This window comes from Mesorhizobium sp. M0601 (genome assembly GCF_040320845.1).
Classification (GTDB): Bacteria; Pseudomonadota; Alphaproteobacteria; order Rhizobiales; family Rhizobiaceae; genus Mesorhizobium.
This window is the reverse complement of the sequence record NZ_JAMYQK010000007.1, coordinates 111158-166022: the sequence shown is the minus strand read 5'-3', so window position 1 is coordinate 166022 and position 54865 is coordinate 111158. Positions and strand designations below refer to the sequence as shown.

The following is a 54865-nucleotide window of genomic DNA, read 5'->3' as shown; positions in this document are numbered from 1 at the left end:
TCGGCTATGATGAAATCAACCTCAATGTCGGCTGCCCGTCCGACCGCGTCCAGTCGGGCACCTTCGGCGCGTGCCTGATGAAGACGCCCGTGCTCGTCGCGGATTGCGTCGCGGCAATGAAGGCGGCGGTGAAAATACCGGTCACCGTCAAGTGCCGTATCGGCGTCGATGAGCAGGATCCGGAACCGGCACTCGATGCGTTGGCCGATGGTGTTTTCGCGGCCGGCGCCGACGCGCTGTGGGTGCACGCCCGCAAGGCCTGGCTGGAAGGACTGAGCCCAAAGGAAAATCGCGACATCCCGCCGCTCGACTATGGCCGCGTCTATCGGCTGAAAGCCAGAAAACAAAACAAATTCATCGGCATCAATGGCGGTATTCAATCTCTCGCAGAGGCGCTGACGCATCTCGACCATGTCGATGGCGCCATGCTCGGCCGCGCCGCCTATCACACGCCAGGGATACTCACCGGCATCGATGCCGCGTTTTACGGCAGCACAGCTGAGTCGTTCGATTTTGTCGCACTGATCGATGCCATGGCGGATTACGCGTCACGCCATATCGAGCAGGGCGGACGCCTCGCGCATGTCACCCGGCACATGGTCGGGCTGTTTCACGGCCTGCCCGGTGCACGCCGCTATCGGCAGATCCTGTCCACCGATGCGACAAGGCCGGGTGCCGGACCGCAGGTGCTCAAGGCGGCTTTTGCAGAGGTCGATTTCGGCCGGACCGCAGAGGCGGCCTGAGGAAAAACTCAATCCCGCAAAATCATGCGATCGCCACGTACGTCGAAGCCCGATAGCGAGCCGATGAAATTCATGCCGAGCAGGCTCTGGCCGAGCGTGCCGGGTGCGGCGATCATGATGGGCATGTCCTTGCGCACGATGCCGCCGATCGACAGTTCGTCGGTTCGCACCGCCGCCGCGCGTGTCATGCCGTTGGCGGTAGAGATCGGTATGGTGAAGCGGAGAGCCGCCGAATTGAACCCGACCGCCAGCGCGTCCTCGGCGGTCAGAACGGTGCTGGTCGCGCCGGTATCGACAACCGTCAGGATCGGCGTGCCGTTGATCGTGACGCGCGCTTCGAAATGGCCGCTGCCGGCCTTGTCCAGGGTGACGGTGGCATGGCCTTCTTCCACGCCCAGCGCCAGCGGACTGCCGGGAACAAGGCCGGCGGTGACGCGGCTGGCGAAATCCTGCAACTCATAGCGGTACTGATAGCCGGCGATCAGCGCCAGCACGATTGCGCCCCAGGCGCCGAGGCTACGGGCCATGGTGCCTAACGGCCTGCCCGATCTGAGCAGGCCGGCGCCGACGAGCGCCGCTAAAGCGCTAAGCCAGATCAGCTGGCTGAAATCGTAATTCTCAATGCCGAATGTACTGCCGGCGGAATCGTTGAGCATGAGCAGGAGTACACCTGCCCCGATCGCGACGATCAGAATCCACAGCAGTCGGTTCATCTCTGCGGCCGGTTCACGAGAGGGCGTCGCGTTCGCGTGCCATGCGGCTGCGACGGGTTTCCCGGCGGGGGCGTCGCTCGACCGTTTCCAGCCTTGCCGGCAGCTCGGCCATGACGCTGCGGCGGGTTTGCGGGGTCATGTCGATCCAGGCAGCGATTTCCGCGCGCGTGCGCCCGCAACCGAAACAGAAGCCGGTTTTCATATCGATCGAGCAGACCAGGATGCACGGGGATTCAATGGCCGTCATAAGGATTTCCTTGGCTAGCCTCCACATGGTGCAACGACAAAGTCAATACAAGCCCTCCGGGAAGCGCCGCCAACGGGTGCTTTCGCGTCAATACCTCGAAGTTGTACCAGGCCTGGAGCTTGTGCCGGCTTGAGGTTGTGCCGGCTGGCCAAGGCGGCTATGCCGCTCACCAATTCACACGGACGATCGCCATCGACATGACCAGCACGCTGCCTTTCGACGATTTTCGCGACCTCCTGGTGAGCCTGCCGCCGGGAGATATGGCGGCCAAGGCCCGCGTGCGCCAGTTGTTTGCCAAGGCAGACAAGCCCAAAGGGTCGCTTGGCCGCATCGAGGACATCGCCGCCTGGCTTGCCGGGTGGAGCGGCCGCGCGCCGCCGGCGGTGACGCGGCCATTGGTGGCGATCTTTGCCGGCAATCATGGCGTCACCCGCCACGGCATTTCGCCGCGCCCGGCCGCCGCCACGGCAAATGCAGTCGAGCTCTGCGCCGCCGGCGGTGCAGCAATCAACCAGATCTGCATCGCCAACGATCTCGGCTTGAAGGTGTTCGATCTGGCTCTGCACATCCCGACAACCGACATTACCGAGGATGCGGCACTGGACGAGCGCGGTTGTGCCGCTACCATGGCCTTCGGCATGGAAGCGATTGCCGGCGGCACCGACCTGCTTTGCCTTGGCGACCTCGGCGTCGGCAATTCGACTGTCGCCGCGGCCCTTTGCACGGCACTGTTCGGCGGCACCGGCGCCGACTGGATCGGCCCTGGATCAGGGGCAGACGCGGCGATGCAGAGGCGCAAGGCGGAGGTGGTCGATGCCGCGGTCGCGTTTCACGGCGCGAGCCTCAAGGACCCGCTGGAAGCGCTGCGCCGGGTCGGCGGGCGGGAATTCGCCGCGATCTGCGGCGCCATTCTGGCGGCGCGGATGCAGAAGATCCCGGTGCTGCTCGATGGGTTTGCGGTGACTGCCGCCGCTGGTGTCCTACATGCCGCCAACCCCGCCGCGCTCGATCATTGTCTCCTCGCAAGCCTGTCGCCGGAGCCTGGTCATGCCAAGGCCGCCGAGCGCCTCGGCCTTCGCCCGCTGCTCGATCTGGGCGTCAGTCAAGGCGAGGCGGTAGGGGCGGCTCTTGCCGCCGGCCTGGTCAAGGCGGCCGCGCTGACCAGCTCCGGCATGGCAGCGGCGGTCCGCGGTTAAGCATTCAGCGCCGGCGCGAGGCAACCGCCTTGGTCGGCAGCGCCGGCAGTTCCTCCATCACCCGGCTCAGCGGGAAGATGGCGATCGCCTCGGTGCCTTCGCGCAGCCTGGAATGGAGCTGGAATTCGCCGCCATGCATGGCCAGCAAGCCTTGCACGATCGGCAGGCCAAGCCCGGTGCCCTGTTCGGCGCTCTTGATGGCGATCGAGCCCTGGCCGAAGGCCGAAAGCACGATCGGAATCTCGTCTTCTGGTATGCCCGGCCCATTGTCCTTGACGGAGAGATATTGCCCGCCGCCCGCCGTCCAGCCGACGCGCACACGGATTTCGCCGCCGGTGGCGGTGAACTTTATGGCATTGGACAACAGGTTGAGCGCAATCTGCCGCACCGCGCGTTCGTCGGCGAACAAGCGCGGCAAGGCGTTTTCGAAATCCTGGACGATGCGGATGTCCTTGTTGCGCGCCTTCAGCTCCATCATGTGGCAGCAATCCTCGACGACTGAGAGCAGCATCATCGGCTCCTCGTTGAGCTGGTAGCGGCCCGCTTCGATGCGCGACAAATCGAGGATTTCGTTGATCAGGTCGAGCAGATGCTGTCCGGAGTCGTGCACGTCACGGGCATAGTCGCGATAGGTCGGGTTGCTCATCGGGCCGAGCACCTCGTTGGCCATCACTTCAGAAAAGCCGAGAATGGCGTTGAGCGGTGTGCGCAGTTCGTGGCTCATCGAGGCCAGGAAACGCGATTTCGCCAGATTGGCGTCTTCCGCCCGCCGCCGTGCCTCGTCCGACATCGATTTCGCCGTCTCCAGTTCGGCAATCAGCGCATCCTTTTCGGAGCGGAACGACAGCAGCATCAGCGAGGAACGGTTGAGCTGGCGCGCTACATAGGCGAAGAAAGGCAACGAGGCGATCAGCAAGCCTGCCATGATCGCCTCGACCGGCATCCATAATTTCGCACTGGCATAAGCATAGATGGCGACCGGGAGGGCGAAGGTCGCCAACAGCGCACCGCGCAGGGACGAGGCCAGGATCGCAGTTGCCGACATGGCGAGCAGCAGCACCACCGCCTTGGCGACCTGGAACTGATCCATTTGGCAAGCTTCGCAGCCGAGCCATGCGAACCAGGCCCAGCCAAGCCCGCACAGAAAATGGCCGATCAGGAAATCCCTATGCGTTTCCAGCGGGTTGAGCTCGGACGCTTGAGTGACGCGTCTGGCCATGAATGCAACGATGGTATAGCAGATGAATGTGAACAGCGCCCAGACGCCGATCTCCTTGCCGACGCCCGCGAACAAGCCTGCCGCGGCCGTTGCCAGGATGAGCAGCGGAATGACGATCACGCCGCCGGTCATCGAAAGCGCGTGGAGCTTCAACAGCTCGCGGTCGAAGTCGGGATTTCCGGCTTGCTGCGAAAGGCGGTCGCGCGTCTTGCGCACCGCGCGCGCGACATCGCTGTTGCGATGGCGTTTCCTGCGGTCCACAATAAACTTGTCTGCCATGGTCGAGCGTTGCAGGGGCATGAAGTCTTCAATTTACGCGGGCAGCAATTTCAAATCGTTAAGCTACGTTCGAATGATTAACCAACGGTTTGCCATATGAGCCGTTCGTGGTCGCGATGGCCGCGCCAGCGATACTATGCGCCGCGTCCGCGAAGCCTGTGGCGCCGACTGATGGACTATGGGCTGACACTCATCGTGCTCGGCCTGCTGATCCTCCTGGCGGCGCGCCTCGACCGGGTGGAGACGCGCAAGACGGAGGGCGCGGCCATTGTCAATGACGGCGATAGCATCACGCTCGGCGGCGAGCGCATCCGCATGCGTGGCATCGACGCGCCGGAATATTCGCAGATCTGTCGCAAGGACGGTGCCGACTATCCTTGCGGCAAGCTCGCGCGGCAGTCCCTGGTGCGGTTGATCGCCGGCAAAGCCGTCTCCTGCAGCGGCTGGCAGCGGGACCGCTACGGCAGGCTGCTCGGCGACTGCAAGGCCGGCGGCAAGGATCTCAACCGCGCACAGGTCGAGGCCGGCTGGGCGGTCGCCTTTGGCGATTTCGAGACCGAGGAAGCTGCTGCGCGCGCGGGCAAAGCCGGCATCTGGGGCGGAACTTTCGACGAGCCGGAGAACTGGCGCGAGAGCCACGGCCACGAGCTGGTTGAAAGAAAGCACGGTACCTTGGCGTCGATCGGCGACGCCTTGCGCGAAATTTTTCGCTTCTGGTGAGCTGTGCCTATAGTTCGTCGAGACGGACGAGGAGGATAGAGATGAAGCTGTTCGACGGCGGGCGGGCGCCCAATCCACGCCGGGTTCGGATTTTTCTGGCCGAAAAGGGACTTCAGGTTCCGCTGGTGCCCGTCGACATGGGCGCGCTGGAGCACAAAGAGCAGCCGGTTAGCTCGCGCAATCCGCTGAAGCGTCTGCCGGTGCTCGAGCTCGACGACGGCACAGTCATCACCGAATCCGTCGCAATCTGTCGTTACTTCGAGGAACTGCACCCCGAGCCGGCTTTGTTCGGGCGTGGCGCGCTCGGCAAGGCGATCGTCGAGATGTGGCAAAGACGTGTGGAGTTCAATCTGTTCGGCTGCGTCGCTGCGGCGTTCCGGCACATCCACCCCGCAATGAGGGAATGGGAGATCCCGCAAATCCCCGAATGGGGCGAGGCCAACAAGCCGAAGGCGATCGAATTCCTGAGATTTCTGGACACTGAGCTCGCCAGCAGGGAATTCGTCGCCGGCGATGCCTATTCGATCGCCGACATCACCGGGCTGGTCGCCATCGACTTCATGAAGCCGGCTCGCATCAAGGTACCCGAAGAGTGCACCAACGTGCTGCGCTGGTATCGAGAAATCTCCAGCCGGCCGAGTGCCGCCGCCTGACAATGAGTTCCGAATGACCGAAGAGTTGGAAGCCCTGGCGGCGAGGGTACGCGCCTGCCGCATCTGCGTCGATAAGCCGGCCGCCAGGCCGCTGCCGCACCAGCCGCGGCCCGTGCTCAGGCCATCTTCGAGTGCGCGTATCCTGATCGCCAGCCAGGCGCCGGGTACCAAGGTTCACATTACAGGGATGCCGTTCACCGACGCCTCCGGCGACCGGCTGCGAAGCTGGCTGGGCGTCGGCAGCGAGGAATTTTACGACACGGACAAATTCGCCATCGTGCCGATGGGCTTTTGCTTTCCCGGTCAGGACGCCAGGGGCGCCGACCTGCCGCCGCGCCGCGAATGTGCGCCGGCCTGGCGCACATCGCTGATGGCGCTGATGCCGCAAGTCGATATGGTGCTGACGATCGGCATCTACGCGCAAAGCTGGCATATGGGCGCGGCGCGCCGTCCCTCGCTGACGGAAACGGTCATGGATTGGCGTGCCATCTGGGCGGCGGCAACCGACCCGAAAGTCCTGCCGCTGCCGCACCCGTCCTGGCGCAACACCGGCTGGCTGAAGCGCAATCCATGGTTTGAAATGGATTTGCTGCCCTTTCTGAGATCGGAAATCCGCTATCGCCTCGGCTAGGCATTCAGCAAGAAATCACTCGCTTTCGCACTATGCGGCAGAATTTCTTTCTTGTAATAGGCTCGAGCAAGAGGGATTATGGTAATCCATTCCTCGAAGCGCGCCGCGCATGAGGGGACGCGCGTTAAATTCTTGTTTTTATGCATGTCGTTGTGCCAAGGCCGCTGCGCACTTGGACGACTTGCATCAGGGGAGCATCCAATGGACCGCCTTGATAGAAAAATTCTCCGCCTGCTGCAGGAGGATGCGACGCTTGCAGTCGCCGACGTCGCCAAGAAGGTCGGCCTGTCGACGACGCCGTGCTGGCGGCGCATCCAGAAGCTCGAGGAAGAGGGCGTCATCAAGCGGCGCGTCGCCATCCTCGATCATGAAAAGGTCAATGTGCGGGTCACGGTGTTCGTCTCGATCCGCACCAATTCGCACAGCCATGAATGGCTGCGGCGCTTTTCGGAGGTCATCCAGGAATTCCCGGAAGTGGTCGAATTCTATCGCATGAGCGGCGACGTCGACTATCTCTTGCGCGTCGTGGTGCCCGATATCGCCGCCTACGACGCCTTCTACAAGCGGCTGATCGCCAAGATCGAGATCCGCGACGTGTCGTCTTCCTTCGCCATGGAGCAGATCAAATACACGACCGAGATGCCGCTGGATTACATGATGCTCGACAAGGAGTCCGGCGCCAACGCCGCCTGAGATTCTTCTGTTTAGTTCTTCTTTTTGTTCAGGAAAGTCCATGGCGAGTTGACCGGCAGCGTGATCGTGTCCGGCACCGTATCGACGTTGACCACCTCGGCCTTGTGCACGGTGTAACCTGACTGGATGACGCTGACGCCGTCAAGGATGAAAAGCTGGCTCTTCTCCATACCCGGTTGCAAGGCGCCGGTCACCGAAACCGGCTGGTAGGCCTCGGACATCCTGTAAGGGTGTGCAGGCGTGACGAGGACGATCTGGTTGGGCGGCGGCGTCGGCATGTGGCTGCAGGCTCCCGTCCACGGCACCAGCAGGAATTGGTAGACGAGATCACCATCGCGGTCGACTGGCAGCGCATAGCCTGCGAGCTGCACGATCTTGTCCTGCAGATGGAGAGACAGCGTCTCGCCATGATCGGGCATTTTGGCCGCAATCATCGGCAGTCCGACGCTTTCGGCGGCTGGCTGGGTCGGCGGGCGCAGATCCTTCCAGAAAATATGCATCGTCCCGGCGCAAGCGCTGTCTGCCACAATGGACACGAACACCGCGGCCGCCAGGATCGCTCCTGATTTGAGACAGTTGCTCATTGCTGCTCCATTGTTGAGCCTTGATCTGCGGCCTATGCCAGCAAGTAAAGCTGCCGCTGTCGCCAAGGTCAACGTTCAAGCCGCATCACATGCCGGCGCGAGCCGGTCATGCCGATCTCGCGAAAGCCGCGGGCGGCGAACGTGTCCCGAAAACCCATGAAGCTGTAGCTCGGCGACGCCTGGTCGACCGGATAGGCTTCGATCGTCCTGGCGCCTTTGGCAAAGGCGTGATCGATGGCCGCGTCGAGCAATGCGCTTGCCAGCCCGCCGCCGCGCAACGCTCTCGGCACAAAGAAGCAGACGATCGACCAGATGCCCATCTCGCCATCGTCCTGCTGCCGTGACAGCTTGCGGTAGGTCTCGCGCGGCGCGATCGAGCACCAGCCGACGGTCCGGCCATCGATCTGGGCGACAATGCCGACCGGCGTGCCGGCGTCGATCAGCGTCATCATCGCGCGTTTCTTCTCGTCGTTCTCGACATGCTCGCGGCGGTCGAGATTGCGCCAAGCCATACACCAGCAGTATTTCGGCCCGCCGGGTTGCTCGAACAGGTTTTCGAAATCGGCGCGCGTCGATTGCGTCACCTCCGTGAAGCGCACTTCGCTCAGGTCAAGCTTTTCTGGCGGCGAGCCGCTCGAGCGTCTTGGCATCGGAAAGTTCCTTCACGGCGTCCTTGCCGATCCAGCGTGCGGTCCTGTCTGTCGAGGCCGCCAGTTTTAGCGCCACGGCAAGGGCAGGGCCGTGCAAATTCATCGATCGCTTGCCGATCGAACGAAGCGCCCAGTTCACGGCCTTCTTCACAAAATTGCGGGCGTCGGTCGCATGCGCTTCGATGATCGGCAAGAATTCGAGGAAGGTCGTCTCGGGTTCCTTCTTCCGGTGGACTACCGACCAGGCAATCATCGCAAAAGCCGTGCGTCGAACGAGTTCCCGTTCGTCGACCGCGAATTCGGCGATCAATTCCTTCCAGCAATCCGTGTCGACAAAGAGATCGGAGACCCCGTCGACGATATCCCACGAGTCGAAAGTCGCCGCCCATCGTCTTGCATCCGCGGCGGAGAACCGCTCCGGATCGGCTGTCACGGAAGCGATGAACTGCGCCTCCATGATGCCTGTCTGCCAAAGCTCAAAGGCACGCTCATGGTTGCGCTTGATTTTCTTGGCAATCTGCCGCTGCACGCCATGCGAGATACCGAGCGCACGTTCGATCTTGATGCCGTAGCGCAGCATGCCAAGCCGATTTTCCTCCGAGGCGATCGAGCGCAGATGAGCAACGATTTCATCGGCGCTGGATTGAGGCGAAAGCTCGGCCACGGTGAAATCCTATTTCTCCAGCCGCGCCAGCAGCGAGGACGTGTCCCAGCGCTTGCCGCCCATCGCCTGCACGTCCTTGTAGAACTGGTCGACAAGTGCCGTCACCGGCAGTTTGGCGCCGTTGCGGTCGGCCTCGGCGAGGCAGATGCCAAGATCCTTGCGCATCCAGTCGACGGCGAAGCCGAAATCATATTTGCCGGCATTCATCGTCTTGTGCCGGTTCTCCATCTGCCAGGAACCGGCCGCACCCTTGGAAATCACCTCGATGACCTTTTCGATGTCGAGCCCTGCCTTCTTGCCGAAATGGATGCCCTCGGCCAGGCCCTGAACGAGGCCGGCGATGCAGATCTGGTTGATCATCTTGGTGAGCTGGCCAGCCCCGGCCGGTCCCATCAATCCGACCATGCGGGCATAAGCATCTATGACTGACTTGGCCCTGTCGAAGGCGTCGGGCTCGCCGCCGACCATCACGGTCAGCATGCCGTTCTCGGCGCCTGCCTGGCCGCCGGAGACCGGGGCGTCGAGGAACGCAAACCCGAGCGCTTGCGACTGCTGCGCCAGTTCGCGCGCGACCTCCGCCGATGCGGTGGTATTGTCGATGAAGATGGCGCCTTTCTTCATGGAATTGAAGGCGCCTCCGGCGCCGGTCGTCACCGAGCGCAGATCGTCGTCATTGCCGACGCAGGAAAAGACGAAGTCCTTGCCCTCCGCCGCCTCCGCTGGCGTCGCAGCGAAGCTGCCGCCGTGCTGGGCAACCCACTGCTCGGCCTTGGCGCTGGTACGATTGTAGACGGTGACATCGTAACCGCCCTTGTTCTTGAGATGTCCGGCCATCGGATAACCCATGACGCCAAGACCAAGAAATGCCACCGAAGCCATGTTTTCGAATCCCTTAGAAGCCTGCTTTGCGGTCTTCTTACCGGATCAGGCAAGGTGATGGGAGTCAGCGGTGCAGGTGGATGGTGATGCGCCGTTCGATCCACTCGACGCCGTGGCGCAATGTTTCCACGATGATCAGATAGATGATCGCCGCCCAGATATACGACTGAAAGTCGAAGGTGCGCGCATAGGTGAGCCGGGTGATGCCCATCAAATCGTAGACCGTGATAATGGCGACGATTGCCGAGCCCTTGATCATCAGGATGATCTCGTTGCCATAGGGGCGTAGCGCCACAATCAGCGCCTGCGGCAGGATGATTTTCCACATCGTCTGTAGTTTATGCAGGCCGAGCGAGGCGGCACCTTCCCACTGGCCTCTCGGCACGCTCTCGATCGCGCCACGCAAAATCTCGGCCTGGTACGCGGCCGTATTCAGCGAAAAGGCGAAGATCGCGCAGTTGAACGCCTCGCGGAAGAAACCCCACAGGCCGACCATCTCGAGTTCCGGCCGGAAGGAGCCCAATCCGTAGTAGACCAGGAAGGTCTGCGCCAACAGCGGCGTGCCGCGAAAAAAATAGACATAGGCATAGGCAAACCCCGAGAGGATCGGGTTCTTCGACATACGTGCATAGGCGATGGGCACCGACAGGATTGCGCCAAGCACAATCGAGATGGCAACCAGCAACAGGGTGATGCCGAGGCCGGATATGTAGCCGGGTGCATATTTCTGGAAGAACTCCGGGTTCCACGCAGCGACCAGGTAGACGACCATGCCGATGCCGAGAGCGATCCACAGGCCGACCAGGACATGGCCGAGGATGCGTTGGCGCGACCAGCCGCGTGCGGGCGGCGGCGGCCGGTCGACCTTCAGCGTGTCGGTGGCCAGGCTCATCTCTTGACCTCGCTGCCGCCGACCGCTCGTTCGATCGCATTGATGCCGAAGGAGGAGACGATCGCCAGCAGGAGATAGATCAGGCCGGCAAAGCCGTAAAACAGGAAGGCATGCTTGGTGACGCGAGCGGCAACCCCGCTCTGCCGGAGGATCTCGTTGAGTCCGACGGCCGAGACGAGCGCGGTGTCCTTGAGCAGGATAAGCCAGAGATTGGCAAGTCCGGGCAACGCGATGCGGATCAACTGCGGCAACACGATCAGCCGCATCGTCTGGCCGCTGGACAGGCCAACCGAATAGCCTCCCTCATATTGCCCTTTTGGAATGGCGCGGAACGCGGATAAAAACACCTCGCTGGAATAAGAGGAGAAAATGAAGCACAGCGCGATCATGCCGGCGACGAAGCTGTTGACGTCGGCGGAGGTGCCAGGGCTCACCAGCCGGACAATGTACTGCAGGATCAATGGGATGCCGAAGAAGATCAGAAACAGCGTGAGCAGCTCGGGTATTCCGCGAAAAATCGTGGTGTAGATGTTCCCGGCCAGTCTCAGCGAGGGCTCTTCCGATTGTTTGGCCAGCGCCACGAAAAAGCCGAGCGTCAGCCCGAAGGGCAGAGTGGCCAGCGCAAGACATACCGTGACAAACACACCCGCGGCGATGTCGTCGAGCCAGCCTTCGGGTCCCCAACTGAGAAGCGTCAGTGCGCTCTGCATCCGCCTGCCTGTTCTCCTTGAGGCTCTTCGAGACCCGTACCGCATCACCCCTCGTGCGCGGCGTCCTTATAAGAACGGCGGGAATCTCCCGCCGTTCACGTCATCCTATGTCGGTCGATCAGGACTCGCCGCCATAAACGTCATATTTGAAGTATTTGTCGTTGATTTCCTTGTACTTTCCGTTTGCGCGGATGGCGTCGATCGCCGCATTGAACTGGTTGACCAGATCGGTCTCGCCCTTGCGCACGGCAATGCCGGCGCCCGGACCGTGGATTTCGATAACCGGCTTGATTGTGCCGACCAGCTTGCAGCAGGCGCCGTCCGGCGAATCCAGCCATTGCTGCAGCACGACGACGTCGTCGTTGGCGGCATCGAGCCGGCCATTGGCCAGATCGAGCTGGTATTCCTGTGCGGTCGGGTACGGCTTGACGGTGCTGTCGGTATAAGTCTTGGTCGAATAGTTGAAATGCGTGGTGGACGCCTGCACGCCGATCGTTTTGCCGGCCAAATCTTCCTTGGTGACACCCTTGATGTCGGTGTCCTTGGGCGCGGCGATCGCCGGCGGCGTATTGTAATATTTGTGGGTGAAGTCGACCTTCTCGGCGCGTTCCGGCGTGATCGACATCGACGCGACGATGGCGTCGAACTTGCCTGCCTGAAGGGCTGGAATGATGCCGTCCCAGTCCTGCGCGACGAAGGTGCACTTCACCTTCATCTCGTCGCAAAGCGCCTTGGCGATGTCGATATCGAAGCCCACGAGTTGGCCGTCGGCGGTGAGGTTGTTGAATGGCGGATACGCTCCCTCGGTGCCGATCCTCAAGGTTTTTTCCTGCGCCTGGGCAACGCCAAGCGTCAGCAGCGCAGCCGAAGCGGCGAGCGCGATACGCAGTGCAATACGCATAATGGTCCTCTCTGTTGGTCCCGGCCGTCGTTCCCGAACGGCTCTGTGGGCGGTGCTTTTGACCGCCCGCTGGCGCGATACTCCCATTCTTTCCCAAGAAAAAGCAACTGCAAAACCGTCGCTTGAGGGAAGGTCATGTTCAGAAAACGGTGACGCTGGGTCAAACGCCTGAATGGAGAGAAAGTGGCCGGAAGCCCCCTGCGGCCGCGATCTCAGCGCGTCAGGCCGGTGGCGCGCTCGATGAAGTCAGCTATCGAATTCGTGTCGTCGAGATCGAAGGCCGGCAGGTCTTCGCCGACAATGTGGAAGTCGGACGCGATGGCGACAATGTGTGGATCGCCTGCCGAGAGCGGTGTCCGGTCCTTGGCCTCGAGCCGTCGCGTCTCGATTTTCTTGTGCGCCTCGCGCTTGTAACCCTCGACCAGCACGATATCGGAGGGTGCCAGCCGTGACAGGATCGCGTCCAGCGTCGGCTCGTCCTCGCCGCGCAATTCGTGCATCAGCGCCCAGCGCCTGCCCGACACGACCGCGACCTCCACTGCTCCCGCCTGCCGGTGGCGAAAGCTGTCCGCTCCGGGTTTGTCGATGTCGAAATCATGATGGGCGTGTTTTACCGTCGACACTTTCCAGCCGCGCCGGACGAGCTCGGCCACCAGCTTTTCGGTCAATGTCGTCTTGCCGGAGTTCTTCCAGCCGGTGATGCCGAAGATACGTCTTTTCATGGTTCGATGCTCTGCAACAGATGCGCGGCCTGGGCAAGGTCGTCGGGAGTGTTGATGTTGAAGAACGGATCGACCTCGGCCCCGCCCGATTTCAGGATGGGAAATTCCACCTCGACAAAACCGTGCCGGTCGATGAACGCCGCAACGCGCCGGTTGTCTTCCTCGACGAGAAATTGTCGCAAGGCCTGATCTAACCCTAGCGGCCAGAGTGCAAAGGTCGGATGTCGTTTGCCGCCGGAACAGGCAACGGCGATCGAGCCGGAGCGCGCATAGGCTGCCGCGAGCAGCCGCTCGACCATATCCCTGGGCAGGAAAGGCGTATCGCCGGCAGCCGTGACCAGCGCCTGGCAGGTCGTGTCGGAAGCCCATTCGAGGCCGGTCAGGATCCCGGCAAGCGGCCCGGCATAACCTTTGACCGTATCGGCAAGCACCGGAAGCCCCGCCGCGGCAAACCGTGTCGGATCGCCATTGGCGTTTAGCGCAAGCGGTCCGACCTGCGGGCCAAGGCGCGAAACGACATGGTCGAGCAGGGTACCGTCGCCAAGCGCAAGCAGCGTCTTGTCGCCGCCGCCCATCCGGCTCGACCGGCCGCCGGCTAGAATGATCCCTGCGATATCTCGGCCCATCGTTTGCTGCCTAGACCCAAAATCCAGTTTTCAAATCAGACAGTCGTCGACAGTCACTCTATATGCCGTCCGGCGCCATGTCCGGTCCAGTGCTTTCGGCGGCTGTCTTTCGCCGGCCGACGATCCGTTCGCGGTAGAGTGCATAGAGGCCCGACGCGATGATGATCGTGGCACCGACGATCATCGGCAGATCCGGGACGTCGCCGAAGATCGTGAAGCCAAGCAGGATCGACCAGAGCAGGGCGGTGTAGCGGAACGGCGCGATGAAGGAGATATCGCCCACCCGCATCGCCGTGATGATGAAGTGGTAGCCGATGAGCACGAGCACCGCCGCCAGCGCCAGGAACGCCGTGCTTTGTCCTGTCATCGGTGTCCAGCCGCCCATCGGTGAAAGCAATGCCGCGCCCAGAAACGTCATGGCAAGGGCGGTGGCGCTCGACACCAGCAATGTCGGAATTGCCTGCGGTATCCGCTTGGTGGCGAGATCGCGCACCGCACAGCATGCCACGCTGGCCAGCGCCAGCAGAGAAAAGACGCTGAACCCTTCGAAGCCCGGCCGCACGATGATCAGCACGCCGGCAAAACCGACGGCAATAGCTAGCCAGCGCCGCCAGCCGACGCCCTCGTTGAACACAAGCGCTGCGGCCATCGTCACCGCCAGCGGCAGCGCCTGCAGCACGGCGGAGACATTGGCGATCGGAAGATGCGCCAGAGCAACCAGGAAGGACACCGTGGCGCCGGCCTCGCCGGCGACGCGCAGCGCAACGGTCGGCTGCAGCATCGAACCTGGCCGGGCAAGCGCGCCGCGTTGCCACGCAAGCAGGCCAACGAAAAGCGAAGCGAAGGCGCCGCGGATCAGCATGACCTGCGCCATGTTCATCGATTCCGACGAGAATTTGGTGATAGCGTCGTTGAGGGTGAAACCAGCCATGGCCACCATCATGAACAACGCGCCGCGCAGGTTTGGCGAAAGAGGCAAGGCGATTACCGGGTGAGTCCTGCAGCAAGCGTCTAGCAGGCACCCGCAAAACAGCAACGTCAAAGGGCTGGGCCACAGCCTTTCTATGGCCCGTAACATCTGTCGCGCAAGAGCGGCAGGGCTTATTTGGGCGTCAGTACCTCAGTGCCGTTGCCTTCCTTGCCGGCAATCGTCCACAGGCCACGCAGCGAGCCGTCGTCCTGCACCTTGTAGACGACAAGACCGACCGCCTTGCCCATGACATAACCGGCGGAGAAGGCATCATCATTGCGCATGCAGATACCGTCCGAGGACGAGCCGCCTGTCTCCCAATGGATCGTGCAGGTCGTCTCGCTGGTCAGCGTGATCGTCGCGTCGCCACCATAGGACGACCCATCGAAATTGGTGCCGGCCACGGCATAGGTGCCGCCGATCGACTGAGCCGCCGCGGGCAGGGCCGCGAGGCTGAGCAATGCAAGAGAAAGAATGAGTTTGCGCATATCGTATTCCCCCACTGGGCGAAGAACCGCTCCAGAGCAGAGGCTAGGCCCGAATGGGCTTGCGGTAAATCCGGTGACCGTTTGCGGACGAGACCTTTTCTGGGTGTGACCCAAAAAAGGTGCCGTTCTAAAGGATAGGTCCGGAGGGCAAATTTATCACATTGCGGCTCGAGGAAATATTTCGACGAGATCAAATTTGCTCGGCAAGATTCACCAAATTGGTCATTGTAAGCTTCTGATCGTGTTGGGGAGATGGTCCATGATGAATGCACGAGGCAATGCGGACTGGCTTGGCACAGGCAGCAGGCGGCATGTTTCGTCGGCTTTCCGGTTCTCTTCTGCCCTGGCCGTCATCCTCATGGCGATAGCGCCTGCGTTCGCCGAGAACGGCGCTTCGGCGTCGGCAGTCGAACGGATGTCCACGCCGGGTCACGAAGCGGATGAGCTCGCTCGCCGCGTCGGGAAATGGTCCGTCGTCAACACGATCTGGCCAACGCCCGGTGCGCAGCCGATCGTCATGACCGGGCTGGTGGCCGAGCGCACGATGATCGGTCCCTTCATGCAGGAGGTGATGCGCCCGGCGCCCGGGTCGAAAATGCCGGACTTCCACCGGATAGCCTATTTGAGCTATGACCGAGTGGAGGGCCGCTGGAAGTATGTCTCCATGGACACCCGTTTCCCGGCAGGGATCATGCCCGCCTGGAGTTTTGGTGGTGAGGAGGACGGCAAGATTTCACTCCTGTTCCAGCCGCTTGGTTTCGTCGGCTTCGGCCCCGAGGTCGAAGGGCGGTTCACGGCCTCCGATTTCGTCATTTCCAGGGACGGCGACAATCACGAAGTGGCCGAGCAACATTTCCTCCAGGCCAATGGCAGCGGCAAAAAATGGCTTGCCGTACGATATGACTACACGCGCCAACAACCGTGACTCGCTAGCAAAAACAATAGGCTGCCAATAAGTTCTGACGTCGCCGGATGCTCACGGTCCCCTGAGGCTGCCGGCGATCGCATCGACGAGCGGGTCGTATTTCGATTTCAGGGCTGGCGGGTAGTCGATCCAGACCGTGCGGATGACACCGTCTTTTCCGAACAGGCGGCGTTCGTAGAAGATGTTCTCGCCTTTGATGCCCGACAGCACCGCCCAGTCCTTGCCGGTCTTGCTGTAGGTGATCCTGTAGCCAGGTTCCTTGCCGGCCCTCTCGGCGGAGACGAAGGCTGTCGGGGTGTCATCATCGATGTTGAGGATACCCGAACAGATCAGGCTGGCGCCATCGGCAGTGAGCCATTGTTGTCCATCACCATTGTCCGGCTCAGGCTGGCGAAGAGTGAAGATTTCATCCGGAAAGGTGCAGATGGTACCGAAGCGCTCGTTCGTATAGGTAAATGGCGCGGCAACTGCCGTGGTCCCCGCCATCACTCCGAAAAACGTCAGGACTGCAAAAAAACCGCTGCACGCCTTGCCTCGAAGCCGGTGCCAAGGCGACTATTCTTGCACGAAATCGGCCAAAAATCAGCCGCCGGTGACGCTCATATGCCGCGACACCGACGGACGGTTGGTGCGGCGATCGATGATGAAGTCGTGGCCTTTGGGCTTGCGGCCGATTGCTTCGTCGATGGCACCGGCGACCAGCTCGTTGCCTTCCGACGCACGCAGCGGCGCGCGCAGGTCGGCCGCATCTTCCTGGCCGAGGCACATGTAAAGGGTGCCGGTGCAGGTCAGCCGGACCCGGTTGCAGCTTTCGCAGAAATTATGCGTCATCGGTGTGATGAAGCCCAGCCGCCCGCCGGTCTCGGCGACTTGGACATAGCGGGCCGGGCCACCGGTCTTGTAGGGAATGTCGCTTAGCGTGAACTGGCGTTCGAGAGCCGCGCGCAGCAGCGACAGCGGCAAATACTGGTCGGTGCGGTCGGCATCGATCTCGCCCATCGGCATGGTTTCGATGACCGTCAGATCCATGCCGCGGCCATGCGCCCAGCGCAGCATTTCAGGCAATTCGGCGTCATTGAAGTCCTTCAACGCCACGGCATTGAGCTTTACCTTTAGCCCGGCCGCCTGCGCGGCGTCGATGCCGTCCATGACCTTGTCCAGATTGCCCCAGCGGGTGATCTGGCGGAATTTGTCGGCATCGAGGGTATCGAGCGAGACGTTAATGCGCTTGACGCCGCAGTCGGCGAGCTCGGCGGCAAAGCGGGAAAGCTGCGATCCGTTGGTGGTCAGCGTCAGCTCTTCCAGTGCACCACTCTCGAGATGCCGCGAAAGCTGGCGCACCAGGTGCATGATGTTCTTGCGCACAAGCGGCTCACCGCCGGTGAGGCGGAGCTTGCGCACACCCTTTTCGATGAAGACCGTGCAGAGCCGGTCGAGCTCTTCCAGCGACAGCAGGTCCTTCTTGGGCAGGAACGTCATGTCCTCGGCCATGCAATAGGTGCAGCGGAAATCGCAGCGGTCGGTAACCGACACGCGCAGGTAGGTAATCGTGCGACCGAAAGGATCGATCATATCCATGCGTATGCGCTTTCCGTGGCCGTGAACGGCTTCGTTATATATGGCTATGTGATACGAGCCAACTTGCCATTCAAGATAGAAGCTCGGAATCTTCGGCAACATTCCCCAGCCGACAGATCATGTCGGAACTTTCCATGCGGCCTTTTCCCTCGACGCGAAGCGGCGTAGGAAGGGCAGTTCTCCGCAGGATCCACCACCATGACAGCGCCAAAGGAACTCAGGGTCTCGAAGGACCGCAAGCTGCTTTCCGTCACCTTTCCGGGCCATCAGCCGTTCGAATTGTCGGCCGAGCTGCTGCGTGTCGCCTCGCCATCGGCCGAGGTGCAGGGCCATTCGCCCGAACAGCGCGTCACCGTTCCCGGCAAGCGTAATGTAGCGATTCTGAAGATCGAGCCGGTCGGCAATTATGCCGTGCGCATCACCTTCGACGATTTCCATGATACCGGCATCTTCACCTGGAATTACCTGCATACGCTGGGTCATGAGAAGGATGCACGCTGGGCCGCCTATCTCGCCGAACTGGAAGAGAAGGGGCTGAGCCGCGACCGTTGAATGGGATCCCGCAGGACTCTCAGGTCAACGCAGGATCGCCAGTATCTCGCTGGTGTCGTGATAAAACGGCGTGCCTTCGATCAGCCGGTCATCCTTGAAGCGCAAGACTTCGGCAAACGGCTGTTTGATGGTTGCACCATTGGCCCGCGATGTCAGCGAAAGCGAGCAGCTCATGAACACCGTGTCATCGTTTTGGGCGACCTGAAGGTCCTCCACCGCCACGTCGCTCCAGATTTCCCGCATTTTGCGGAAAAGGGCGCCAACGCCGTCGAGGCCGTTCCAGTCACCGGCATAGGGCAGGGAGCGCGGCTCATGCACGACAATCTCGGCATGAAATGCGCCGGCAAGCACATCGAGGCTCTCCGACCCTGATTGCAGGAAACGCATTTCAACATTGAACATGTTTTCAATAAGTTCCATGGCGGTGCGTCGCCGGTCGAGCGGTTTATCCATTTTTGACCTCCGTATCCGTTGGCACGATCATGCAGGTAAAGCGGTTTGCCCTTGTTTGCGTTGCCTCGACACCCGTTTCCTGATGACCGGCAAACGGGCACTTGTCGTGAAAACGTCATGCATCTGGAGTAGCGCCGGCAAAGCTTTGGAGACGAAAACATGTCCATAATCACCAGCGTCGAACAGCTCGAAGCGCTCTATGGCCTGCCTAGTGAAGCGTCGGTGGTCAAGGAACTCGACCAGCTGATTCGCGAATACGCAGCTATCATCGAGGCGTCGCCGTTTGCCGCCCTCGCAACCTGCGGGCCAGAAGGGCTGGACTGCTCGCCGCGCGGCGATCTCGCCGGCTTCGTCCGCATCCACGATCCGAAAACGCTGATGGTGCCCGACCGGCGCGGCAACAACCGTGCCGATTCGCTAAGGAACATCCTTCGCGACCCGCGCGTCGCGCTTCTGTTCCTCGTGCCGGGTTCCGGCACGACGCTGCGCGTCAATGGCCGCGCCCACATCACCACCGATACCGGGCTCTGCGCCTCGTTCGCCGTCGAGGGCAAGCCGGCGCGCTCGGTGACGATCATCGAGATCGATGCGGTTTATTTCCAGTGCGCCCGCGCCATCCACCGATCGGAACTGTGGAACCCGGCAAGGCATGTCGACCCGAGATCGCTGCCGACTCCCGGCCAAATCCTGGAAATCACCAGCCGCAAGAACATTGACGGCGAGGTCTACGACAAGGAATGGCCCGAGCGCGCGAAAAAATCGATGTGGTGAAGCATTTGGTGGTGGAGCACTGGGCTGTCAGGCGGTCTTCAAAACCTCGGCAACCCTACGCATCTGTTCGCCGATCATGTCGCATTGTTCCGGTGTCGACTGGCTCATCGCCTTCTCGATAAGCGCCATATGGACCTTCAGTGCCTGCATCAGCAGTGCCTCGCCGGCCTCGGTCAACGTCAGCCGCAGCACGCGCTTGTCCTTCTCATCGCCCTCGCGGCGCAGCAGGCCGCGCGTCTCCAGCTGCGGCAAAAGCATGGTGATGTTGGAGCGGCCGACCAGCAGCCGGCGAGCGAGGTCGTGCTGCGACATGCCGGGATGACGGTAGAGGTTCATCAGCACGTCGAGCTGCGCCGGCTTCAGGTCGAGCGGTGCAAGCTTCACCGCCAGGGTGCGTTCCAGCACATGGCAGGCGCGCGCCACCGCGACCCAGTTGCGAAAACGCGGGTTGTCCCAGGGCAGGTCTTGCTTAATGTTCATGTTTGAACTATTATGTTCATGCTTGAACCAATGAATGGATCGCCACTATGGCATCATTTGGACTGAAGGTCATCCGCGGCACGTTCGGCGTGGCTGAGCATGTGGCACCGCGACTCACCGGGCGTGCTGCATTCGAGCTGTTCTGCCGCACGCCGCACGAGAAAAGCCTGAGCGAAGGCGAGCGCCGCGCAATCGACCGCGCCGCCGATTTCATGACCCAGGCACGCCATCATCGGCTAAAGACCAGAACCGGCTGCGTCATGGTGCATGAGTTCCGGCCCGAGCCGGGCAGGGCGGCTGCCGGCACCGTGCTCGTCATCCATGGTTGGCGTTCGCGCACCGAATACATGCGCACGCTGATCGAAGCCTATCGCGATGCCGGCTACAAGGTGGTCTCGCTCGACCTGCCGGGCCACGGCCAGTCGCAGGGCCGCCGGCTTACCCTGGTCAGCGCGGTCGATGCGGCACGGGTTGCCGGCGAATGGTTCGGGCCGTTTGCCGCCATTGTCGGCCATTCCTTCGGTGGTGCCGTTGCCGCCAACGCCGTCGCCGGTTCGATCAGGAACATCCCGCGATTGGCGGCCGGGCGGCTGGTGCTTATCGCCGCGCCGAGCTCGCTGCCGGCGATCTTCGCTGATTTCAGCCGCATGCTGAATGTCGGCTCGCGCTCGCAGGCCGCCATGGCCGACCGGGTCGAGCGCATCGCCGGCCGGCCGTTGCACGAGTTCACCGGTGACCGCCAGCTCGCAAGCACGCCGCTGCCGACGCTGGTGATCCACGCGCCGGACGACCGCGAAGTGTCCGCCGAGCATGCAAGGCTCTACACGCGCGCCGGCGACCATGTGCGGCTTTACTGGGCCGACGGGCTCGGCCACCGCCGCATTCTCGCCGACAGGGGTGTGGCGGAGCGTGCCGTTGGCTTCGTTGCCGGCAGGCTCGAGCCGTCTCTGCAGTAACCTGAATATCGTTCTTGTCAGCCGGGTTCGACGTCACGCTGCCCCGGTGCTGGCCATCGCTATCCAAGCCGCCATTGCCCCGGCCACCGTCGCCAGAAGAGCCGAGCGCGACGCGCCGTCGCGCGCCTGGATCGACATGCCGTGCTGCACGGTCGCGTAGAAGGTCGCGGCCGTACCGCAGTCGAAATCGGCCGGCAACTCTCCCTCGGCGACGCCACGCTCGAGGCGTCTCAGCAAGGCTTCGCGGTTTTCGGCGCGGCGACGGCGCAGATCATCGCAGATGGCGCCGCGGCTTGAATCCTGGTGCAATGCGCCGAGCGTGATAAGGCAGCCTTGCGGACGACCGCTCTGTGAATAGGCCCTGGCAGTCTGCCGCAGGAACCGTTCGACGGCCTCGCGCGCGGTCGGCGCCTTTTCCAGCGCGGACCAGATCTCGGTTCCCTCGACCCGCGTGTAAAGCTCGGTTGCCTCGAGAAACAGCGCTTCCTTGCTGGCGAAGGCGGCATAGAGGCTGGGTGAGTTGATGCCCATTGCAGCGGTCAGGTCACTTATCGACGCGCCCTCATAACCCTTGGCCCAAAACACTTCCATTGCGCGCCGCAAGGCGGCGGCTCGATCGAAGGTGCGGGGGCGGCCTCGTTCCGGCATGGCATTCTTTCTGTATTGATCGATACATAATTCCGTTGACGTGGTTCAGCAAGGCTGGCAGATATTTATGTATCAATCACTACAAAATGGAGAAGCAGATGTCATCCAGAAGCTTGAACGGCAAGGTCGCCCTCGTCACCGGCGGCAGCCGCGGCATTGGTGCGGCGATCGCAAGAAGGCTCGCGGCCGACGGGGCAGGCGTGGCGATCACCTATGTGAATGGCGAGGAAGGGGCGTGTGCGGTGGTCAGGGAAATCGAGGCGGCCGGCGGCCGGGCCTTTGCCATCAAGGCCGACAATCGCGATGCTGGGGCGATCGAGGCGGCAGTCGATGAGGCAGCAACAGCCTTCGGACGGCTCGACATCCTGGTCAATAGCGCCGGCATCTGGCGCGCTGCGCCGATCGATGCCCTGTCGCTTGCCGATTTCGACGAGACGATGGAGGTCAACCTCAGAGCCCCGTTCGTCGCCGCCAAGGCGGCAGCAGCGCATATGGGCGAGGGTGGCCGGATCATCTCGATCGGCAGCAATCTGGCCGAGCGTGCCACGGACGCCGGCCTGAGCGCCTACTCGGCCAGCAAGGCTGCCTTGGTTGGCCTGACCAAGGCCTTTGCACGCGATCTCGGTCCGCGCGGCATCACCGCCAATGTCGTCCATCCGGGGTCGACCGATACCGACATGAATCCGGCAGCCGGCCCGCACGCCGAGCATCAGCGTCAGAAGATGGCGATGCCTCGCTTCGGCACGGCCGACGAGATCGCCGGCATGGTCGCCTGGCTTGCCGGCCCCGAAGGGCGCTTCGTGACAGGCGCGGCATTGACCATCGACGGCGGCGCCAACGCTTGAGGTTTGGCTCACGGGCACTACCATTGGTCGGGAGCGACGGCGGATTCGCTCCCCCCGTCACGACGTTGTGAAACCGTTCTGCAACAGACGTTCCGAAATTTATGAAAGCTTAACGAAATCAGTATGAATCAGTGTAGTCACGCCTTACATCCGCCATGGGGTGGGCGAGACCGTGAAAGCGGTGCGGAACGGGATCCGGTTCAACCGGAGCGGGTGATCCATGAAACTCCTTGGAAACAAAGCAACCGTGCTGCCGTTTGCGGTGGCCGCGGCAATGCTGGCCTTCGGGGCGCCGAAGGCTGAAGCGCAAGGGTTCTTCGACATGCTTTTCGGCGGCGGCGTCAAACACGCACCGCCGAAAGGTGACTTTCCGCCGCCACCGTCAAAATACAAGCCGAAGCCCAAGGCGCCGGCCGCTTCCGGTGGTGGTGCGCAAATCAGCAGCCCGTCCTATTATACCTACAAGAGCGATCCGCTGGTGCGCGTCGATTTTTCGGCACTGTCGGCAGCGCCTGAACCAGCAACGCCTCAGGACGCTGCTTTCGAGCCGGCGGCCACCGGGGCTGCATTCCGCGAAGCCATTGCCGGCCTCGACGGCTATGACCTCTACGCCGAGAAGGACGTCGCCAAGGCGCTGATCGCCTATTACTCGGCCAATCCGGATTTCATCTGGGTGGCGGGAACCAGTCCCAGCAGCCGTGCCCAGGATGCCGTGCGGGTGCTGGGCGAGGCCGCGAGCTACGGCCTGACGCCCGCCGACTACACCGTCGAAGTTCCGGCAGCAGGCACATCGGCGGGCAATGTCGATGAGCGCCTGAAAGAGCTGGTCCGCTTCGAGATGGCGCTGTCGGCGCGTGTCCTGCGCTACGCCCGTGACGCACAAAGCGGCCGCGTCGATCCCAACCGCATGACCGGCTACTACGATTTTCCGCCGAAGCCGCTCGACATGGAAGGGGTGCTGAAGACGCTGGCCCATACCCAGCAAGTGCGCACTTATCTCGAGTCACGGCATCCACAGAATTCCGAGTATCAGGCGCTGCGCGTCGAACTGGAAGCGCTCCAGGCCAGCGCCGAAGACGAAATCACCATCGATCCCGATCTGCTGTTGAAGCCGGGGCAGACCAGCCCCGAGCTGCCGAAGCTTTTGACAAAGATCGCGCGCAATCTCGATGACGAGATGGGCGGCGCCTATGGCGAGGTCCTGGCGAGGCTCGCTACCAGCGAGGTCTACGATCCGGAGCTGGTGCCGGTGATCAAGGCGGTGCAGAAACGGGCCGGCATGAAAGGCGACGGCGTCATCGGCCCGCGTACCGTTGCATCGTTGGCCGGAACGTCCAAGGCCGACAAAGTTCAGAAGGTTCGGGTTGCGCTCGAAGAATTGCGCTGGTTGCCTTCCGACCTTGGCAGCCCGCGCGTCTTCATCAACCAGCCGGCTTTCACCGCGAGCTATATCGATGATGGCGAGGAGAAGCTGAAGACACGCGCCGTGGTTGGCAGGCCCACCAACCAGACTGCTTTCTTCTATGACCAGATAGAGCAGGTCGACTTCCATCCCTACTGGGGCGTGCCGCAATCGATCCTGGTCAACGAGATGCTGCCGCGGCTGCGCCGGGATCCTGGCTATCTCGACCGCGCCGGCTACGAGGTGGTCGATGCCCGCGGCAAGCGCATTCCCTCGTCCTCGGTCAATTGGGGCGCCTACGGCGCAAAGATACCCTACGGCGTGCGCCAGCTGCCAAGCGAGGCCAATGCGCTGGGCGAGCTGAAGATACTGTTCCCCAACAAGCATGCAATCTACATGCACGATACGCCGCAGAAGTCGTTTTTCCAGCGCGACATGCGTGCGCTCAGCCATGGCTGCGTTCGCTTGCAGGATCCGCGCGGCATGGCCGCTGCCGTGCTCGGCACCTCGGTCGACTACATCGAGGACAAACTGAAACACGGACATTCGACCGAGGACGTGACACGCAAGATCCCGGTCTATGTCGCCTATTTCACCGCGTGGCCGGACCTGTCCGGCAAGGTCGAATACTTCAACGACGTCTACGGCCGCGATACAAGGCTGCAGCAGGCGCTCGACAGCACGGAAGCGGTGCGTTCGCCGGCAAGCTGACGAATGCGGTTCTAGCGCTGAAACAGCGGACGCCGGAAACCGGCATCGCGTCCGGCGATGAGCCAATAGACCAGGCCCGCGACAATGCCTGCGGCGGCAATGATGCCGATATCGGCCCAGCGCTCCGGGTTCGTGTCATCCGGTACACTGGGCCAGATCAAGGCGAAGCCGCCAACAGCGGCCGCCGCGCCGAAGACCATGTGCAGCCAAAAACTGCGCAGCGAGAAAAACTCGGCAATCAGTGCGAAGATCAGCGTCTGCAGGCCGGTCAGCACGATCGTCAGAAAATAGATGAACATGCCGAGCGGCGGCAACAGCAGCACCGCAACGGGGGTGATACCCATGACGTCGAAATAATTAGGCGCATTTGGCAGCGAACTCAGCCCGCCATAGATCGCCGCCACCGCGATCAGCCCAACCAGTACCGCTATGAAATAACCCGCGAGCATCATCAGAAAGCGTTTCAATACGTGCTTTACCGTCGCCATGCCCACCCCCGCGCGCAATGATAGCACCCAGTCAGCCATCAAAGTCATGTCTACGCAAGCGTGTGCCGAAGGCCGGGGGCCTTCGAGGCGCGCCATTTTTTAGAATCTGGACCGTTGGCGGCCAGCTTCATTTCGGCGCGGCTGTCACCGGGTCATAGGTGATTTCAACTTTGGCCTTGTCGCTCGTGTAATAAATGACGGTGTAGCCATCGCTGTCCCAATCGATTTCCTTGATGTAGCGGAAGTCGTCGCGCTGCTCGACCTTGGCGATGATTTCCGACAGCTTCTTGGCATTCTGCGGCGGCACCGGATTTTCGTCCGCGGCAAAGGCCGATCCGCCGACAAGCAGCACGGCGGCCGCCAAAACAAGTCTGGACATGGCTTTCCCTCACATTTCGATGAGCAGAAACTCGTTTCCATGCAGGTTTGTTCCGGGATCGCGGAGCGTTGCGCTACAAGGAGGCGCCGGCCGTACCTGATTTATGGCCGCCGAAAGAAAGGCAGGTCGCTTAAAATCATGATGCGTCGCCTCAACATCGCGGCCATAATAGTGCCGGCGGTCATTCGGGGGGGCTACATGCAAATGCATCATGCCATCATATTTGTACTTTTCATATTTTCCATTCCGGCCATTTCGATGCCTGTCCAGAAAGCCGAGGCGCTGGAACCTGAACGCTATACGGTCTATTGCGCCGACGACCGCATCGAGGTTTCGTTCTGGGATATCGAGCAGATGAAGGTGCGGGCCGGCTCCAACGTTTGCCAGTTCCAGAGCTATACGAGCTACAGCAGCGCTTTGAATTTCGCCCAAAAGAATTTTGGCGGCGAGGGGGCGACCTGCAGCTGCTAGCCGCTCCGGCTTGGAATTGATTCAGGAAAGCAGATGGTGGGCGATGCAGGGATTGAACCTGCGACCCCACCCGTGTGAAGGGTGTGCTCTCCCGCTGAGCTAATCGCCCGCTCGTTGCCCGAAGGCCAAGCGCGCCGCGATATAAGGGAGGCCGGCCTGCTAAGTCAACCACTTGTCGGTCGGCATTTGGCGGTCCGCCCTATGGGCAGCTTTTAGCCTTCTGCCGCGGCCATCAGCCCTTGTACCAGATCGAGCGTCAGCGAATCGAAATGCGAGATCACCGCCGACGGTTCGAACTCTCGCACATGACGGTCGGTGTAGCCGAAATCGACTGCCACCACCGGAATCCCGGCGGCTTTCGCCGTGTCGATGTCGGTCTGCGAATCACCGACCATCAGTGCACGGTGCGGGTCGCCGCCGGCGCGCGCGATGGTCTGCGTGAGATGGCGCGGGTCGGGCTTGCGGAACGGAAAACTATCCTGACCGCAGATCGCCGCGAAATGCCTGGTCATACCGAGCGCCTCGATCAGCGCCACCGAATTGGCCTCGTATTTATTGGTGCAGATGGCCAGCAGGTAACCGGCCGCCTCGAACCGCGCGATCGCCTCGGGGACGCCGGGATAGGGGCGCGATTTGCCGGGGATGTTAACGGTGTAATGGTCCAGAAACAGCTTGAGCAGGCGATCGTGCTCCTCCACTGCCAGCGACCTGTGCTGCGCTGCGTGGGCGCGCTCGATCATCACCCGGCCGCCATGGCCGACGAAGCGCCTAAAGCCGGCTTCGTCGACGGCCGCGAGCTGGCTGGCGGCAAGGCTGTGGTTGAGACTGTCGAGCAGGTCCGGCGCCGTGTCGATCAGCGTCCCGTCGAGGTCGAACACGATGATCGGTCGGGTCATGGCCTGTCCTGTGACGATTTGATTGCCGGCAGGCGATAACCGCTGCGGCCCGTTCAGGCAAGACGGCTTATCCACCGCGGGCAAGGTCCTTTGACCAGCCCGGCAAAAATGCTACGAGCGCCGAAACAAATCTCGGGACCCGGCATGGATGCGAGGCAATTGAAGGTTGAGGCCGCGCGGGCAGCGCTTGCCCATGTCACGGATGGCATGCGGCTCGGCATCGGCACCGGCACGACGGCGGACGAGTTCGTGCGGCTGCTCGCAGACAAGGTCGCCACCGGCCTGACTGTCATCGGCGTGCCGACCTCGGAGCGCACCGCCGTCCTTTGCACCGAGCTTGGTGTGCCGCTGTCCACCCTCGAGCAAACCCCCGAGCTCGACCTCACCATCGACGGCGCCGACGAGATCGATCCGGCGCTGACGTTGGTCAAGGGCGGCGGCGGTGCGCTGCTGCGCGAAAAGATCGTCGCGGCGGCCTCCGCCCGCATGATCGTCATCGCCGACAGCTCCAAGATGGTCGAGATGATCGGCCGTTTTCCGCTGCCCATCGAAGTCAACCGATTTGGCCTGCGCGCCACCGAAATTGCGGTCGGCGCGGCGGCTGCAAACCTTGGCCTTTCCGGCCCTGTTACATTGAGGATGACGGGGAGCCAGCCATTTGTTACAGACGGCGGCCATTTTATCCTCGATGCATCTTTTGGCCGCATTCCGGATACAAGAGCGCTTTCGAATGCTCTCCACGCCATTCCGGGCGTGGTCGAGCATGGTCTTTTCATCGGGCTGGCATCAACGGCCATCATAGCCGGCGGCGACGGCATTCAAACCGTCCATGCCGCCCGAAAATCAGGGAGTTTTACCGATCATGATGTTGCATAACCGGGTTGGCCGCTTTTTTGCCATTCTGGCGGCCTCGGCCGTTTTCGCGTTTTCGTCGCCTGCGTTTTCGCAGGACGTCACCGATGCGCATTTGAAGGCGGCGCGCGCCGCCGTCGCGGCGATCCATGCGACGGATACGTTCGACAGCATCCTGCCGCAAGCAGCCGCGGCACTGGAGCAGCAGATGATCCAGAAGAACCCGGACATGCAGGAACTGATCGCCAAGACGATCAACGAGAAGGCGATGGCCTTGGCATCGCGCCGCGCCGACCTGGAAAAGGAAGCGGCGCTCGCCTATGCAAAGGTGTTCTCGGAAAAGGAACTCAATGAAATTGCCGCCTTCTACAATTCCGATTCCGGCAAGAAGCTGCTCGACAACGGCCCGATCGTGACGCGCGAACTGGTGAAGGCTGCCGAGATCTGGCAGAACGGCCTGGCTCGCGATCTCGCCCAGCAGGTCGGCGAGACCCTGGGTGCAGCGGCGAATGCCAAGGCGCCGGCTGCGCCTGCCGACGGTACCGCTCCGGCCGATGGCGCAGCTCCCGCGGACGCTACACCGAATTGATTGCGGACTTCCGAGCCGCCTGACCGCCACTGGACCAAAAGCCCGGCAAATCCGGGCTTTTCTTTTGATAGTCGGCAGCCTACCTGTCTCGGGGTTTGAGGGGCAAGGAGTTCAGCCATGGCCGGTTACGACTACGATCTTTTCGTCATCGGCGGCGGCTCCGGCGGAGTGAGGGCGGCGCGCGTTGCGGCGGCACTCGGCAAGCGGGTCGGCATCGCCGAGGAATACCGCTATGGCGGCACATGCGTGATCCGTGGCTGCGTGCCGAAGAAGCTCTACGTCTACGCCTCGCAATTCCCCGAGCATTTCGCCGATGCCGCCGGCTATGGCTGGACGGTGCCTGAGGCGCGTTTCGACTGGCAGACGCTGGTCGCCAACAAGGACCGCGAAATCAGCCGGCTGGAGGCCATCTACAAGAAGAACGTGCAGGGCGCCGGCGGCGAGGTCTTTCATTCGCGCGCCACCCTGGTCGATCGGCATGTGGTGCATCTTCTCGGTGAGGATCGCACCGTTACCGCCGACCAGATCCTGATCGCTACCGGCGGGCGACCGGCACCGCATCCGGCATTGCCCGGCCATGAGCACTGCATCTTTTCCAACGAGGCCTTCGACCTCAAGGAACTGCCGAAGGCAATCATGATCGAGGGCGGCGGCTATATCGCCGTCGAATTCGCCAACATCTTTCACGGCCTCGGCGTCGACACGACGCTGGTCTACCGCGGCAAGGAGATCCTCAGCCGTTTCGACATGGACCTCAGACGCATGCTGCACGACACGATGGAAAAGAAAGGGATAAAAATCCTCTGCCACGCCGTGTCCGAGTGGGTCAGGAAGCGGCCTGACGGCCGGCTCGACGCGCTTGTCACCGGTGGCACGGTGCTGACGGTCGACCAGGTCATGCTCGCCATCGGCCGCATTCCCAATACCGAGAACATGGGCCTGGAAGGCGTCGGCATCGAGATGACCAAAACCGGGGCAATCCACGTCGACGAATACTCCCGCACCAACATCGACAACGTCTGGGCAATCGGTGACGTCACCCATCGCGTGCAATTGACGCCGGTGGCAATCCACGAGGCGATGTGCTTCGTCGAGACCGCCTTCAAGGACAAGCCGACGGCGCCCGACCATGACACGATCGCTACCGCAGTCTTTTCGCAGCCCGAGATCGGTACGGTCGGTCTGTCGGAGGATGAGGCGGCAAAGCGCTTTCCGGATGTTGAAATCTACCGCGCCACCTTCCGGCCGATGCGGCACACACTTTCCGGCCGCGACGAAAAGATGCTGATGAAGCTGGTCGTCGACGGCGCCTCGAAAAAGGTCCTCGGCGCCCACATTCTCGGGCCGGATGCCGGCGAAATGGCGCAGCTTCTCGGCATACCGCTGAAGGCCGGCCTGACCAAGGATGATTTCGATCGCACCATGGCGGTGCATCCGACCGCCGCGGAAGAACTCGTCACCATGTACAAGCCGACTTACCGGGTGAGAGATGGTGAGCGCGTCTGACGCGACGACAACCCATCGCGGCAACGAAATTGCCGCGATGGAAGAGCGTGAGTTTTCTTACAGCAACGTTCCGCCCAGGATCACCAGCGCCACAGAAAAATAGATCACCAGCCCGGTGACGTCGACCAGCGTGGCGACGAACGGGGCCGATGCGCTGGCCGGGTCGAAGCCCATGCGCTTCAGGGCGAACGGCAGCATCGATCCAGACAGCGAGCCGAAGGTGACGATGCCAACCAGCGTGGCGCCGATCGTCATTGCGATCAGCGGCCAGTGCGGGCCGTAGTCGTAGAAGCCGAGATACTGCCAGAGCGCGATGCGGCAGACGCCGACCACGCCAAGAATCGAGCCAAGCACCAGGCCGGTGGGCAGCTCGCGCAATGCCACCCGCCACCAGTCGCCAAGGCCGATCTCGCGCAGTGCCAGCGCCCGGATGACGAGCGAGGTCGCCTGCGAGCCGGAATTGCCGCCGGAGCTCATGATCAATGGAATAAATAGCGTCAGCACGATCGCCTTTTCCATCTCGCCCTCGTAACTTTGCATCGCGTTGGCGGTCAGCATCTCGCTGATAAACAGCGCGCACAGCCAGCCGGCGCGTTTCTGGATCATCGCCAGAAAGCCCATCTTCATATACGGCTCGTCGAGAGCCTCCATGCCGCCGAAACGATGCACATCCTCCGTCGTTTCCTCGATCATCGTGTCGATAATATCGTCGATGGTAACGATGCCGAGCAGTTTGCCGTTGTCCACGACCGGAACGGCGAGCAGATCATATTTCGAGATCAGCTGAGCAACCTTTTCACTGTCGGTCAGCGGTGAAACGGTGACAGGCGCACGATCCGGCGCGATTGCCATGATCAGCTCGTCGGGCCCGCCAGCGATCAGTCGACGCAGGCTGGTCGAGCGCAACAGGACATGCGTTTGCGGATCGACGATGTAGATCGCGTAGACGGTTTCGCGCGTCCGCTCCACCTTGCGGATATAATCCAGCGTGCGGGCCACGCTCCAGTCCGGCGGCACGCTGACATATTCGGTCGTCATGAGCGAGGCGGCGCTGCCTTCGGGATAGCCGAGAATGGCAAGCAGCGTCGCGCGCAGCGGTGGCGCCAGGCCACCAAGCAGTTCGGAACGAGCCGGCTCGTTCAGATCGCGCAGTATGTCGGCGGCGCGATCGACCGACATGGCGGCAAGCAGTCTGCCTGCCTTGATGCGGGGCAGCGCCTCGACCAGTTCGGATGCGCCGTCGAGTTCAGGCTGGTCGAAGATCTCGACCAGCCGCCCGAACGGCACTTCGCAAAGCAGCTCCGATGCCGTCTCGCGGGGCTCCTGGTTCAAGGCCTCGACGATGTCGGCGACGTGTTCGTTGGCAAGTACGCGAGCGATGGCGATGGCATCGCCGCCCGCGACAGGGGAAAACTCGTTCATGGCTCACTCCTTGCCGTCCGGCAGGACGTGAGCCTGTCAGGTCACGTCAAGCGGACGGCGGTTGCGTTCGACTGTGACTGTCGCCAGGCATGGCGCGGTGACCTTTCTGCTCGCGGGTTCGAGTTGAGATTCTGCAAGCCGGCGCAACATAGGAGCGCGCCTTGCCGAGTCAATCGCGAGAGCGGGTTAAAACGGCGGCAAACCGGCGGATCGCGAGACTGTGATCGGGCTACGTGGCAGTGGCTGGATGCCGGCAGTGGTGCCGCGGCTATCTCTGCTTCAGCCGGCGGGGAAAGCGCAGCCACTTGTCCTCGGCCGGCCGTGTCGGCTGCGTGAGGATGGTGGTGAGCTCTACCGGCAAGCTCGGAACCAGCGGCTTCTTGGTAGCGACGCCGTCGGCGATCGCAACCACGCTGTGGTAGAATTCGGTGCCCGCGAGCGATCTCGGCGGCGTCGCCTCATGCATGATCGAGATCACGGTTGCATCAGGGCAATTGTCCTTGATCGCCTGGTGGAAGGCGATCCGTCCATCGGGGTCGAGCGCGCCGGTGGCTTCATCGAGGAACAGCAATCCCGGCTGCTGCAGCACGATGCGGGCGACAACCAGCTTCTGTTTCTGCCCACCCGAGAGAACCTGATCCCAGATCTTTCCTTCACGGCTCTCATCGGCCAAATGCTCGATGAAATCGCCGAGGCCGGCCTTGTGCAGGGCGGATGCGACCTGCATGTCGGCGTAATCATGCTCGGAACCAGGCAGGCAGACCAGTTGCTTCAACGAAACCTGCTGCAGCTTCACCTCCTGGGCGGCGTAGAAACTCCTGACCCCTTCCGGGAAGACGATGGTGCCGCGGCCATAAGGCCACAGGCCGTTGATCGCCTTGACGAGCGAGGTCTTGCCGCAACCGGATTCGCCCTTGAGGAAAGTCCACTCGCCACGCCGGAAGCGCAAGTTCGCGGCACTCAGGAAGGGCGTTGCGTCCTCGCCCTGATGCGCCAGTTCGAGCTTCTGGATGGTCAGTCCGAAAACCGGGTTCTGGTGGTCGTAGCGGAAGTCGGACCGGCCGGTCTGCTGATAGAATTCCTGTGGCTGCTGCACGTTCTCGATTGCCTGCGCCAATTCGATGACGCGCTGGCTGTTGGCGCGCAAGGTGGCGATGTCCGGCATCACATGGATGAACCACGAACAGTTGCTGATCAGCTTATCGACCTGGCCGGAAGCTGTCAGATAACCCTTGAGGTCGAGGCCGTTGTGGATGAAGGGCACGAGCCCTGGCCCGAAAGCGACAATCTTGGCACCGATGAAATTATAGATCAGCTCGAACGAGGCGTAGCCAGTATTGACGATGTTCAGTCTGGCCCAGGTACGGTCAATGTCGGCATAACGCTGGCTGTTTACAGTCTTCTGCACATTCTCGCCCTGCGATGCGGCGACATGAAAACTGCGGCGCAGGAATGTGATCAACTCGCTGCGGTAACTGCCTTCGGCCTGCTGCATTCTGACGTTTAGCCACTCCAGCATTCGGCCGAGTTTCAATGCGATCCAGGTGTTGAACGGCACATACACAGCGATTGCCAGGAGAGCAAGGACGGCGCTGCCGTAGCTGCCGAGAAACTCCAGGCCCTTCACCTCGACAGAGTTTTTCAGCAATTCGCCACCGAGAAAGTAGAACGAAGCGAAGACGCTTAGCACACCCGAAGCAAGCCCGATGGCTCCGCCAGTCATGGCCTTGATGGATTCCTGCACGCGCTGGTCGATATTGTCGGGAGCTGCATTCCCGGAAGAGCCATGCTGGGCATGGAAATGCGTATGGTTAGAGTCGAGCAGGGCCTCGTTGAATCGGCTGTCCAGCCAGCCACGCCATTTGCGATGCAATGTCTTGGAAACCAGGTTGTGAATGCCGGCAATAACCAAGTCCTTGAGCAGGACCAGCAGCACCAGCCAACCGGCGTTGGTCAGTATTGTCTTGAGTGGCGTCGTGTTCGCGGCATCGTGGAAAAAAGCGATCGAAGTCGCCAGCTCAGCCCCAGCTACCGTAAACCAGACGTCGGCTTTGCTGGACAGCGCGATGATCAGCGCGATCACCAGCGTCAGCGTCCAGGCTTCCCTCCAGCGGTCCGAGAACCAGTAGACCCGCATCAGCCCCCAGAAGCTGCGCATCGACGATACGGGCGTCAGGGGCGACTGCCTTGCGGCACCGCGGAGCCATTTTTCCGATATTGAATGTCGCGTTGGTCTATCGACCCGAATCACTATCCCGCCCAAACGATTTTTCTTTTGTTACGGACAGTAACACCAATTGATCATTTTCCATTAGCTTTTCACCAGTCGCAGGTGGCTTAGCTTGCCGGCCGTTGCAGTGGAGCAACAGAATGAATGATCACGGCGCTGTGCCGTCACGTTTCGAGGGGCGGAATACCAACGCAATTTCAAATAGTTACTTGCCTGCGCCCGAGCAAGTAGAGATCTTCCCCAAGGGAAGGTCTTCACACAGCTTTGTGAACATAGAAGCGCCTTCCAGCGGCCGATCTTCACAGCCTGAACCGCCTTCACGGCCAGTCCGGCCTCGTCGGCGGCCAGAACGTGACGTATGATTCGTGGTTGAAGCCGCCTTGTCAGGACCCGTAGTCGGCCAAGCAATGACTTTGCCGACACAGTCCGGGATGAAGATCTATCAATTGGCCCGTGCCTTTTTAAGAGCGCGCACAAACCGCGTTTGACAAACACGCGCTTCGGATTGAACCTGCCGGACGCATCCAGGTTTGAACCGGGGGGAAGTTCGCCATGCTTGCACGGACATTTTTTGTCGCGACGCTCGCAACATTTTTCTGGCTGCCGCAAACATATGCCGGCAGCCAGACCGTTCCCGCAAATGCCGAGGGACAGATCGAGTTCAACACGCCGTCCGGCAATATCGGCTGCATCTACACGCCGAACGGCGGCACCAGCACCTACGAGCCACAGGATGGCGGACCGGAACTGAGTTGTTCGCGCGTCGAGCCCAGCTACGTCACGATCATCCTCGGCCCGAAAGGCCCGGCGACGCTGATCAAGAATCCGGGCGAGCAAGGCTGCTGCGGCGGCGTCACCAGGCTGGCCTACGGCAACAGCTGGAGCAAGGGGCCATTTTCCTGCCAGTCATCCACCAAGGGATTGACCTGCACCGGCAAGCATGGCCATGGCTTTTTCGTCAGCAAGGCCAAGGTGACCGTGAAATAGTCCGACTCAGTTCGCTGTTTCCAGTTCGCCGCGTGCCTTGGCCGCGGCGACCTGGCGGAGTGCATCGGCGAGCGTATCGGCGTCCTGGGCACCCATCACCGCATATTTGCCTTCAAGCAGAAAGCACGGCACACCCGATATGCCCATGCGCGAAGCGGTGGCGATTTCGGTGCGCACGGCCTCTACATCGGCGTCGGTCGGCAGAAGCGTTTCGACCACGGACGCATCCATGCCGGCCTCGCGGGCGGCTTCGATCAGCACGGCATGATCGCCGAGATTGGCGCCTTCCTCGAAATTCAGCTGGAACAGCCGGCGCACCAGCCGGTTCTGAATGGCCTCGCCGGCCGTGCCGGCCCAGCGAATGAGACGGTGCGCATCCAGCGTATTGGGCGCGACCTTGATGGCGTCGAATGCGAAGGAGATGCCTTCAGCCTCGCCCAGCGGTTCGATCCGGGCATGGATTTCGCGGATGCGTTGCTCGCTGCCGAATTTCGCCACCATATAGTCGCGGCGGTTCTTGCCTTCGGGCGGGATTGTTGGGTCGAGTTGGAAGGGCCGCCAGCGTATGTGAACGTCGATATCGACGGCGGCAATCGCCTTGTCGAGCCGTTTCTGGCCGATAAAGCACCAGGGACACACGACGTCGGAGACCACATCGACGGTAATCGAGCTCTCGTCGTTCATCTTGATCTCCTGTTGTGAAGAGGTCACCTCGGTTTGCGCCACCAGGTCGGCAACTGATAACCGTATATGGGCGTCTTTTGCGGATGTTCCAGATAGTTCCAATAAGCGAGCCATTGCTGGTTGTTGTGCTGCGTCGGCACCATGTAATTGCCGGAGATCAGCAGCCGGTCGAGAACGCGGACGGCCGCTACATAGTCCTCCTTCGAACGAGCTCTCAGCATCGCCTCGATCGCCGCATCCACTGCGGGGTCGGCGACACCCGCCAGGTTGAACGAGCCTTCGGCCTTGGCAGCAGCGGATCCCCACCGCCCGGTTTGCTCGATACCGGGCGACAGCGAGTTGTTGAAACCGGTCGAGCCGACCAGCACCTCGAAATCGAAACGCTGCTTGCGCGACTGGATCTGATCACCGTCGAGGCTGCGGATGCCGACATCGATGCCGAGCTTCTCAAGGGTGCGCTGATAGATAGCGGCAAGTCGCTCTTCGTCCTGCGAGGCGGTCAGGATCTCGAAACCGAACGGCTTTCCCTCGGGATCGAGCATTGCGCCGTCCTGCACCGTATAGCCCGCGCTCTTCAGCAGCTCGAATGCCGCCTTCAGCACCTTGCGATCCTGGCCGGAGCCGTCGGTAACGGGCGGCCTGTAGGTGCCGTCCATGACATCTGCGGGCACGCGGCCGGGGTAGGGGGCCAGCAGGGCCTTTTCCTTTTCGCTGGCCGGGTGGCCCAGCGCGGACAGTTCGGAATTCTGCCAAAAGCTCATCGTGCGCGTATATTTGCCGCCGAACAGGTTCTTGTTGGCCCATTCGAAATCGTAGAGCATGCCGAGCGCGCGCCGCACGACCGGATTGGAAAATTTCGGCAGCCGCGTGTTGAACAGGAACCCGTTGACCACCGGCGGAATGCCGGTATCGAAATTTTCGGCGATGACCTCGCCCCTGTGGAAGGCCGGAAAATCGAGATCGCGCTCGCGCTTGACCGGGTCGCTGTCGTCGTCGATGGCGCAGATGCCTTTCTTGAACGCTTCCTGCTTGGCGTTGGCGTTGAGGAAATATTCGATGGTGATCTGGTCGTAATTGTCGAAGCCGCGCTTGGACGGCACGTCCTTGCCCCAATAGTCCGGATTGCGCTTGAACACGATGCGCTGACCGGGCACGACTTGCGCCACGGTATAAGGCCCGCTGCCGATCACCGGCTTCAGCGTCGTCCTGTCGAAGGTGTCCTTGTTGAAGGCGTGTTTCGGGATGATCGGCGTCAGCGCAATGATCAAAGGAAATTCGCGGTCCGCCTTTTCGTTGAAGGTGAAGCGCACACTGCGCTCGCCGGTCTTTTCGAGCTTGGCAATCGCTTTCATTCGCTGGCTGTAAGGTGGCCGGCCCTTCTCGGTGAAGACGTCATAGGTAAACAACACGTCTTCCGGCGTCACCGGCTCGCCGTCCGACCATTTGGCGTTGGGATCGAGGTGGAATTCGATGCTCTTGCGCTCGGGATCCATGTCGGCGGTATCGGCGAGCAGGCCGTAGAGACTGAAGGCCTCGTCGTAGTTGCGCTGCATCAACGGCTCGAAGACAAGATTGCCAAAGGCTTGATCCATCATGCCGCGCGCGGTGGTGCGCAGGCTTCTCAGGATGAACGGATTGAGATTATCGAAGCTGCAGACGACGCAATACGTAATGCTGCCGCCTTTCGGCGCGTCGGGATTGACGTAATTGAAATGATCATAGTCGGCCGGCAGCGCCGGCTCGCCCTGCATGGCAAGCGCGTGCTTCGGTTCCGACAGAGCCGGCTGCAGGGAAAGGCCGACAAACAAGATTGCGGCGATCAGCCAAACGACAACGCGGCCCATGACCGTCTCCTTCCCGATTCGATGCGCAGCATACATGAGCCGGTCGTGCACCGGCCAACCCCTTGAGCCTATCCCTTGGCCAAGATTCGCGAGACCCGGGCTGGATTCGGCACCGCTTGCAGTGTAACACGCCGTCCGAAGTCATTCTGTTGCCTCATTTCGGCAACAGGTAGCTGGACCACACGGCATGAAAAAAGCCGGTTCCGGGATCATTTGAGAGGAATGCACGACATGACGAGCCTGAACAGCAACGCGTACCGCCTGTCGGTCATGGCCGCTGGCGTGGTCGGCATTCTGGGCGCCGGGATTCCCGCTGCTTCCGCGCAGCAGCAACAGCAGATTCCGCAAGGCTGGTTCAAGGCCTGCACCAAGCAGGAAGACGTCGACATCTGCAATGTCCAGAACATTACCACCGCCGGCAACGGCCAGCTCATCACCGGCGTCAGCCTGATCGAATTGAAGGGCAAGGTGAACCGCAAGGTGTTCCAGGTGACGGTTCCGACCGGCCGTCTCGTTCCTCCCGGCATCGGCCTCCAGATCGACGGCGGCAAGGCGCAGAAGCTCGACTATGTGATTTGTTTTCCGGATCGCTGCGTGGCGGAAGTGCCGCTGAGCGATCAGCTTGTCGCATCCTTCAAGAAGGGATCGGCGCTGACGCTCACCTCGGTCAATTTCCAGAACCAGCCGAACCCGATCAAGATTGCGCTGACCGGCTTCAGCGGCGCCTTCGACGGCCCGCCGCTGCAGCAGTCGGACATCGAGGACCGGCAGAAGAAGCTCCAGGAGTTCGTCGCCAAGAACAATCAGGACTTTGCCAAGAAGCTCAAGGAAGAGCAGGAAAAGGCGAAGGCCGCCAACTGATCGACGGGTTTTCGAACCAACAAAAAAAGCGGGGGCTCATACCCCGCTTTTTTCGTTTGGACCGGCCGTTTGTCGCGTTCAGCCAAGTCTCAAACCAGTCCCAGCCCAGCCAGATCCCGGCTAAGTCAATGTCTCAATTGGTGCTTCGGCTCGTAGCGCCCGTCCGGCTTCTTGTCGAACATTTCACCAATCTGCGGATGCCGGACCGGTTCGCCCGACCGGTCCTCGAGTAAATTCTGCTCGGACACATAGGCGATGTATTCTGTTTCGGAATTCTCGGCGAGCAGATGATAGAAAGGCTGGTCCTTGCGCGGCCGCACGTCAGCGGGGATCGCCTCGTACCATTCGTCAGTATTGGCGAATTGCGGATCGACGTCGAAAATGACGCCGCGGAACGGAAACAGCCGGTGCCGAACCACCTGTCCGATCGAGAATTTGGCTGTCTTCATCGCACTCACCACTTGAACTTCTTGAACGCCACGCATCTCGGAACACGCAAGGAACGCTCCAGGACTTTAGATTCTTACGCACCGGTCCGGCAAAGATTGGCCCAGACCTTAAGGTCGACATCGTCATTATTTGGCGCAGACGCGGCGTCAATTCAATCCCGATCCCCTTGATGCCGGGTTGAGCATCGCGAGATGCGGATCAAGGGCGGTGGCCAAGATCGCTATCGCTCAGCCGGTTTTCGCAATCAGCCAAAAAACGCCGCAAAACCGCTGCCGGGTCGAAGACCCTCGCGCATGAAAAACGCCCGTAACGGCGCAAACCGCTCAAGCGCGCCAAGGCCAGCGCTGCGCACCATCTGAGCCGGCAGCATGTCGGAAAGCAGCGACATGTTGAGCAGGTTGACCGCGCTGCTGCGCGCCAGAATGTCCGGCCGCCGCTTGAAATCATAGGCTGCAAGCGCCTTGGCGGCGCCCGGGTCCGAGCGGTTTCTGCTTGCGGCACCAATCAGGTCGTCGATGTCCCGGATGCCGAGATTGAGGCCTTGCGCGCCAATTGGGGGAAACACGTGGGCGGCTTCACCGACAAGTGCCACGCGGCGATGCGCAAACCGCCACGGGCTCACCGCTGAAAGTGGGTAGACCTGCCGGCCGGGCTCAACCGACACGCGGCCCAACATCGATTGCATTCGCTGTTCGACCCGCGTCGAAAGCTCGGCGTCGTCGAGTGCTGCAAGGTCCTTGGCGATATCGGGTTCGAGCACCCAGACAAGGCTGGACCGGTTGCCGGGCAGGGGAACCTGTGTGAACGGACCGGTCTCGGTGTGGAATTCGGTCGAGGTGAAGGCATGGTCGCTGCGGTGACCGAAATTGAGCACCAACGCCGCCTGCGGATAGGATCGGATCGAGGTGCGGATGCCGGCTGCCTCGCGGGCCGGCGACTGACGGCCATCGGCGGCAACTGCCAACGATGCCTCAACCTCGCTGCCGTCGGCGAGAACGGCATGGGCATGGTCGGCATCGAGGCGCCATGCCTCCACCATCGACTTTCGCCATTCGATGCCCGAATGCGCGACAGCCTCGGCTAGCATGCGGTTGAGAACGCTGTTGGGCAAGTTCAGCCCGAATTGCTCTTCGTTGATCTCGCTGGCGCGAAAGGTCACTGTCGGGCTGCGGATCAGCCGGTTGGTTGCGTCAACGATACGCATCACCTTGAGCGGCGCTGCGTGCGGCCTGATTCCGTCGAAGATCCCTAGCCGTTCGAACATCTTCAGGGCAGGGTTCATCAAGGCTGTCGTCCGGCCGTCGGGGCCGGCGGCATCGGGTCCGACGAGCGTCACGGGAAAACCCGCCTCGGCAAAGCCAAGCGCCGCGATCAGCCCCGCAGGGCCGCTGCCGGCGACCAGTATCCGTGCTGTTTCCCGATGGTTCAAATTCGGCTTCCGGATTGCGAGGTGAGGCCCGTCCGGCCTGCTGGTCCATATAGGTCAGGTGATGCGGCTTGATCAACGCGGCGATTCGGCCCATTCGGTTGCCATGACCGGCCGACAAGACGATTTCAGCCACCTCGACGGCACCGGCCGCGCGATTGCGAGCGTTGCGCGCAGCCCTCGACTGACGGTGAGCGTCGTTGCCGGCATGGGCATCGCCCTTGCCTGGCTCCTTCTCGGCGCAATGGCAGTTCGGGGGGCGGTGAGCCGGCTCCCGGGCGCCGATGTACCCGGCGACGCCGTGCTGGAATACCTGCCGCAACTGCCGCTGCCGGATTTCCTTGCGCGTTTCTTCGCCCTTTGCCTGGCGCCGGCGCCGCTTCGCGCAAGCGTAGGCGCGCAAGGCGGGGCACTCACCGCGATGTGGCTGTTGATGGCCATCGCGACCATGCTGCCCTCCGCGGCGCCGATGATCCGCACCTATTGCGAGATCGCAGATACCGCCCGGATCAAGGGGGAACCCGTTGCCCATCCGCTGATCCTGGTCGCTGGATATTTGAGCGTCTGGCTTGCCGCCTCGGCAATATTCGCTGCCCTGACGCTCGCAGTCCATGCATTCGTGTCATCCGGGCAGATGCTCGATCCGCTGCTTGGAATTGCCGGAGCAGCCGCGCTGTCGATCGCTGGTCTCTATCAGTTCAGCTGGCTGAAGGAAGCCTGTCTGGAGAAGTGCAGAAATCCGTTCTCGGTCCTGTTCGCCAACTGGAGCGCCAGGCCCATTCGCATTTTCCGGCTCGGTATGGAGCAGGGCCTGTGGTGCCTTGGATGCTGCTGGGCGCTGATGCTGGTAATGTTTGCCGTCGGTGTGATGAACGTGTTCTGGATGGCGCTGGTCGGCTTGTTTAGCCTGGTCGAAAAACAGACGGCAGGCAATCTGCCGACGCGGTTGGGCGGTGCGATACTGCTTGTCTGGGCAGCCGCGCTACTAGTAGTCTCGGCATGAGGGGGGAGAATTCGATGACAGATCAAAACTGGGCAATGAAGGGAGAGCTCATCCTTTCCTGCAATTGCACGGTTTTTTGCCCTTGCGTTCTGTCGCTCGGCAATCATCCGCCTACGGAAGGCTATTGCCAAACCTGGGCGGGGTTCCGGATCGATGCCGGCCATTTCGGCGAGGTCGACCTGTCCGGCCTCAATCTTGGGCTGGTCATGGAAATCCCCGGTTATATGAGCCGCGGCAACTGGACGGCGGGCCTGTTCATCGACAAGCGCGCCTCGGTTTACGCTGTGAAGGGACTGACGAAGATATTCACCGGCAAGGCCGGTGGAACCACATCGCTGCTCTCCATCCTGGTCGGACAGTTCCTCGGCGCCGAGCAGGTGCCGGTCACCTACGAGACGCGTGAGAAAACACGCATCTTTCAGATACCGAAGATCATCGATGGTGCGGTGACGCCAATCACCGGCAAGGATCGCGACAAGGATACGGTCATCAGCAATTCGGAATACTGGATTGCGCCGGAAATCATCGTCGCCAAATCCGACAAGAGCAAAATGCGGGCCTTTGGCCGCAACTGGAACTTTGCTGGCCGTTCGGCCGAAATCTGCAAGCTGGAGTGGCGGGGCCCGTGAGCAAGAAGACGACGGCCAGGAAAATCGCCGACCGGATTCCGCGGCCGAAGAAGAAAGTCACATGGCCTCAGGCGCGGGCGTTCTCGGTCCATCTCTTGACCGCGTCGGGCTCATTCCTGGCGTTTCTGTCGCTGGTGGCAGCAAGCGAGCAGCGTTGGACGGCGATGTTCTGGTGGCTGGGGCTGGCGCTTTTCGTCGACGGCATCGACGGGCCGATCGCCAGGAAGCTCGATGTCAAGGAAATCCTGCCGACTTGGTCGGGCGAACTGCTCGACAACATCATCGACTACGTGACCTACGTGTTGATTCCGGCCTTCGCGCTCTATCAGCGCGGCTTCATGGGCGAGCGCCTGTCGTTCCTGTCGGCGGCGATCATCGTGGTGTCGAGCGCAATCTACTATGCCGATACCGGCATGAAGACGAAGGAGAATTTCTTCATGGGCTTTCCGGTCGTCTGGAACATGGTGGTGTTCACGCTGTTCGTCATCGAGCCCGGACAATGGGTTTCTTTCGCCGTGGTCGTGGTGGCCGGCATTCTCACCTTCGTGCCGATCAATTTCATCCATCCGGTGCGGGTGAAGCGGCTGCGGCCAATCAATCTCGGCATGACGCTGCTTTGGTGCGCTTTCGGCGCGCTGGCGCTGGCGCAGGCCGCACTTGCCTCCTTCTACGACCAGATCGGCGTGCTGGGCGAGCAGGTCAGCGATTTCATCAAGATCGGGATTACGGTCACCGGGCTTTACCTCGCTTGCATCGGCGCTATCATGCAGTTCTTCCCAAATCTCGGCGCCAAGCCCGATAAGAAAGCCTGATCCCAAGAGAGCCAGAAAATGTCCAAAGCGATCCGCATCCATGCCCATGGCGGCCCGGAGGTCCTGACCTATGAGGATGCCGATCCCGGGCAGCCGGGCTCGGGACAGATCCTGGTCAAGCATACCGCGATCGGTCTCAATTTCATCGACGTCTATTATCGCTCTGGCCTTTATCCGCCGCAGGGCGGATTTCCGCTGATCCCCGGCGGCGAGGCGGCCGGCGTGGTCTTGGATGTCGGCTCGGATGTCGACTGGCTCAAACCCGGCGATCGCATCGCCTACGCCGTGACGACCGGCGCCTATGCCGGGCAGCGCGTGATCGCCGCCGGCCGCGTGGTGAAGGTGCCGGACGGCATCAGTGACGAACAGGCCGCAGCCATGATGCTAAAGGGCATGACCGCCGAATATCTGTTGCGCCGTACATTCAAGGTGAAAGCCGGCGACACGATCCTGTTTCATGCGGCGGCGGGCGGTGTAGGGCTGATCCTCGGCCAATGGGCCAAGCATCTTGGCGCGACAGTGATCGGCACGGCGAGTTCCACCGACAAGATCGAGCTCGCCAAGGCGCATGGCTTCGACCACGTTATCAACTATCGCGAACAGGATTTCGTGGCCGGCGTTGCCGCTATCACCGGTGGCAAGAAATGCGACGTTGTCTACGATTCAGTCGGCAACGACACATTTCCAGCCTCGCTCGATTGCCTGCGGCCGCTCGGCACTTTCGTCAGCTTCGGTCAATCGTCTGGGCCGATCCCGCCCTTCAGCATCTCGTTGCTGGCGCAGAAGGGCTCGCTGTTCGCAACGCGGCCGACGCTGTTCGTCTATAATGCCAGGCGCGAAGACCTCGAGGCTTCCGCCGCCGCCTTGTTCGACGTGGTGCTCAGCGGCGCCGTCAAGATCAAGATCAACCAGCGTTACGCGCTCAGCGAGGCCGGCAAAGCGCATTCCGATCTCGAAGGGCGCCGGACCACCGGGACAACAATACTTATCCCTTAGGTGCCCGCCGTTTCGGGCCGCCGACGCCGCCGTTCTTGCGAACTGCTTTTTACCGCTTGAGTTTCCGCTGAAATTCTTGAAGCTCTTTCAAGTCGTGAGGCGCTTACCGTAGAGAGCAGCCCGCGCATACGATGCTTGCGGGAACACAGAACATGTCTGGCAAACCAGATGGAGGCACCGTGAGTGCAGATCAGGACGGCGCAAACCTGCTTGAGGTTCGCGGCCTCACAAAGATATTCGGCACGTTGATGGCGTGCGACCATGTCGATCTCAACATCGCCAAGGGCGAGATCCATGCGTTGCTTGGCGAGAACGGCGCCGGCAAGTCGACCCTGGTGAAAATGCTATTTGGATCGCTGGAACCGAATTCCGGCGAGATTTTCTGGAATGGCCAGGCGGTCAGGATCACCAGCCCCGGCACCGCAAAAAAGCTCGGCATCGGCATGGTTTTCCAGCATTTTTCCCTGTTCGAAGCGCTGACGGCGGCGGAGAACATCGCGCTGTCGCTGGATGACGGCTCGCCGATCAGTACGATCGCGGCCAAGGCGAGGGCGCTCTCCTACAGTTACGGCCTGCCTCTCGATCCGCTATCGCTGGTCGGTGATCTGTCGGTCGGCGAGCGTCAGCGCATCGAAATCATCCGCTGCCTGCTGCAGACGCCGCAACTTATCATCCTCGACGAACCAACTTCGGTGCTGACGCCGCAGGAGGCCGATAAGTTGTTCGAGACGCTCGAACGGCTGCGTTCGGAAGGAAAGTCCATCCTCTACATTTCGCACCGGCTGGAAGAGGTCAAACGGATCTGCGACCGCGCCACCGTGCTGCGTCACGGCAAGGTGGTCGGCCATTGCAATCCGCGCCAGGAAACCGCGTCTTCGTTGGCGCGGATGATGGTCGGCAACGAGGTGCTGGCCGTGGTGCGGGCGCCGGCCGAGGGTATCGAGACCGCGCCGGTGCTGCTTCAAATCCGCGAACTCACCCGCAAGCCGGCGACCCCGTTCTCGATCCCGCTCAGGAACATCAATCTCGAGGTCCGCGCCGGCGAGGTGATCGGCATTGCCGGTGTGGCCGGCAACGGCCAGGGCGAATTCTTCGAATCCGTTTCCGGCGAGGTGCTGCAGCAGGATGCCGGCTCGGTCCGCATCCGCGGCAAGGATGCCGGTGGCCTCACCATCACCGGCAGGCGTCTGATGGGCGCTGCCTTCGTCCCGGAAGAGCGGCTCGGCCATGGCGCAGCACCGCGCATGAAGCTTTCGGAGAACCTGCTTCTGTCGCGCCACGCCACCGATGGCAAGATGTTTGTCGGCACCGGTGGAATGGTCAAAGGCGATGCGATCCATACCGCTGCCCAGCGCATCATAAAGGCAATGGACGTGCGCAAGAGCGCGCCGGATCCGGAGGCAGCGGCTCTTTCGGGCGGCAATCTGCAGAAATTCATCGTTGGCCGCGAACTCGACCGCCGGCCAAGCGTCTTGGTGGTCAATCAGCCGACCTGGGGGGTCGACGCGGGTGCGGCGGCCCACATCCGCCAGGCGCTGATCGAACTGGCGCGCAGCGGCTCGGCGGTGCTGGTGATCAGCCAGGACCTCGACGAGCTGTTCGAGATTTCCGATGCGATCACGGTCATGCACAATGGCGAATTGTCGAAGCCGCTACCGATAGCTGAAGCGACATTCGAGAAAATCGGGCTGCTGATGGGCGGCGCCGAACCCGGTCATGCCGAACATACGCTGGAGACGGCCTGATGCGCCTCGAACTTGTAAAACGCCCGCAGCGCTCGATGCTGTTTTCGGCACTCTCGCCTTTCATCGCTTTCGTTTTGACGATCATTGCCGGTGCCATCATGTTCGCGCTGCTCGGCGTCAACCCGTTGACCGCGTTCCGCATCTACTTCATCGAACCGATCAGCCAGGTCTGGCAGTTGCATGAGCTGGCGATCAAGGCCGCCCCCCTGATCCTGATCGCGGTCGGACTGTCGGTCTGCTACAAGGCCAACATCTGGAACATCGGCGCCGAAGGCCAGTTCATCCTGGGCGGCATTGTCGGCTCGATCATCCCCGTGCTGTTTCCGCAGTTCGAAGGCCCATTGGTGCTGCCGCTGATGCTTCTGCTCGGCATGGTCGGTGGGGCCGCCTATGCTGCAATCCCGGCACTGCTGAAGACGCGCTTCAACACCAACGAGATCCTGACCAGCCTGATGCTGGTCTATGTCGCCCAGCTCTTCCTCGATTGGCTCGTACGGGGGCCGTGGCGCGATCCGCAGGGCCACGGTTTCCCGCAGACCATCCAGTTCAACGACTCGGCCATACTGCCGGAACTCCTCCCGGAATCCGGCCGGGCAAACTGGGGATTTGTCTTCGCGCTGATCGCGGCGATACTGATCTGGATCCTGATGAGCCGTATGCTGAAAGGCTTCGAGGTCCGCGTGCTCGGCTCAAGCCCGAGGGCAGGGCGCTTCGCCGGGTTTGGCCTTAACCGCATGGTCTTCTTTGCCTTCCTGCTGTCGGGCGCACTGGCCGGACTTGCAGGGATTTCGGAGGTCTCGGGAGCCATCGGACAATTGCAGCCGGTGATCTCGCCCGGCTACGGATTTACCGCTATCATCGTGGCATTTCTCGGCCGGCTCAATCCGCTCGGCATCGTCGCCGCAGGCCTTGTGCTGGCGCTGACCTATCTGGGCGGCGAGGCAGTGCAAAGCGCGCTCGGCATCTCCGACAAGGTGGCGCGCGTGTTCCAGGGCATGCTTTTGTTCTTCGTGCTCGGCTGCGACACGCTCATCCATTACCGCATTCGCCTGACCGGCTTTTCCGCGCCGAAGCTCGAGGCAGCGCCGAAGCTGGAGGAAGCCCGCTGATGGACATCACCGTCAACATCCTCTTGACCATCGCGACGGCGGCGACGCCGCTGCTGATCGCGGCGATCGGCGAACTGGTGGTAGAACGTTCGGGTGTGCTCAATCTCGGCGTCGAAGGAATGATGATCATGGGTGCCGTCGGCGGTTTCGGCGCCGGCTATCTCACCGGCTCGCCTTGGATAGGGCTGTTGGCGGCAATCACCATGGGGGCGGTGTTCTCGCTGCTGTTCGCCGTCATGACGCTGTCGCTGGCCACCAATCAGGTGGCCACCGGCCTGTCGCTGACACTGCTCGGCCTCGGCCTTTCCGGCATGATGGGAACGAATTTTGTCGGCCAGCCCGGCGAAAGGCTGCCAAACCTCGATATTCCCGGCCTGACCGCAATCCCGGTCGTTGGCAGGCTGCTGTTCGGCCAGGATCCAATCTTCTACATCTCGATCGCGCTGACCGCCGCCGTCATGTGGTTCCTGTTCAAGACCCGCACCGGGCTCACGCTGCGCTCGATCGGCGACAGCCATGCATCCGCCCATGCGCTTGGCATCCATGTCATCCGCTACCGCTATCTCTCAGTGATTTTCGGCGGCGCTTGTGCCGGCCTCGCCGGCGGTCACCTATCGCTGGTCTACACACCGCAATGGGTGGAGAACATGACCGCCGGCCGCGGCTGGATCGCGCTGGCTCTGGTCGTCTTCGCCTCCTGGCGGCCATGGCGGGTGCTGGCCGGCGCCTATATTTTCGGCGCGATCTGGGTTGGCCAGCTTCACGTCCAAGCCATAAATCTGCAGGACTTCGTCGATGCGCCCTGGTTGCTCTACAAGTTAATTGCGTTCTTAAAATCGTTTCCCTCGCAACTGCTTTCTTCGCTGCCCTATCTGGCAACCGTCGTGGTTCTCGTTCTAATCTCGCGCAACAAGCGTTTGACGATGATGAACACGCCGGCCTCCTTGGGCCAGCCATTCGTTCCGGATCGTTGACAACAAAAAGACGGAAGCTCCAAGGCTTAACTCAGAGAGGTAACACAATGAAAAAACTGCTTATTGCCCTGATGGCGGCGACGGCCGCATTGTCGCTGGCGGCATCAGCCGAGGCGGCGGACAAGCTGAAGGCGTGCTGGGTCTACACCGGCCCGATCGGCGATTTCGGCTACTCCTACCAGCACGACCAAGGCCGCCTCGAGGTGGAAAAGGCACTCGGCGACAAAGTCGAGACCGCCTATCTCGAAAACGTCTCCGAAGGCCCCGATGCCGACCGCGCCTTCGAGCGCCTGGCGCGCGAGGGATGCAAGATCATTTTCGGCACGTCCTTCGGCTTCATGGACCCGGAAGTGAAGATCGCCAAGAAATTCCCCAAGGTGATGTTCGAGCACGCCACCGGCTACAAGACCGCCGAAAATCTCGGCATCTACAATGCGCGTTTCTACGAAGGCCGTTACGTGCTTGGCCAGATCGCCGCCAAGCAATCGAAGTCGGGCGTCGCCGGCTACATCGTTTCCTTCCCGATCCCGGAAGTGGTGATGGGCATAAATTCCTTTATGCTCGGCGCACAGTCGATCAACCCGAACTTCAAGGCGAAGATCGTGTGGGTGAACTCCTGGTTCGATCCGGGCAAGGAGGCCGATGCTGCCAAGGCATTGTTCGACCAGGGCGCCGATATCATCGTCCAGCACACCGACTCGACCGCTGCCTTGCAGGTGGCGGAAGAGCGCAAGCTGCACGGCTTCGGCCAGTCCTCCGACATGATCAAGTTCGCGCCGCACGCGCAGCTGACCGCGCTGACCGACGAGTGGGGTCCCTACTACATCAGCCGCGTCCAGGCGGCGCTCGACGGCACCTGGAAGCCCGATAATGTCTGGCTCGGCATTAAGGACGGCGCCGTCAAGCTGGCGCCGTTCACCAACATGCCCGACGACGTCAAGGCGATGGCCGAAGCCACCACCAAGAAGATCGCCGACGGCTGGAACCCCTTCACCGGGCCGGTCGCCAAGCAGGACGGCACACCTTGGCTGAAGGAGGGCGAGGTCGCCGACGACGCCACGTTGCTCGGCATGAATTTCTACGTGAAGGGCGTCGACGACAAGCTGCCGCAGTAGGCGGTCGGAAACATATCGAACGAAAGGGCGCCACGCGGCGCCCTTTTCATTTTGGACGGAATATCAGACGGCTGAGCCGTAAAGGTCGTAAGCGTCGGCACGCTCGACCTTGACCGTGACAATGTCGCCGGCGCGCAGTGGCCGCCGCGACTGGATATGGACCGAACCGTCGATTTCGGGCGCATCGTATTTGGTCCGGCCCTTGGCCGAATTGCCATGCGCCTCGTCGATCAGGACCGGCAGTCGCTTGCCAATTTTCTTGGTTAGCTGCGTTGCCGAAATCTTCTGCTGGCGCTGCATGAAGCGGTGCCAGCGGGCTTCCTTGATCTCCTGCGGCACTTGCTCGAGGCCGAGCTCGTTGGAGCGGGCGCCTCTGACCGGCTCGTATTTGAAACAGCCGGCGCGGTCGATCTTGGCCTCGTCCAGCCAGTCGAGCAGCATCTCGAAGTCGTCGTCCGTCTCGCCGGGGAAGCCGACGATGAAGGTGGAGCGGATGGCAAGGTCCGGGCAGACGTCGCGCCAGCCGCGAATGCGCTCGAGCGTCTTTTCGCCATGAGCGGGCCGGCGCATGTTCTTCAGCACCTGCGGCGAGGCGTGCTGGAATGGGATATCGAGATAGGGAAGAATCTTGCCTTCGGCCATCAGTGGGATGACGTCCGCGACATGCGGGTAGGGATAGACATAGTGCATGCGCACCCAGACACCGAGCTTGCCCAGTTCTTCCGATAGATCGAGGAATTTCGCCCGCACTTCGCGATCGCCGAACATGCTGGTCTGGTATTTGATATCGATGCCGTAGGCGCTGGTATCCTGCGAGATGACGAGGATCTCCTTGACCCCGGCCTTGGCCAGCTTCTCGGCTTCGCGCAACACGTCGGCCGCCGGCCGCGATACGAGGTCGCCACGCAGCGCCGGGATGATGCAGAAAGTGCAGCGGTTGTTGCAGCCTTCCGAGATCTTGAGATACGCATAGTGGCGCGGCGTGAGCTTGACCCCTTGCGGCGGCAAAAGGTCGATGTAGGGATCGTGGCTCGGGGGGGCGGCCTCATGCACCGCCCTCATCACGCTTTCATAAGCTTGTGGTCCGGTGATGGCGAGGACGTTGGGATGTCTTTCACGGATGATGTCCGGCTCGGCGCCGAGGCAGCCGGTGACAATAACTTTGCCATTCTCCGAAAGTGCCGAGCCGATGGCATTGAGCGATTCATCGCGAGCCGAATCGAGGAAGCCACAGGTGTTGACGACGACCAGGTCGGCGCCGTCGTGCTTGCGGGCGATCTCGTAGCCCTCGGCGCGCAGGCGCGTGATAATGCGCTCCGAATCCACAAGGGCTTTCGGGCATCCAAGGCTGACGAAACTGACGCGAGGGGCGGACATCAAAGCTTTCCGGATTTTCAGGATTGGCGGCGCAGTACCACACTTGTCGCGGCATTGGTATGGGCGGCGGCTGCGGCGAAACGCAACCGCCAGCGTCGCCGAAGCTGAAAGGCCCGGCCGATGCGAGTTCGAGTCGATGCGTCAGCTCATCGCACTGCTGACATGCGGCAATACTTCCACAGCGCCTCGATAGATCATATCGAGTGCGACATAGAAGATGATCAAAAGGCCGATATAGGCGATCCAGCGATGGCGGTGCAGCAGCTTGGCGATAAAGCTCGCGGCAAGGCCCATCAGCGCGATCGACAGGACGAGGCCGATCACCAGCACCTGGAAGTGATCGCGCGCCGCGCCGGCGACCGCCAGTACGTTGTCGAGCGACATCGACACGTCGGCGATGACGATCTGCAATGCCGCCTGACCCAAGGTCTTCTTGCGCGCCTTGCCGGCCACCATATCATCGCTGTTGATATCGGAATTGGACAGCGCTTCGGTCGCCTCCACCTCGTCGGCATACGACGTGCGCAGCTCGCGATACATTTTCCAGCACACCCACAGCAGCAAGATGCCGCCGGCCAGCAGCAGGCCGACAATCTGTAACAGGGTGACGGTGATCGCAGCAAAACCGATACGCAGCACCGTCGCCGCCACCACGCCGATGAGAATCGCTCTCTTGCGCTGCTCGACCGGCAAGCCCGCCGCGGCCAAGCCGATGACGATGGCGTTATCGCCTGCAAGCACGAGGTCGATGGCGATGACCTGGAGCAGGGCAGAGAAGCCCGCGGCAGTGAAAATTTCCATCGACTGGAAGTCCCTTGCTGGTTGGCCGACCGTTCGCGTCGAATGCCTGGAGGGCCTAACGTGTATGGTTCCTGCGCGTCAAGGGACTGGTTGGAACAAGGTCGGCAAACCGCCCGTTATTGCGGCAATATACAGAGTTTGCGACGATCGGCCCGAACACCGGCAAAATGCGGCCACAGGTCGCGAATGCCTAGTTATAGAGATTGTATTTGGGCCAGTCGCTTTCCGGAATTTCATCACCGATCCGATAGCGGAGCTGCAGGACTTCCATATGGTCCGGCGCTGTTTCGCATTTGAATTTCAGCCGGTACCACTGTCCCTTGCTGCGAAACGCAGCACCCGGGCTCTTGATCGCATCGGCGCCCATTTCGGGCGTCGCAAAAGCGTAGGCGACGACACGATCGGCTTTGTATTTGTGGTCGTCGCGGGTAATCCGGTCGAGAATTTCGGCGTCGCATCGCTGCTCCAGCCGGGTTTGCGGATCGAGTTTCAGCAGGCCGGCGCGCAATGCGCTGTCCATTGCGCTGGCCGGCCAAGCCACTATCGTCCATGCGAGGACCGCAGAAAATAGTTTATTCATGGGCGGGAGAAGCATCATATTCGGGCGGAGAAATCAACCCGACGAAGCGCGGCTGCGCGGCGGGCGACAGTCTTCGCTTTGTGGCAGGTTGTTGATTACGCAATGGTGTCACCGGTACTTTGGTATCGTTGCCACGATCAGCACCTGTCGCATCTCAGCGACGCGAGAGGTGGCGCGCTGCATGGGGCAGAGCGGCGGTTCCCCCCCGAAGCGGACCGGCCTGTTAAACCCAGGCAGTCGAGAATCCGACGAGCGGAAAACTCGACGTCATGCCTGCAGGATTGAAGACGGATATGGCGGAGGGAGTGGGATTCGAACCCACGGTGGGCTTGCACCCACGCCGGTTTTCAAGACCGGTGCCTTAAACCGCTCGGCCATCCCTCCAAGGTGATTTTTCAATCACTTAGGATATCGCGAGAGGAGCGGGTTCGAGCTGTCGGTACCGGATAGGCACCAGGACGTTCCCCGACCGGTTCGCGCTCCATTCCTGTAAAGCCGCATTCAGCGCCAAGTCAACCGTGGCGGCCGCACCTTTCGGCGCGATCCAGGGCGGTGAGCAGCGTCATGGCGAGCTGTGTTTGTGCTGAGTGTGGAAAATCGTTTTTAAAACCCGCACGGACTATTAATCGTTGAGCGCTGATATGTGGAGCGCATTAGGCACATGTAAGTAAATCGTATTCTGGAGTTGATTTTGGCCGTACTTGGCGCTCTCCCGCCCGGTCTTCGCTGTAGACCAGTCCGCGAAACCGACTGGGAGGGAGTGGTTGATTGCCTGTGCAGGGGCTTTCCGGCGCGTAATCGGAGTTACTGGATACACGCTCTGACCCGCTTGTCGCAGCGGCCTGTGGTTGCCGAGTTCCCACAATATGGCTTCGCTTTGGAGCATGCCGGTCGGATCGTCGGCGTCGTGCTCACCCTTTATGCTCGCTATCACGGGTCGGAGAGCGAGGAAATTCGCTGCAATCTTTCAAGCTGGTCAGTCGATGCAGATTTCCGTCCCTATGGCGCCATGTTGGTTGCGGCGGTTCTCAAGCGGAAGGACGTGACCTACACGAACATTTCGCCTGCACAAGCGACATTGAAAGCCAACCGGGCGCTCGGCTTTCGGCTCTTCTCCAGCGGACAATTTACCTTCTTGCCGGCTTTAAGTTCGGCGCAGCGGTCATGTCGCGTGGTCGAAGTGCGTCCCGATCTCCCGGAATTGGCGATGCTGCCCGAGAGTGAGAGATACATACTCTCGGAACACGCCGCGCTGGGCTGCCTGTCGTTGATCTGCATTTGCGACGGAGTAGCGTTCCCCCTGGTGTTGATGCCGCGCCGAATGTTGCACGGTGTTATCCGATGCCATCAGGTCATCTATTGCCGCTCGCTTGCGGATTTGGGCCGCTGCGCCGGCGCGATGGGGCGCTTTCTCTTGCGAAGCGGAATCCTGGTTTGCTTTGTCGACGCCAAGGAGCCGATTCCAGGCTTGGTGGGATGGTACCGCCCCAACAAGGGGCTGAAATACTTCAAAGGTCCCAGACCACCCGCACCTGGAGATCTGACGTTCACCGAACTTGTGATCTTCGGTCCCTGAATCTGCGCTCGCAGCCACGCCAAGCCAGGGGCAAAGTGCGCCACCAACGAGCGTTTCTGATCGATAAGCGATGATTTTCATGCCGATCAGCGAAGCGGTCCGTGCCACAATCTCGCCCGGTTCCGACCACAATCGGTTAATACGGTGATAAACAATTCCTGCGCACAAAAAGGATTGGGGTAGGGCGTCGCCGGCGTTTCTGGAGTGGGTGCTTTGGCATCGCTGACGTTCATGCTGCGGTGCCTTCGTCGATGCTATAGGGGACAATCAAAATATGCAGACCACGGCGCGCCCGCGTCTTCGTCGCGCTTCCGCTTTCGCGCTGTTGGCCTTGTCGGCAGCCTTTCTTGCAGCATGTGCCGGGCCGCAGCAAAAGGCGATGGTCAACAAGAAACCTCGCTCCAAGGAATATTTTTCCGAAGCCGAATACGGCGTGAAAGCCAGCCCGCGCGTCATGTTCAAGACGTCTCGCGGACGCGACCAGCTCGGCAAGCCCTATCAGGTGCGCGGCAAGTGGTATTATCCGAAGGAAGACAAACGTTACGCCAAGGTTGGCCTCGCATCCTGGTACGGTGAGGCCTTCCACGGCCGGTTGACGGCCAACGGCGAAGTCTACGACATGGCAGATCTGACGGCGGCGCATCCGACCATGCCGCTGCCGAGCTATGCGCGGGTCACCAACATGAAGACCGGCAGCTCGGTGATCGTGCGCGTCAACGACCGCGGGCCCTATCATGATGGACGCATCATCGATGTGTCGAAGCGCGCTGCTGAAATGCTCGATTATGCCAATGTCGGTACGGCCGAGGTGAAGGTTGAATATGTCGGCCGTGCGCCGCTCGAAGGCAATGACGGGCAGTATCTGGTGGCTTCGTATCGTCCAGGCGACAGGGCGCCGGATCCGTCGGACGCTCTGCCCAGCGGCGTCATGGTCGCGATGAATGGGCCGTCGCCAAGCCTGCCGGTGAGCGCTGCTGCCTTGCCGTTCCCCGGTCAGCTGACGAATTCCGGGCAGGGATCCGATGCACGGCCTGTCATGGCGGTGCAAGCATCTGCTTCGGGAGACATTGTACTGCCCGATTTCGGCCCGATCGTGCCGGAGCGTCCGGAGATCAACCTGCCGGCGCAATCGCCGTTCACCATGGCGTCGCTGTCTTACGCCGACGAGCGCGTGCAGCGCGCCTCTAACGCGTTTGCCGGGCTGGATCGCACCGGCATGTCGTCCGCCGAGCTTCTTCAACCGTGGAAGCGGCAAGCCCCTCCAGCCGGGTCGCCCACCGCCTATGTCGCGGCGGGTTCATTCGAGAATGCCGCCGAAGCGGAGCGTGTGGCGGCCCAGCTTTCCAGCTTCGGCAAGACCGAAATCCAGCGCTCGGAACTTGAAGGCAAGGACTGGTACTCGGTCAACCTCTTTGCCAACGGTCGTGGCAGCCTGGACGAGATGCTGCAGGCAGCGTGGTCGCATGGTGCGCCGGATGCGCTTGCGGTACGCAACTGAGTTCGGGGCTGCCTGGTTTTTTCGCGCGCGATTGATCCGCCAGGCAAAAGCCTGATAGCTTCTGCCAACTTGCAAAAGCGCCGGCTCACTGGTCGAACCTGATGAAATCTTTTCACCCTTTCACCGGGCTTGTGGCGCTCGGCCTGCTGCTGCTCTCGCTTGCGCAGGCCTCAGCTCAGCTTTTCGAGACCAAGGCCGCCCAGGCCTTCATGATCGATGCCGAAACCGGAACCGTGCTGTTTTCCAAGGACGCCGACAGGTTGATCCCGCCGGCCTCGCTGGCCAAGCTGATGACGATGGAAGTGGCTTTCGACGCCATCAAATCAGGGCGCATGACGCTCGATGACACCTTCGTGGTGAGCGAGAACGCCTGGCGCAAAGGCGGCGCTCCTTCGGGGACATCGACCATGTTCGCCAAGCTCAAGTCGACGATCCGGCTGGAAGACCTGATCCAGGGCGTGACCGTGCAGGCGGCCAATGACGGCTGTATCGTCATCGCTGAAGGGATGGCCGGGTCCGAAGCAAACTTCGCGGCGCAGATGACCGGGCGTGCCCGCCAGATCGGCTTGCAGAAATCGACTTTCGTCAATTCCACCGGTCTGCCGGCCGATGGGCAGCAAACGAGCGTTCGCGAACTCGCGCTTCTGGCGCTGCATATCTGGCGCAACTACCCGGATCTCTATCGCTATTACGGCCAGAAGGATTTTACCTGGAACAAGATTTCCCAGAGGAACCGCAATCCGCTACTGGCCATGGACATAGGCGCCGACGGGCTCGCGGTCGGTGCCAGCGAGCAATCCGGGTTCGGCATTGTCGGCTCGGTCAGCCACAACGGCACAAGGGTGATCGCGGCGATGAGCGGTCTGGCAAACGACCGTGAGCGGGCTGAGGAAGCGCGAAAGCTGCTCGACTGGGGCGTTCGCTCCTTCGAGAAGACTGAAGTATTCGCCAAGGACGAAGTGGTTGGCGAAGCCCAGGTCTTTGGCGGTGCCAAGTCCGGTGTCGCGTTAAAGGCAAAAGGACCGGTGCAGATCTTCCTGCCGATCACCAACCGCGACAAGCTC

59 protein-coding genes, 2 tRNA genes and 1 pseudogene (2 of these 62 cut by a window edge) are annotated in these 54865 nt (G+C 61.5%); 29 read left to right on the top strand and 33 right to left on the bottom strand.

All coding sequences use genetic code 11. From position 1 onward, the window contains the following. Positions 1-743, top strand: the 3' portion of a protein-coding gene (gene dusA, locus NKI41_RS10260; RefSeq protein WP_352682789.1) for a tRNA dihydrouridine(20/20a) synthase DusA. Its footprint begins 250 nt before the window's first position; the window shows 743 of its 993 coding nt (coding positions 251-993); its start codon lies beyond the left edge, outside the window; the stop codon is at positions 741-743. An 8-nt stretch (positions 744-751) separates the two neighbouring features. Here the strand turns inward: dusA and NKI41_RS10255 are convergent, their stop codons facing one another. Continuing rightward, positions 752-1456 (bottom strand): TIGR02281 family clan AA aspartic protease, encoded by a 705-nt coding sequence (locus tag NKI41_RS10255; RefSeq protein ID WP_352540527.1) that lies wholly within the window; start codon positions 1454-1456, stop codon positions 752-754. A 13-nt stretch (positions 1457-1469) separates the two neighbouring features. Continuing rightward, positions 1470-1703, bottom strand: a complete 234-nt coding sequence (locus NKI41_RS10250; RefSeq protein ID WP_352471906.1) for a DUF1289 domain-containing protein — start codon at positions 1701-1703, stop codon at positions 1470-1472. Positions 1704-1900: 197 nt separating this feature from the next. On the opposite strand from NKI41_RS10250, the gene NKI41_RS10245 reads away from it, so the two are divergent. Further along, positions 1901-2899 carry a nicotinate-nucleotide--dimethylbenzimidazole phosphoribosyltransferase gene (locus NKI41_RS10245; protein WP_352682809.1) on the top strand — a complete coding sequence of 333 codons (999 nt, stop codon included), beginning with the start codon at positions 1901-1903 and terminating at the stop codon, positions 2897-2899. A gap of 4 nt (positions 2900-2903) precedes the next feature. Here NKI41_RS10245 and NKI41_RS10240 read toward each other — a convergent pair whose 3' ends face one another. Continuing rightward, complete coding sequence (locus NKI41_RS10240; RefSeq protein WP_352471905.1) at positions 2904-4418, bottom strand: sensor histidine kinase; 1515 nt, start codon at positions 4416-4418, stop codon at positions 2904-2906. A 75-nt stretch (positions 4419-4493) separates the two neighbouring features. Between NKI41_RS10240 and NKI41_RS10235 the strand changes: the two genes are divergently transcribed. The 4 genes from NKI41_RS10235 (at position 4494) to NKI41_RS10220 (ending at position 7094) form a co-directional block, all read left to right on the top strand. Then, positions 4494-5117 (top strand): thermonuclease family protein, encoded by a 624-nt coding sequence (locus NKI41_RS10235; protein WP_352682786.1) that lies wholly within the window; start codon positions 4494-4496, stop codon positions 5115-5117. Positions 5118-5158: 41 nt separating this feature from the next. Next, a complete protein-coding gene (locus NKI41_RS10230; RefSeq protein WP_352682784.1) occupies positions 5159-5770 on the top strand; it encodes a glutathione S-transferase in 612 nt (203 codons plus the stop codon). Positions 5771-5783: 13 nt separating this feature from the next. Continuing rightward, positions 5784-6401, top strand: a complete 618-nt coding sequence (locus NKI41_RS10225; protein ID WP_502901202.1) for a uracil-DNA glycosylase family protein — start codon at positions 5784-5786, stop codon at positions 6399-6401. A gap of 201 nt (positions 6402-6602) precedes the next feature. Then, positions 6603-7094 carry an Lrp/AsnC family transcriptional regulator gene (locus tag NKI41_RS10220; protein ID WP_023675006.1) on the top strand — a complete coding sequence of 164 codons (492 nt, stop codon included), beginning with the start codon at positions 6603-6605 and terminating at the stop codon, positions 7092-7094. Positions 7095-7105: 11 nt separating this feature from the next. On the opposite strand, the gene NKI41_RS10215 is transcribed toward NKI41_RS10220, so the two are convergent. The 11 genes and pseudogenes from NKI41_RS10215 to NKI41_RS10165 all read right to left on the bottom strand — a co-directional run bounded on the left by NKI41_RS10215 (position 7106) and on the right by NKI41_RS10165 (position 15180). Then, a complete protein-coding gene (locus NKI41_RS10215; protein ID WP_352682782.1) occupies positions 7106-7678 on the bottom strand; it encodes a DUF3299 domain-containing protein in 573 nt (190 codons plus the stop codon). A 68-nt stretch (positions 7679-7746) separates the two neighbouring features. Then, the gene (locus NKI41_RS10210; protein WP_352682780.1) at positions 7747-8328 is read right to left on the bottom strand and encodes a GNAT family N-acetyltransferase; all 582 of its coding nucleotides are present in this window, start codon (positions 8326-8328) and stop codon (positions 7747-7749) included. Further along, positions 8288-8992: a DNA alkylation repair protein gene (locus NKI41_RS10205; protein ID WP_352682778.1), complete on the bottom strand. Its 705-nt coding sequence runs from the start codon at positions 8990-8992 to the stop codon at positions 8288-8290. Before NKI41_RS10205 ends, NKI41_RS10210 begins: the two co-directional genes overlap by 41 nt. Positions 8993-9001: 9 nt before the next feature. Next, positions 9002-9877: pseudogene (locus tag NKI41_RS10200) on the bottom strand (NAD(P)-dependent oxidoreductase); the annotation flags it as partial. A gap of 58 nt (positions 9878-9935) precedes the next feature. Next, positions 9936-10763 carry an ABC transporter permease gene (locus NKI41_RS10195; protein WP_352502421.1) on the bottom strand — a complete coding sequence of 276 codons (828 nt, stop codon included), beginning with the start codon at positions 10761-10763 and terminating at the stop codon, positions 9936-9938. Beyond that, positions 10760-11473, bottom strand: coding sequence for an ABC transporter permease (locus tag NKI41_RS10190; RefSeq protein ID WP_023675013.1), 714 nt, complete (start codon positions 11471-11473; stop codon positions 10760-10762). The genes NKI41_RS10195 and NKI41_RS10190 overlap by 4 nt, the downstream gene beginning before the upstream one ends. 118 nt (positions 11474-11591) lie before the next feature. Beyond that, the gene (locus NKI41_RS10185) at positions 11592-12374 is read right to left on the bottom strand and encodes an ABC transporter substrate-binding protein (protein ID WP_352471894.1); all 783 of its coding nucleotides are present in this window, start codon (positions 12372-12374) and stop codon (positions 11592-11594) included. Positions 12375-12586: 212 nt separating this feature from the next. After that, the gene (gene mobB, locus NKI41_RS10180) at positions 12587-13096 is read right to left on the bottom strand and encodes a molybdopterin-guanine dinucleotide biosynthesis protein B (protein ID WP_352502422.1); all 510 of its coding nucleotides are present in this window, start codon (positions 13094-13096) and stop codon (positions 12587-12589) included. Beyond that, a complete protein-coding gene (gene mobA / locus NKI41_RS10175) occupies positions 13093-13722 on the bottom strand; it encodes a molybdenum cofactor guanylyltransferase MobA (RefSeq protein ID WP_352682775.1) in 630 nt (209 codons plus the stop codon). Before mobA ends, mobB begins: the two co-directional genes overlap by 4 nt. Positions 13723-13780: 58 nt before the next feature. Beyond that, the gene (locus NKI41_RS10170; protein ID WP_352682773.1) at positions 13781-14701 is read right to left on the bottom strand and encodes a DMT family transporter; all 921 of its coding nucleotides are present in this window, start codon (positions 14699-14701) and stop codon (positions 13781-13783) included. Between the two features lie 122 nt (positions 14702-14823). After that, entirely contained in the window at positions 14824-15180 is a 357-nt protein-coding gene (locus tag NKI41_RS10165) for a hypothetical protein (protein ID WP_352448884.1), read from the bottom strand. Between the two features lie 196 nt (positions 15181-15376). Between NKI41_RS10165 and NKI41_RS10160 the strand changes: the two genes are divergently transcribed. Continuing rightward, positions 15377-16105: a DUF1579 family protein gene (locus NKI41_RS10160; RefSeq protein ID WP_352682771.1), complete on the top strand. Its 729-nt coding sequence runs from the start codon at positions 15377-15379 to the stop codon at positions 16103-16105. 51 nt (positions 16106-16156) lie between these two features. Here the strand turns inward: NKI41_RS10160 and NKI41_RS10155 are convergent, their stop codons facing one another. Both NKI41_RS10155 and moaA read right to left on the bottom strand, forming a co-directional pair. Continuing rightward, positions 16157-16591, bottom strand: coding sequence for a hypothetical protein (locus NKI41_RS10155; protein WP_352682769.1), 435 nt, complete (start codon positions 16589-16591; stop codon positions 16157-16159). A 96-nt stretch (positions 16592-16687) separates the two neighbouring features. Further along, complete coding sequence (gene moaA / locus NKI41_RS10150; protein ID WP_352502428.1) at positions 16688-17683, bottom strand: GTP 3',8-cyclase MoaA; 996 nt, start codon at positions 17681-17683, stop codon at positions 16688-16690. Positions 17684-17881: 198 nt separating this feature from the next. Here moaA and NKI41_RS10145 point away from each other — a divergent pair, with 198 nt between their 5' ends. After that, positions 17882-18235: a gamma-butyrobetaine hydroxylase family protein gene (locus NKI41_RS10145; RefSeq protein ID WP_352456745.1), complete on the top strand. Its 354-nt coding sequence runs from the start codon at positions 17882-17884 to the stop codon at positions 18233-18235. 24 nt (positions 18236-18259) lie between these two features. On the opposite strand, the gene NKI41_RS10140 is transcribed toward NKI41_RS10145, so the two are convergent. Beyond that, positions 18260-18688: a nuclear transport factor 2 family protein gene (locus NKI41_RS10140; RefSeq protein ID WP_023675023.1), complete on the bottom strand. Its 429-nt coding sequence runs from the start codon at positions 18686-18688 to the stop codon at positions 18260-18262. A gap of 159 nt (positions 18689-18847) precedes the next feature. Here NKI41_RS10140 and NKI41_RS10135 point away from each other — a divergent pair, with 159 nt between their 5' ends. Next, complete coding sequence (locus NKI41_RS10135; protein WP_352682767.1) at positions 18848-19459, top strand: pyridoxamine 5'-phosphate oxidase family protein; 612 nt, start codon at positions 18848-18850, stop codon at positions 19457-19459. A gap of 27 nt (positions 19460-19486) precedes the next feature. Here NKI41_RS10135 and NKI41_RS10130 read toward each other — a convergent pair whose 3' ends face one another. Further along, complete coding sequence (locus NKI41_RS10130) at positions 19487-19939, bottom strand: MarR family winged helix-turn-helix transcriptional regulator (RefSeq protein WP_254817243.1); 453 nt, start codon at positions 19937-19939, stop codon at positions 19487-19489. 47 nt (positions 19940-19986) lie between these two features. On the opposite strand from NKI41_RS10130, the gene NKI41_RS10125 reads away from it, so the two are divergent. Next, the gene (locus NKI41_RS10125) at positions 19987-20895 is read left to right on the top strand and encodes an alpha/beta hydrolase (protein WP_352682765.1); all 909 of its coding nucleotides are present in this window, start codon (positions 19987-19989) and stop codon (positions 20893-20895) included. Positions 20896-20928: 33 nt separating this feature from the next. Here NKI41_RS10125 and NKI41_RS10120 read toward each other — a convergent pair whose 3' ends face one another. After that, complete coding sequence (locus NKI41_RS10120) at positions 20929-21543, bottom strand: TetR/AcrR family transcriptional regulator (protein WP_352682763.1); 615 nt, start codon at positions 21541-21543, stop codon at positions 20929-20931. Positions 21544-21641: 98 nt separating this feature from the next. On the opposite strand from NKI41_RS10120, the gene NKI41_RS10115 reads away from it, so the two are divergent. Both NKI41_RS10115 and NKI41_RS10110 read left to right on the top strand, forming a co-directional pair. Beyond that, on the top strand, positions 21642-22388 hold the full coding sequence (locus NKI41_RS10115; RefSeq protein WP_352682761.1) for a 3-oxoacyl-ACP reductase family protein: 747 nt from the start codon (positions 21642-21644) through the stop codon (positions 22386-22388). 220 nt (positions 22389-22608) lie between these two features. Further along, complete coding sequence (locus NKI41_RS10110) at positions 22609-24501, top strand: L,D-transpeptidase family protein (protein ID WP_352682759.1); 1893 nt, start codon at positions 22609-22611, stop codon at positions 24499-24501. A gap of 11 nt (positions 24502-24512) precedes the next feature. On the opposite strand, the gene NKI41_RS10105 is transcribed toward NKI41_RS10110, so the two are convergent. Both NKI41_RS10105 and NKI41_RS10100 read right to left on the bottom strand, forming a co-directional pair. Next, a complete protein-coding gene (locus tag NKI41_RS10105; protein WP_352682807.1) occupies positions 24513-24989 on the bottom strand; it encodes a hypothetical protein in 477 nt (158 codons plus the stop codon). 127 nt (positions 24990-25116) lie between these two features. Continuing rightward, complete coding sequence (locus NKI41_RS10100) at positions 25117-25368, bottom strand: PepSY domain-containing protein (protein ID WP_023675031.1); 252 nt, start codon at positions 25366-25368, stop codon at positions 25117-25119. 138 nt (positions 25369-25506) lie between these two features. Here NKI41_RS10100 and NKI41_RS10095 point away from each other — a divergent pair, with 138 nt between their 5' ends. Next, positions 25507-25839, top strand: a complete 333-nt coding sequence (locus tag NKI41_RS10095; protein WP_352682756.1) for a hypothetical protein — start codon at positions 25507-25509, stop codon at positions 25837-25839. A 34-nt stretch (positions 25840-25873) separates the two neighbouring features. Here the strand turns inward: NKI41_RS10095 and NKI41_RS10090 are convergent. Further along, positions 25874-25948, bottom strand: a tRNA-Val gene (locus NKI41_RS10090). 103 nt (positions 25949-26051) lie between these two features. Continuing rightward, entirely contained in the window at positions 26052-26735 is a 684-nt protein-coding gene (locus NKI41_RS10085; RefSeq protein WP_352682754.1) for a phosphoglycolate phosphatase, read from the bottom strand. Positions 26736-26879: 144 nt separating this feature from the next. Between NKI41_RS10085 and rpiA the strand changes: the two genes are divergently transcribed. The 3 genes from rpiA (at position 26880) to gor (ending at position 29682) form a co-directional block, all read left to right on the top strand. Continuing rightward, the gene (gene rpiA, locus NKI41_RS10080; protein WP_023675034.1) at positions 26880-27611 is read left to right on the top strand and encodes a ribose-5-phosphate isomerase RpiA; all 732 of its coding nucleotides are present in this window, start codon (positions 26880-26882) and stop codon (positions 27609-27611) included. Further along, positions 27598-28176: a DUF2059 domain-containing protein gene (locus NKI41_RS10075; RefSeq protein WP_352542027.1), complete on the top strand. Its 579-nt coding sequence runs from the start codon at positions 27598-27600 to the stop codon at positions 28174-28176. The genes rpiA and NKI41_RS10075 overlap by 14 nt, the downstream gene beginning before the upstream one ends. Positions 28177-28293: 117 nt before the next feature. Beyond that, positions 28294-29682 (top strand): glutathione-disulfide reductase, encoded by a 1389-nt coding sequence (gene gor / locus NKI41_RS10070; protein WP_352682751.1) that lies wholly within the window; start codon positions 28294-28296, stop codon positions 29680-29682. Between the two features lie 57 nt (positions 29683-29739). Here gor and mgtE read toward each other — a convergent pair whose 3' ends face one another. Then, on the bottom strand, positions 29740-31104 hold the full coding sequence (gene mgtE / locus NKI41_RS10065; protein ID WP_352682750.1) for a magnesium transporter: 1365 nt from the start codon (positions 31102-31104) through the stop codon (positions 29740-29742). A 268-nt stretch (positions 31105-31372) separates the two neighbouring features. Continuing rightward, positions 31373-33262: an ABC transporter ATP-binding protein/permease gene (locus NKI41_RS10060; RefSeq protein WP_352682747.1), complete on the bottom strand. Its 1890-nt coding sequence runs from the start codon at positions 33260-33262 to the stop codon at positions 31373-31375. A gap of 624 nt (positions 33263-33886) precedes the next feature. Here NKI41_RS10060 and NKI41_RS10055 point away from each other — a divergent pair. After that, on the top strand, positions 33887-34321 hold the full coding sequence (locus NKI41_RS10055) for a hypothetical protein (RefSeq protein WP_352613631.1): 435 nt from the start codon (positions 33887-33889) through the stop codon (positions 34319-34321). Positions 34322-34327: 6 nt separating this feature from the next. On the opposite strand, the gene NKI41_RS10050 is transcribed toward NKI41_RS10055, so the two are convergent. Next, complete coding sequence (locus NKI41_RS10050; protein WP_352471875.1) at positions 34328-35005, bottom strand: DsbA family oxidoreductase; 678 nt, start codon at positions 35003-35005, stop codon at positions 34328-34330. Between the two features lie 23 nt (positions 35006-35028). Further along, positions 35029-36849 (bottom strand): extracellular solute-binding protein, encoded by a 1821-nt coding sequence (locus NKI41_RS10045; RefSeq protein WP_352682745.1) that lies wholly within the window; start codon positions 36847-36849, stop codon positions 35029-35031. 231 nt (positions 36850-37080) lie between these two features. Between NKI41_RS10045 and NKI41_RS10040 the strand changes: the two genes are divergently transcribed. Then, positions 37081-37710, top strand: coding sequence for an invasion associated locus B family protein (locus NKI41_RS10040; protein WP_352448908.1), 630 nt, complete (start codon positions 37081-37083; stop codon positions 37708-37710). A gap of 125 nt (positions 37711-37835) precedes the next feature. On the opposite strand, the gene hspQ is transcribed toward NKI41_RS10040, so the two are convergent. Further along, complete coding sequence (gene hspQ / locus NKI41_RS10035) at positions 37836-38159, bottom strand: heat shock protein HspQ (RefSeq protein ID WP_023675043.1); 324 nt, start codon at positions 38157-38159, stop codon at positions 37836-37838. 245 nt (positions 38160-38404) lie between these two features. Continuing rightward, positions 38405-39589 (bottom strand): UbiH/UbiF family hydroxylase, encoded by a 1185-nt coding sequence (locus NKI41_RS10030; protein WP_352682743.1) that lies wholly within the window; start codon positions 39587-39589, stop codon positions 38405-38407. A gap of 103 nt (positions 39590-39692) precedes the next feature. Here NKI41_RS10030 and NKI41_RS10025 point away from each other — a divergent pair, with 103 nt between their 5' ends. The 8 genes from NKI41_RS10025 to NKI41_RS09990 all read left to right on the top strand — a co-directional run bounded on the left by NKI41_RS10025 (position 39693) and on the right by NKI41_RS09990 (position 47969). Beyond that, a complete protein-coding gene (locus NKI41_RS10025) occupies positions 39693-40589 on the top strand; it encodes a DUF2182 domain-containing protein (RefSeq protein ID WP_352682741.1) in 897 nt (298 codons plus the stop codon). Between the two features lie 14 nt (positions 40590-40603). Beyond that, positions 40604-41218: a DUF1326 domain-containing protein gene (locus NKI41_RS10020; RefSeq protein ID WP_352682738.1), complete on the top strand. Its 615-nt coding sequence runs from the start codon at positions 40604-40606 to the stop codon at positions 41216-41218. Positions 41219-41253: 35 nt separating this feature from the next. Then, on the top strand, positions 41254-42030 hold the full coding sequence (gene pcsA / locus NKI41_RS10015; protein WP_502901204.1) for a phosphatidylcholine synthase: 777 nt from the start codon (positions 41254-41256) through the stop codon (positions 42028-42030). Positions 42031-42048: 18 nt separating this feature from the next. Next, positions 42049-43026: a quinone oxidoreductase family protein gene (locus NKI41_RS10010; protein ID WP_352682734.1), complete on the top strand. Its 978-nt coding sequence runs from the start codon at positions 42049-42051 to the stop codon at positions 43024-43026. A 152-nt stretch (positions 43027-43178) separates the two neighbouring features. After that, entirely contained in the window at positions 43179-44771 is a 1593-nt protein-coding gene (locus tag NKI41_RS10005) for an ABC transporter ATP-binding protein (RefSeq protein WP_502901201.1), read from the top strand. Beyond that, positions 44768-45880, top strand: a complete 1113-nt coding sequence (locus NKI41_RS10000) for an ABC transporter permease (RefSeq protein ID WP_352636755.1) — start codon at positions 44768-44770, stop codon at positions 45878-45880. Before NKI41_RS10005 ends, NKI41_RS10000 begins: the two co-directional genes overlap by 4 nt. Continuing rightward, positions 45880-46854: an ABC transporter permease gene (locus tag NKI41_RS09995; RefSeq protein WP_352448916.1), complete on the top strand. Its 975-nt coding sequence runs from the start codon at positions 45880-45882 to the stop codon at positions 46852-46854. The genes NKI41_RS10000 and NKI41_RS09995 overlap by 1 nt, the downstream gene beginning before the upstream one ends. Positions 46855-46901: 47 nt before the next feature. Next, positions 46902-47969 (top strand): BMP family ABC transporter substrate-binding protein, encoded by a 1068-nt coding sequence (locus NKI41_RS09990; protein WP_352502446.1) that lies wholly within the window; start codon positions 46902-46904, stop codon positions 47967-47969. A gap of 63 nt (positions 47970-48032) precedes the next feature. On the opposite strand, the gene rimO is transcribed toward NKI41_RS09990, so the two are convergent. The 4 genes from rimO to NKI41_RS09970 all read right to left on the bottom strand — a co-directional run bounded on the left by rimO (position 48033) and on the right by NKI41_RS09970 (position 51111). Further along, positions 48033-49346: a 30S ribosomal protein S12 methylthiotransferase RimO gene (gene rimO / locus NKI41_RS09985; RefSeq protein WP_352682730.1), complete on the bottom strand. Its 1314-nt coding sequence runs from the start codon at positions 49344-49346 to the stop codon at positions 48033-48035. Positions 49347-49487: 141 nt separating this feature from the next. Beyond that, the gene (locus NKI41_RS09980) at positions 49488-50147 is read right to left on the bottom strand and encodes a TerC family protein (protein ID WP_352682728.1); all 660 of its coding nucleotides are present in this window, start codon (positions 50145-50147) and stop codon (positions 49488-49490) included. A gap of 190 nt (positions 50148-50337) precedes the next feature. Continuing rightward, positions 50338-50745 carry a DUF930 domain-containing protein gene (locus NKI41_RS09975; protein ID WP_036238130.1) on the bottom strand — a complete coding sequence of 136 codons (408 nt, stop codon included), beginning with the start codon at positions 50743-50745 and terminating at the stop codon, positions 50338-50340. 276 nt (positions 50746-51021) lie between these two features. Continuing rightward, positions 51022-51111 (bottom strand) — tRNA-Ser (locus NKI41_RS09970). A gap of 460 nt (positions 51112-51571) precedes the next feature. Between NKI41_RS09970 and NKI41_RS09965 the strand changes: the two genes are divergently transcribed. The 3 genes from NKI41_RS09965 to NKI41_RS09955 form a co-directional block, all read left to right on the top strand. Further along, on the top strand, positions 51572-52303 hold the full coding sequence (locus tag NKI41_RS09965) for a hypothetical protein (RefSeq protein ID WP_352448919.1): 732 nt from the start codon (positions 51572-51574) through the stop codon (positions 52301-52303). A 274-nt stretch (positions 52304-52577) separates the two neighbouring features. Next, positions 52578-53801: a septal ring lytic transglycosylase RlpA family protein gene (locus NKI41_RS09960; RefSeq protein ID WP_352682726.1), complete on the top strand. Its 1224-nt coding sequence runs from the start codon at positions 52578-52580 to the stop codon at positions 53799-53801. 101 nt (positions 53802-53902) lie between these two features. Then, on the top strand, positions 53903-54865 hold the 5' portion of the coding sequence (locus NKI41_RS09955; RefSeq protein WP_352471861.1) for a D-alanyl-D-alanine carboxypeptidase family protein. Its footprint extends 198 nt past the window's final position; 963 of the gene's 1161 nt are visible here — the first part of the coding sequence; the start codon lies at positions 53903-53905; its stop codon lies off the right edge, out of view.

Bases quoted from the DNA above. Each gene is read 5' to 3' on its own strand.
- NKI41_RS10255 (WP_352540527.1), bottom strand. From the start codon at position 1,456: ATGAACCGACTGCTGTGGATTCTGATCGTCGCGATCGGGGCAGGTGTA.
- NKI41_RS10250 (WP_352471906.1), bottom strand. From the start codon at position 1,703: ATGACGGCCATTGAATCCCCGTGCATCCTGGTCTGCTCGATCGATATG.
- NKI41_RS10245 (WP_352682809.1), top strand. From the start codon at position 1,901: ATGACCAGCACGCTGCCTTTCGACGATTTTCGCGACCTCCTGGTGAGC.
- NKI41_RS10240 (WP_352471905.1), bottom strand. From the start codon at position 4,418: ATGCCCCTGCAACGCTCGACCATGGCAGACAAGTTTATTGTGGACCGC.
- NKI41_RS10235 (WP_352682786.1), top strand. From the start codon at position 4,494: ATGAGCCGTTCGTGGTCGCGATGGCCGCGCCAGCGATACTATGCGCCG.
- NKI41_RS10230 (WP_352682784.1), top strand. From the start codon at position 5,159: ATGAAGCTGTTCGACGGCGGGCGGGCGCCCAATCCACGCCGGGTTCGG.
- NKI41_RS10225 (WP_502901202.1), top strand. From the start codon at position 5,784: ATGACCGAAGAGTTGGAAGCCCTGGCGGCGAGGGTACGCGCCTGCCGC.
- NKI41_RS10220 (WP_023675006.1), top strand. From the start codon at position 6,603: ATGGACCGCCTTGATAGAAAAATTCTCCGCCTGCTGCAGGAGGATGCG.
- NKI41_RS10215 (WP_352682782.1), bottom strand. From the start codon at position 7,678: ATGAGCAACTGTCTCAAATCAGGAGCGATCCTGGCGGCCGCGGTGTTC.
- NKI41_RS10210 (WP_352682780.1), bottom strand. From the start codon at position 8,328: ATGCCAAGACGCTCGAGCGGCTCGCCGCCAGAAAAGCTTGACCTGAGC.
- NKI41_RS10195 (WP_352502421.1), bottom strand. From the start codon at position 10,763: ATGAGCCTGGCCACCGACACGCTGAAGGTCGACCGGCCGCCGCCGCCC.
- NKI41_RS10190 (WP_023675013.1), bottom strand. From the start codon at position 11,473: ATGCAGAGCGCACTGACGCTTCTCAGTTGGGGACCCGAAGGCTGGCTC.
- NKI41_RS10185 (WP_352471894.1), bottom strand. From the start codon at position 12,374: ATGCGTATTGCACTGCGTATCGCGCTCGCCGCTTCGGCTGCGCTGCTG.
- mobB (WP_352502422.1), bottom strand. From the start codon at position 13,096: ATGAAAAGACGTATCTTCGGCATCACCGGCTGGAAGAACTCCGGCAAG.
- mobA (WP_352682775.1), bottom strand. From the start codon at position 13,722: ATGGGCCGAGATATCGCAGGGATCATTCTAGCCGGCGGCCGGTCGAGC.
- NKI41_RS10165 (WP_352448884.1), bottom strand. From the start codon at position 15,180: ATGCGCAAACTCATTCTTTCTCTTGCATTGCTCAGCCTCGCGGCCCTG.
- NKI41_RS10155 (WP_352682769.1), bottom strand. From the start codon at position 16,591: ATGGCGGGGACCACGGCAGTTGCCGCGCCATTTACCTATACGAACGAG.
- moaA (WP_352502428.1), bottom strand. From the start codon at position 17,683: ATGGATATGATCGATCCTTTCGGTCGCACGATTACCTACCTGCGCGTG.
- NKI41_RS10145 (WP_352456745.1), top strand. From the start codon at position 17,882: ATGACAGCGCCAAAGGAACTCAGGGTCTCGAAGGACCGCAAGCTGCTT.
- NKI41_RS10140 (WP_023675023.1), bottom strand. From the start codon at position 18,688: ATGGATAAACCGCTCGACCGGCGACGCACCGCCATGGAACTTATTGAA.
- NKI41_RS10135 (WP_352682767.1), top strand. From the start codon at position 18,848: ATGTCCATAATCACCAGCGTCGAACAGCTCGAAGCGCTCTATGGCCTG.
- NKI41_RS10130 (WP_254817243.1), bottom strand. From the start codon at position 19,939: ATGAACATTAAGCAAGACCTGCCCTGGGACAACCCGCGTTTTCGCAAC.
- NKI41_RS10125 (WP_352682765.1), top strand. From the start codon at position 19,987: ATGGCATCATTTGGACTGAAGGTCATCCGCGGCACGTTCGGCGTGGCT.
- NKI41_RS10120 (WP_352682763.1), bottom strand. From the start codon at position 21,543: ATGCCGGAACGAGGCCGCCCCCGCACCTTCGATCGAGCCGCCGCCTTG.
- NKI41_RS10115 (WP_352682761.1), top strand. From the start codon at position 21,642: ATGTCATCCAGAAGCTTGAACGGCAAGGTCGCCCTCGTCACCGGCGGC.
- NKI41_RS10110 (WP_352682759.1), top strand. From the start codon at position 22,609: ATGAAACTCCTTGGAAACAAAGCAACCGTGCTGCCGTTTGCGGTGGCC.
- NKI41_RS10105 (WP_352682807.1), bottom strand. From the start codon at position 24,989: ATGGCGACGGTAAAGCACGTATTGAAACGCTTTCTGATGATGCTCGCG.
- NKI41_RS10100 (WP_023675031.1), bottom strand. From the start codon at position 25,368: ATGTCCAGACTTGTTTTGGCGGCCGCCGTGCTGCTTGTCGGCGGATCG.
- NKI41_RS10095 (WP_352682756.1), top strand. From the start codon at position 25,507: ATGATGCGTCGCCTCAACATCGCGGCCATAATAGTGCCGGCGGTCATT.
- NKI41_RS10085 (WP_352682754.1), bottom strand. From the start codon at position 26,735: ATGACCCGACCGATCATCGTGTTCGACCTCGACGGGACGCTGATCGAC.
- rpiA (WP_023675034.1), top strand. From the start codon at position 26,880: ATGGATGCGAGGCAATTGAAGGTTGAGGCCGCGCGGGCAGCGCTTGCC.
- NKI41_RS10075 (WP_352542027.1), top strand. From the start codon at position 27,598: ATGATGTTGCATAACCGGGTTGGCCGCTTTTTTGCCATTCTGGCGGCC.
- gor (WP_352682751.1), top strand. From the start codon at position 28,294: ATGGCCGGTTACGACTACGATCTTTTCGTCATCGGCGGCGGCTCCGGC.
- mgtE (WP_352682750.1), bottom strand. From the start codon at position 31,104: ATGAACGAGTTTTCCCCTGTCGCGGGCGGCGATGCCATCGCCATCGCT.
- NKI41_RS10060 (WP_352682747.1), bottom strand. From the start codon at position 33,262: ATGCGCAGCTTCTGGGGGCTGATGCGGGTCTACTGGTTCTCGGACCGC.
- NKI41_RS10055 (WP_352613631.1), top strand. From the start codon at position 33,887: ATGCTTGCACGGACATTTTTTGTCGCGACGCTCGCAACATTTTTCTGG.
- NKI41_RS10050 (WP_352471875.1), bottom strand. From the start codon at position 35,005: ATGAACGACGAGAGCTCGATTACCGTCGATGTGGTCTCCGACGTCGTG.
- NKI41_RS10045 (WP_352682745.1), bottom strand. From the start codon at position 36,849: ATGGGCCGCGTTGTCGTTTGGCTGATCGCCGCAATCTTGTTTGTCGGC.
- NKI41_RS10040 (WP_352448908.1), top strand. From the start codon at position 37,081: ATGACGAGCCTGAACAGCAACGCGTACCGCCTGTCGGTCATGGCCGCT.
- hspQ (WP_023675043.1), bottom strand. From the start codon at position 38,159: ATGAAGACAGCCAAATTCTCGATCGGACAGGTGGTTCGGCACCGGCTG.
- NKI41_RS10025 (WP_352682741.1), top strand. From the start codon at position 39,693: ATGACCGGCCGACAAGACGATTTCAGCCACCTCGACGGCACCGGCCGC.
- NKI41_RS10020 (WP_352682738.1), top strand. From the start codon at position 40,604: ATGACAGATCAAAACTGGGCAATGAAGGGAGAGCTCATCCTTTCCTGC.
- NKI41_RS10010 (WP_352682734.1), top strand. From the start codon at position 42,049: ATGTCCAAAGCGATCCGCATCCATGCCCATGGCGGCCCGGAGGTCCTG.
- NKI41_RS10005 (WP_502901201.1), top strand. From the start codon at position 43,179: ATGTCTGGCAAACCAGATGGAGGCACCGTGAGTGCAGATCAGGACGGC.
- NKI41_RS09995 (WP_352448916.1), top strand. From the start codon at position 45,880: ATGGACATCACCGTCAACATCCTCTTGACCATCGCGACGGCGGCGACG.
- NKI41_RS09990 (WP_352502446.1), top strand. From the start codon at position 46,902: ATGAAAAAACTGCTTATTGCCCTGATGGCGGCGACGGCCGCATTGTCG.
- rimO (WP_352682730.1), bottom strand. From the start codon at position 49,346: ATGTCCGCCCCTCGCGTCAGTTTCGTCAGCCTTGGATGCCCGAAAGCC.
- NKI41_RS09980 (WP_352682728.1), bottom strand. From the start codon at position 50,147: ATGGAAATTTTCACTGCCGCGGGCTTCTCTGCCCTGCTCCAGGTCATC.
- NKI41_RS09975 (WP_036238130.1), bottom strand. From the start codon at position 50,745: ATGATGCTTCTCCCGCCCATGAATAAACTATTTTCTGCGGTCCTCGCA.
- NKI41_RS09960 (WP_352682726.1), top strand. From the start codon at position 52,578: ATGCAGACCACGGCGCGCCCGCGTCTTCGTCGCGCTTCCGCTTTCGCG.